The following is a 57671-nucleotide window of genomic DNA, read 5'->3' as shown; positions in this document are numbered from 1 at the left end:
CAGGCCGTTGTGGCCGCCGCCGACGATGATGGCGTCAAATTCCTTGTTGCTCGACATGGGCCCATCCTGCCATCCGGATCCGCCGCTGGGCGCGAGGCGTCCGACCACCGGACGGGAGCGGATTGCTGCAGACGGTGCCGTCGCAGCGCTGCCCCGGCGTCACGGGTGCAGATCAGGGCGGATGAACGACGCCGATCCGCCCTGATCTGCCCGGGAGCAGGCCCGGCGCGGGCAGGCCCTGCGGGCAGGCCCTGCGGGCAGGCCCAGGCCCCGGGCCGCCATGTGCCGGGTACGCAAAAGGCCCCGGTCCGAGGACCGGGGCCAAACGCGGAGACGGGGGGATTTGAACCCCCGGTGGAGTTGTGCCCCACACTTCATTAGCAGTGAAGCCCATTCGGCCGCTCTGGCACGTCTCCAATTGCTATTAACTAGCCAACCAAGGATACGCAGAAGGTGCCACGCAGTGCAAAACGGCCCGCCGGGGACATCGCGGGGTCACTTCCGGCCAATAATTGGGGCACCGGATGGGCGCGAAGTGGCCCCGCGTGGCTTACCGCTTTCGGGGGTGCGGCATCAGGCCTCCTGGCCGGCCAGCGCCCGCCACAGGAAATGCTGGCTGCGGCTCTGCAGGGCCGCAGCCTGCCGGTTGTCCGAGGCCCCCGCGTGGCCGCCCTCGAGGGCTTCGTGGAACCAGACATTGGGGATGCCCATGGCCTGCATGCGGGCCGCCATCTTCCGGGCCTGGACCGGGCCCACCCGGTCATCGGAGGTCGCCGTCCAGATAAACGTCTCCGGGTAGTCCACGCCGTCCTTGAGCTGGTGGTACGGGGAGAACGTCTTCAGGAACTCCCACTGCTCCGGCACGTCAGGGTCGCCGTATTCGCCAATCCAGGAATAGCCCGCGGAAAGTTTGGTGTACCGGCGCATGTCCAGGAGCGGAACCCCGCAGGACACGGCACCGAACAGCTCCGGGTACTGCGTGAGCATGTTGCCCACCAGCAGCCCGCCATTGGAGCCGCCCACGCAGCCGAGCCGCTCCCGGGAAGTGACACCGCGGGAGATCAGGTCCTTCGCCACGGCAGCGAAGTCTTCATAGGCGCGGTGGCGGTTGCCCTGCAACGCCGCGCGGTGCCAGGCCGGCCCGTACTCGCCGCCGCCGCGGATGTTCGCCACCACGTAGACACCGCCGCGGCGGTGCGGGGCCTCACCCTCGGCCCCGCCGGACTCCGCGGTACGCCGCTCCAGCCATGCCCGGCCGATCGCGCCGCTGTACGCCGGAGTCCGCGAAATCTCAAAGCCGCCGTAGCCGGAAAGCTGGGTGGGGTTCTGGCCGTCCAGCACCAGGTCTTTGGCGGCCACCTGGAAGTAAGGAATCTTCGTTCCGTCGCTGGAGACCGCGAAGTGCTGCTGGACTTCGTAGTCGGCCTCGGTGAAGAACGACGGCGAGGTCCGGATCACCTCGTGCGTGCTGGTCAGGGAGCTATTGCCCCGTGCGAGCGTCCCTCGGGTCAGGGTGGTGGGCGTCGTGAAACCGGTGGCCACGAGCCAGAAGTCGTTCCCTGCGCCCGGCGCCTCGCCCTCGGCCACCGAGGCGGTGCCGCCGGTGCCGTCGTCGTCCGAGCCTTCGGCGTCGTCTTCGTCATCCACCGCGAAGGCGTTGACGTCGTGCAGGGGCGGGCAGGCATCCAGCACGGTGGCCTCCCACGCGGCGTCCGTCCCCGGGCGTCGCGGATCCAGGACGTGGATTTCCGAGGACACGTCCCGGAGCAGGTTCAGCAGCAGGAAGTCCCGCGTCCAGCTCCAGGACTGCAGGGAGGTGTGCGGATCGGGCGTGAAGAGCACGGCGAGCTCCCGGGAGCCGGCGAGGAAGTCCTCGAACCCGGCCGCGAGCAGGGAACCCGCCGGGTGGGTGGTGCCGTTGACGGTCCAGTCACGCTGCGGGCGGAACAGCAGCCATTCGCGGTGCGAGCTCAGGTTCACGTCTGCGGGCACGTCGATCTGCACCCACTGACCATCGCGCAGCACGGAGGTGTTCTTCTCGAAGAAACTGATCCAGTCGACGGCAAACGTGCGTTCGAAGCCCGGAGTGGAGTCGTGGGCCACGATCGCCATCATGTGGTCCTCGGGAATGTCGAAAATCTGCTCGGCCTCCGCCAGGGAGTCGCCGCGGCGCAGCTTCACCCCGGTCCGGGCATAGGACGAGGTGGTCCGCGGCAGGTCCTGGGCGGTAGTGGCGACCAGCAAGGTGTCCCCGTCCAGCCAGGAGGCATTGCCCTTGCCGGTCGGGAGGTCGAAGCCGCCGTCGGCCGGGTCCACGAAGCCGCGGGCCTCGACGTCGAACTCCCGGTGGCGGTTCGCGTCCCCGCCGTCGGGGGAGAAGGCCAGCAGGGCCCGCCGGTGGGGCTCACCCGGGGCCGGGCGGAGGAAATTGGCCCCGTGGAAGACCCAGTCCTGGCCCTCGGCGGCGGCGAGGGCGTCGACATCCAGCAGGACATCCCACTCGGGAGTCCCGGCCCGGTAGCTGTCCCAGCTGGTTCGCCGCCACAGGCCCTTGGGGTTGTCCCGGTCCTTCCAGAAGTTGTAGTACCACTCGCCGTGCTTGCCCACCATGGGGATCCGGTCGGTGGAGTCGAGGACCTCCAGGATCCTGCCTTCCAGGTCGGCGTAGTCGGCGTCCTCGAGGAGTTCCTCGGTGCGGGCGTTCTGTTCACGGACCCACGCCAGCTGCTCCTGGCCGTAGATGTCCTCCAGCCAGATGTTCTCGTCGACGGGTTCGGGGGACGTCCCTGCAACCGGGAGGGCGCCGCTGGCTTGGCCGGACGCGGACGGGTGGTCAGCTTCTGTGGTGGTCATTTTTCCATCCAAGAACATCGGTGCGGCAGTGGCAAGTCACGCGGGCGTCCAACCGGCGCCCGGGTTGCCGATACGCTGGATGCCGTGGGCATATCGCGAAGAATCCGGACGGCAGTGATAGGCGCCGGTCCCCGGGGCACGAGCGTGCTGGAACGTCTCCTCGCCAACTGGGCCTCCGCCGGCTCCGCGGGAACCCTGCACATCGACGTGATCGACCCTTACCCGGCGGGGCCCGGGCATGTCTGGCAGCCCGGACAGTCGCGGCTGTACCTGATGAACACGCAATCCTTCTATCCCACGGTGGTCCCTGAGGATCCGGAGCTCGCGCCTCCTCTGGCCGGGTGCACGTTCGACCAGTGGCGGGAACTCCAGCAGGGCCACCCGCATCCAGCACTTACTGACGAGGAACGCACCGAGGTGTCCGGGCTCGGCGAGGCGGACTTCCCCAGCCGGGCCTTGTACGGCCGTTATCTGCGGTCCACCCTCGAGGAACTGCTCACCGTCCTGCCCGCCGGCGTCAGCGTGGACTTCCACCCGGCGACGGCAACGTCCGTCCGCCACGCCGCCGCCGAACCGGTCGATCCGGCGGCCCCGGAAGCCCCGGAGGGACCGTCGGTGCGGTTCGACGTCGTGCTCGACGGCGGCACGGTGCTTACCGTCGACTCTGTGGTGCTGGCCATGGGCCATCTCGACGCGCGGCTGAACGCCGAACAGCGGGAGCTGCTCTCCGCGGCGGGGGAACTCGGACTCCTGTACGTCCCGCCGGCGGCGCCCGCCGACGTCGACTGGGCCGTGGTGCCGGCCGGAAAACCTGTCCTGGTGCGCGGCATGGGCCTGAACTTCTTCGACGTGATGGGACAGCTGACCGAAGGTCGCGGCGGCCGGTTCGTTGCCGGGGAGAGCAACGGTGAACTGGCGTATCTGCCCTCCGGCCGCGAACCGCTCATCATCGCCGCCTCGCGCCGCGGGACCCCCTACCGGGCGAAGGCGACACTCACCGGCTACTACCCGGACGCGGTCCAGCTGCGGTACTGCACCGAGCACGCGATCGCGAAGTTCGCCGACTCCGGAATCCGGCCCTCATTCGACTTCGACCTCTGGCCGCTCCTGCACCGGGACGCGATCTGGGCCTACTACTCGACGCTCGCGCGCTCGCAGCCCGATGCCATCCTGACCGGCCCCGGGGAGTTCCTGCGCGCCCTGGACGAATCCCTGCGGCCGCATGCGCATTCGACCGCGAAGTGGGAGCACGCCACGGAATCGGTGATTGCCGTCCATGTCCGGGCAACCCACCGCCTGAACCTGCTCGGTCTCGCGGCGCCCCTGGCCGGGCGGCCGTTTGACTCCCGGGCTGAACTGGACGCCGCCGTCGTCGACTACCTGCTCGACGACGCCCGACGCTCTGCGCTCGGCGAGGACGACCCCGTGAAGATGGCGATCGGCGCGCTGCACCACGGCCGGGCGGTGCTCAAGACCGCTGTGGCCGACAGCGGCATCACGGACGAATCCTGGGTCGCCGGCCTCCGCGGCTGGTTCGAATCCTTCGTGGAAGGCCTGGCGAGCGGACCGCCGGCGCTGCGCGCTGCGCAGCTCGCGGCACTGGCGCGGGCAGGAGTCGTACGCTTCGTGGGCCCGGACCCCAAATTCGGCGTGGACCGCCGGGCCCGGACGTTCACTGCGGCATCGCCCTGGGTGGGCGGCGGAACCGATGAAGGCCTTGGCGATGAATCGGAGGATGTCGGCACGTTTGGTGCCGGACTGGACCGTGTCGGCGTGGGCGCTGGCTCGGTTGGCCCGGTTGGCGTGGGCGCTGTTGGCGCTGGCAGCGCTGGCGTGCCGAGCGCCGCTGTGCGGAGCGCGGGCACGGTGAGGGCGCGGGCCGGGAACGCCGTGGCGGGCGCGGTGTCTGCGACGGCGATGATCGAGGCGCTGGCACCGGCGAACCGGGTGGCCGTCAATTCCTCGCCTCTGCTGGAACAGCTGCTCGCCGAGGGGTTGGTGCGGCCGCGCCTCATGATGACCGTGGAGGGGACCCCGGTGGAGACCTCCGGGATGGACGTCGTCCCGCATCCGTATCGGCCGCTGGGTGCCAACGGGTCCATGACACCGGGACTCTACGTGCTGGGGCTTCAGCTCTCCGCCACGCAATGGGGCACGGCCATCGCCGCTGAGGCCCGGCCGAAGTCGGGCCCGGTCTACCGCAGCGGCCAACGCACACTGCGCGACGCCGACGAGATCGCCCGCGACATCCTGGCCCCCTAGCCCGTCCTCGCCCGCCCTCAATAATGGGCATGCCCTCTGGCGCGCCCGCTTCCGAAAATTGGGCATGTCCTCCAGTGGGGCCGGGCAGTGGACTCTTGGTGCTTGTGTCCAGTGCTGCGGGCCAGGGATGGGCATGTGCCGTGGTGTGGGACCAGGAAGCCCGGGCTAAGGCATCAGCCCTTGAGGCACTTTTGGTAGGCGGCCATGGCTGTCCCGTAGTTCACCTGGCCCACCACGTCCGCGGGCCCCGTCGGCTTGACCGGAGGAATGCACTTCGGCGGCACGGGGACGCTGGCTGCGACCTTCACGTCCACCTTCACCACGGTGCCGGATTCGACGGCGGTGAGCACCAGGGTGCCCGCGCCGGCGGCGGCGCCGGTCGGAACCTGCACGTCCACTGTGGCGGCGCCGGCGGTTACCGGTGCCGTGCCAAGGGGTGTCACGGTGCCGGCAGCATCCGTGAACTCGGCGCGCAGCGAGGCATTCACCGGGCTGCCCAGCGAGGTCAGGTCCAGCTTCGAAACCGCCAGGGTGATGGCCTCCCCGCCCTTGACCTCGGCCGCCGTCGTGTTCACCACGGCCACGGAGCGGCGGGCGAAGTCGGGCGAGACCGGGTTGTGGGTCTGCAGGTACGTGATCCACGCATCGCGGTCCACGAGCCCGGAGTCCTTGGCGCCTGCGCCTTCCTTGAAGATACGGAAGTTGTCGCCACCGGTGGCCAGGAAGTTGAACGTCCCGATCCGGTAGGACTTCGCCGGGTCAATCACTGCACCGTTGACCCGGATCGAGGTGATCCGGTCACCGGCGGCGCGGGCGGCGTCGTAGGTGTAGTTCACGTTCTTGGACAGGCCCAGCTGCTGGTACGCGCGGCTGGGGACCGTGCCGTCCGTGTTGGTCTGCCACTGCTGCTCGAGCAGGGTCTTGAACTGCGCACCGGTAAGGGACGTGGTCCACAGATTGTTCACGAACGGCAGCACGGCGTTGGCCTCGGCGTACGTGATGGTGCCGTCGGGCGCGTAGTACAGCTCATTGCGCAGACCGCCCGGGTTGACGACGCCGATTTCGGCGGCGCCGAGTTCCGGCGTCTTCAGCGCATCCACGAGGGAGTCCGCCACCAGGTTGCCGAGGGTTGACCCGCTGGCCCGGTCATCGCGCACGGCCGGGGAACCGGCGAACGCCGTCGTGATATCCGCGGTGACCTTGCCGACCGGCTGGTTGCCGATCACGGCGGCGTCGGCCAGGGCCTTGTCCACGATAGTCTTGACGGCTGCGACCCGCGGGTACTGCGCCACAAGGTCGGCTGCCGGTTGCGCGGCGCTGGTGGTGCGCTGGACGTTGCCGGCCTTGTACCCGGTCACCGACATGGTCTTGGTGTCGATGGTCAGCTGGATCTGGCCGATGAACTCGCCGTAGTTTCCGGTCTGGACGATCGGGCGGGTCTTGCCGGTGGGCTGGCCCGCCGGATCCAGGACGGGCGCGTCCCAGGAGTACTGCTTGTGGGTGTGGCCGTTGAAGATTGCGGCAACATCCGGGGTGACCTTCTGGACCATCTTGGCGAAGGGGCCGCCCGCGGCGATTTCCTGCTCCAAAGTGGCGCCGTCGGGCGCGCCTGATCCGGCGCCGTCGTGGTTCTCCACAATGATGATGTCGGCGAGTTTGTCCGCCTTGATCTTCGCCGCGACCCGGTTGATGGCGTCCACGGGGTCGCCGAACTCAAGGTCCGCGATGCCCGACGGCGTGACCAGGGAGGGCACTTCCTGCGTGACGGTGCCGATCACGGCGACCTTGACGCCGTTCATATCCAGGACCGTGTACTCCGGCAGGACCGGGGTGGTGGTGCCCTTCGCATAGACGTTGGCGCCCAGGTACGGGAACTTGGCGTTGGTCCCGCCGGCGGTGACGCGGTCGCGCAGGTCCGCCCAGCCGCCGTCGAACTCGTGGTTACCCACCGCAGAGGTGCGCAGGTCCAGGGCGTTCAGCACATCGATGGTCGGCTGGTCCTTGGCCACCGCCGAGGCGAACAGGGAGGCGCCGATGTTGTCGCCGGCCGAAATGAACGCCGTGGCGCCCGGGGCGACCGCGGCACGCAGCTTCTCGATGGTCCCCGCGAAGAACACGGTGTTGGAATCGATCCGGCCGTGGAAGTCGTTGATGCCCAGGAAGTTCAGCTCAACGCTGGCCGGGGTGACGGGCAAGTCCAGCCCCACCACCACCGGATCGTGGTCGCTGGCGCGGAACTGGTCTGGAGCGTAGTAGTCGGTGACGTTGTTGTTGTAGCGGCTGTACTCCAGCGCCACGGACTCCACCGAGTTGATGTTCCAGATGTCCGCGCCGGTGACGGCGGCGTTGGCCGCCGGCGATGCGAGGATGTGGTCCAGCGAGCCCACGAGGCCACCAAAGAGGTAGGAATGCTTGGCGGAACCGTCGGCGTTCTTCGCCTTCTCGTCCTGGTTGACGTACCCGGCGCCCGTGAGGACGTTGATCGGGTCCTCCTTGGCGTAGGAGTTGAAGTCGCCGATCAGGAAGACCTTGTCGGTGCCCTTGGATTTCTGCAGTTCGTCGGAGAACGCCAGCAGGGACTTGGCCTGGGCGGTGCGGGCGAGGTTTGAGGCGCCCTGGCCCTTGTCGGTGTCTTCCGGTGTGGCGGCGGAACCCTTGGACTTGAAGTGGTTGGCGATCGCGATGAACTTCTTGTCATCGGCGGCGCCCACGGGCTTGAAGACCTGGGCCATCGGCTTGCGGGCGCTGGCGAAAGCGACCGTGTCGTTGTGGATGATGGATTCGCCGATTGGTTCGGCAACAGCCACCTTGTAGATGAACGCGGTGCGGATCATGTCCTCGTCGGCCAGCGGGGGTGCGTTGGCGGGGGTGCGGACGTAGTCCCAGATCCCCGGTGTGGCGATGTTCAGCGCATCCACCAGCTTGGCGAGCGCGTCGTCCCGGGTCTTGCCGAACTGGGCCGAGTTTTCAACCTCCATCAGGGTGACGACGTCGGCCCCGGACTTGGAGATGGCGGCGACAATCTTGTCCTGCTGCCGTTTCAGGTTCTCCGCGTTCGCGGCGCCGCGGACGTCGCAGCCGCCCTTGACGGTGATGGGGTTGCCGTCCCGGTCAGCGTAGAAGGTGCAGCCCGCCACCTGGTCGCCGGTGGTGGGGAAGTAGTTGAGCACATTGAAGGAGGCGAGCTTCAGGTTGCCGCCCACAGCGGCCGGGGTGTCCGCGCGGGTGGCGCCGAAACTTGCCGGCTGCACGGTGTCCGCGTTGGCGGCCGTCAACTGGGTCAGGGGCTGGAACTTCCAGGCGCTGTTCGCGTAGCTGAGCACTACGTTGGTCTTGAACGTCACCGGTGCGCCGACCCGGACGTGATCGGCCGTGGTCAGGTACGGGAGCACCTGGGCCTTGGTGGCGGCGTCCTTGAGGAAGTTCGTGGTGGCGCCGTCGTCGAGCTTGATGCCGCGGGCGGCGTTCGCCGCGACCATGGCGGTGTATTCGACGGAGCCGAAGGGCTCGACGGCGGTGGGCTGTTCCAGCGCGGTGGTGCCGCCGGCCAGGCCGATCTCGCCGTACTGGTTCAGCGAGAAGTTGTCCGCCACGGTGACCGGACCCTGCGGGGTCAGCAGCATGCCTTCGAGGGCCTCACGGAAGGCCTCGTCGGCGGGGAGGGCGAAGCCGGTGGCCTTGACCTCGGGGGCCGCCTCGGTGAGCTTCTTCAGATCGGCCGCCGCGGCGACGTTCAGCTGGGTCATGCCGAAGAATTCGCTGACTGCGCCGGTGAGTTCGACGTAGTCGCCGATCCTGACGGTGTCGACCGTGGACGGCGAGTAGACGAACACGGCGTCCGACGCCGCGTGGTTGGCCGGGGTGAGATCGCCGCCCGTGCCGGGGGTCTGGACGTAGTAGCCGGCGAAGCCGCCGGTGGGGAACGTGGCGGTGACCCTGCCGCGCGTGGTGACCGCTGATCCTGCCAGCGGGCTTGCGGCGCCGTTGCCCTGGATTTCGGCGATGGTCTTGGCGGCCGGGGGAGTGCCGGGGCCCGGGTCCACGGGCGGATCCACAGGTCCTGCGGCGCCGTTGGCGGCCTTCGGCGTGATGGCTGCGTTGAGCGTGGCGTCAGCGAAGTTGTTATTGGTGTCCGCGCCGTTGCTGCGGTTCAGGCTCTTGACGTCGGTGTTGCCCGACGGCGCAGCGGCCGCCTGGGTCTCAAACGTGTTGGAGGTGCCGTAGCCGAGCACGTCGGCGACGTTGGCCGGTTCAAGCACCGAGCCCGTCGGCAACGGGTTGAGCGCGCCGGCCTGCCTGGCCAGCACGATCGTGCCGCCGCCCCCGGCGGGGTTGAAACCGGTGGCGGTGGCATCCGGGGCCGGCAGGTCCGCGCCGGCGGTGCCGTTGCTGCCGCCCTTGAGCAGGTAGTAGCCCTTGGCGGGGATACTCCCGGTCAGGGCGGCCACCGAGCTCGGCGCCCCGGTCCCCGTGGCGGAGCGGTACTGGACGGACCAGCCCTCCAGCGAGACCGGCTGGTCGGAGCCGTTGTAGAGCTCGACGAACTTGTTTTTGAAGGCCGCGCCGGAGCTGCCGCCGCTGAGGTATGCCTCGTTGATGACCACCGGTGAGGTTCCGGTTGCTGCCGGGGCGGCCTCCACGGCGTTAGCCGGCACGGCCACCAGCGGAGCCGCTATGAGCGCCGCCGACAAGGCTGTGCCAAGCACTGTTTTCCAGGGTGTCTGTTTCATCCGCTCTAACTCTCATTAGGGTGCCCCGGGTAAAGGGCAGGGTGCAGTGCGTCCGCAGGGTGCAGCGGACAGTGGCCGGCCTGAACTCCTGGTCAAGTCGTGCCGGGCCCATCCAAACAGGGGTGAATGAACAACGTATGGATTAAACGTGCATTCGGCGGGACGTCCCCCAGCGAGACGTGCCGCAGCCTGCCCGGAGCGGCTCGAAAGCCCCGGGCAATGGTGACTGGTGTTGCAGGTGAGCGGTGTTCGGGTGCCTCCACCGGACGCTCCACAGAAGAATACCGGCCAGTAGCCCTTGGGGAAGGGACTGGCCGGTATTTCTTACAACAATTTTTGTAATTGGGTGGGAGAGGCCCTCTGGACCCCTCGGCTAGGCGTCCGTGGCGGGCTGATCGCCTTGTCCGGTGTCAGCCACGATCTTGAACATGGCACCGGTGGGGTCGGCCAGCGTGGCGAGCCGGCCGAACGGGGTGTCGTCCGGGCCGTCGATCACCGTGGCGCCCAGGGAGAGGGCCTGTGCGATCGTGGCGTCGGTGTCCGCAACGGCGAAGTAGACCTGCCAGTTGGACGGGACCTCGGCGGGGAGGTAGGCCGAGGCGTCCATGATCCCGGCCTTGGCCGCCCGGCCTGCGCCCAGTGTGGTGTAGCGGAATTCCGGGGTGTCGGACATGACGTCCGTGTCCCAGCCGAACACGTCCTGATAGAACTTGACGGCGGCGGCGTAGTCCTTGGTGTGGAGCTCGTGCCAGGCCGGGGCGCCGGGCTCCGCCGCCAGCTCATAGCCCTTCATTTCAGCCGGCTGCCATACGCCGACCGACGCGCCGGTGGCGTCGGCGATCATGGCCATGCTGCCCTGCTCGGGGACGTCCATGGGCGGCATGTAGACCTGGCCGCCGTGCTCCGTCGCGGCCTTGACAGTGGCGGCGGCATCCTCCGAGCGCAGGTACGTGGACCACATGTCCGGCCAGGCGGCCTGATCCGCCTGCTTCTGCATGAGGCCGGCCACGGACTTGCCGTCCTTCCAGGCAGTGATGTAGCCGCCGTATTTTTCTTCGTCGCCGGTCTGGTACGTCCAGCCGAACAGCGCGCCGTAGAACGACTTTGCCTTCTCGGCATCGGATGTCATGAGGTCGATCCAGCACGGTGCGCCGTTGGAGTGGTCGGGTGTAGGCATGAGGGCTCCTGCTCTCTGTGGCGGCCCGGGCGTCGTTGTGCGGGCGCCGGACTCGGATGGGGTGGAGACTGGCTGGTAAGACTGGGTGGTGGAGACACAGAGAGACTATGACGGGGCACCGACAGTTTCAATGGGCCCGGCTAGGGGAGCTGCCTCTGGCGGGCACTGAGAACTGCCTCTGGCGGGCAGATCAGGGCGAATGCCTGGCCCGGATCCGCCCTGATCTGCCCGCCAGGAGAACGTGTACCGTGCGGGCGCCCGTGGTGGGCCGCGCCTGTGGATAACCCGGAGTGCACTGCTTCCACGTGTGGCCTAATGGTCCAATGGCGACGGCCAAACCCCTGCCTCCCGCACTGTCGACAGCTTCGTTCACGATCGGCGAGGCGCGTCTCCACGGCCTGCCGCCGGGACGCATCAAGGCCCAGGACCTCCATGTGCCCAGCCGCGGCATCAGGGTCCCAGCAAACCAAGGGCAGTCCCTGCTTGCCCGTGCGCGGCCCTACACGCAGCTCGGCCCGCCGGACGTCGTAAGTTTCTATTCCGCGGCCCAGATTCACGCCTTCCGTATGCCCCTTCCGTCAGGATCCAGCCTTCCGCCGTCGGCCCGTCTCCTGCATTTGACCCGCAATGGGTCCTCCGCACCCCGCCGAAAGGGAGTGATCGGCCACCGGGCGGCCCTGGACCCGGGGGACATCGTGCAGCGTGCAGGAGTACCCGTGACGAGCGAGGCCCGCACGCTGCTCGATCTGGCCGGAACCGGCCACCTGACCCTGGAGGATCTCGTGGTCATTGCCGACGGTCTGGTGTGCGAGCATCCCCGCTGGCAGCATGCGGCGACCGCACAGCTTCCCTTGGCGGAGCTCAGGGGCTACCTGGCGCGCCAACGCTGCGTGGCCGGTCTTCCGCTGCTTCGGAAGGCGCTCGCCCTGGTGCGGGCGGGCGTCGATTCGGCGCCCGAGACCCGGCTGCGCCTCCTCTTCGGCCGTTCCGGGCTGCCGCCCTTCGAGCCGGATGTCGTCCTGATCGACGCGCAGGGGATGCCTCTGTGGGCGGATCTGGGGTGCCCGGAGTATAGGCTGGCGGTTGAGTACGACGGCGGACACCACCTGACGCCGGCCCAGCGGCAGGCGGACGCCATTCGCGCCGAACGCACCATGAGCGCAGGGTGGCGGCAACTTGTGCTCAACAACGTAGATGTCACGACCGGTGAGGCGTGGGTGCTGGTGCGTGTGCGCCAGGCGCTGCGGGCGCAGGGGTGGTCCGGCTGACGTTCTCCTGGCTCCCTGCTCCTGGCTCCGTGCTCCTGGCCAAGGGCAGCCGATAGACCGCTGCAGGGCAGATCAGGGCGAATGCCGGGGATGGAACCGCCCTGATCTGCCCGCCAGGCTGCATCCGCCTCGAGTCCGCCCCCGCAACGGCCACAACGGCCGCACCGCGAGTCCGCCCGCAACGGCCGCGGCCACAGCGCAAAAATGCCCCCGCTTCCGGCATGAACTGCAGGAGGCGGGGGCATTGTCCGCGGAAGGTAAGAGATTCGAACTCTTGGTACGGGGTCACCGCACACTGGTTTTCAAGACCAGCTCCATCGGCCGCTCGGACAACCTTCCCTAACGAGTAGTCTTTCATAGGCAGTCGGCTGCCACAAAAACCAAAAACACCGTGCGCTTGCGGACGGGTGCAGCTCCCCGCCATATTCTGGGGAGTGATGTTGATCGGACCTGGCGATCGCGGCGAACGTGCGCGGAGCCAGTTAGGAATCGGGAGTACTCCATGAAGGCTGTCTATATCTCAGAGCCCGGCGGTCCCGAGGTCCTGGAAGTCCGCGACGTGCAGGCCCCCGTGGCCGGCCCCGGCGAGGTGCTGATCGACGTCGTCGCCGCGGGCCTTAACCGTGCCGACGTCCAACAGCGCAAAGGGTTCTACCCGCCGCCCCCGGGTGCCTCCGAGATCCCCGGGCTGGAGGTCTCCGGCCGGATTGCAGGGTTCGGCCCGGGCGTGACCAAGGCATTTTCCGTGGGGGACAAGGTGGTGGCGCTGCTCGCCGGCGGCGGTTATGCCCAGCAGGTGGCCGTTCCTGCCGGGCAGGTCCTGAGGATCCCCGACGGCGTGGATCTGGTCACGGCGGCATCGTTGCCTGAGGTCGCGGCGACGGTCTATTCCAACCTGATCATGACGGCGCAGCTGCAGCCGGGCGAAACTGTCCTCATCCATGGGGCCACGGGCGGGATCGGCACCATGGCCATCCAGCTGGCCAAGGCTGTTGGCGCCCGGGTGGCCACGACGGCAGGCAACGCGGAAAAGGTCGGCACCGCCAAGGCCTTCCTCGGGGCGGACATCGCCATCAACTATGCGGAAGAAGACTTCCCGGCGAGCCTGCGCGCACAGAACGGCGGCAAAGGCGCGGACGTCATCCTCGACGTCGTCGGGGCCAAGTACCTCGAGCAGAACATCGATGCGCTGGCCGACTACGGACGCCTCGTGGTGATCGGGCTGCAGGGCGGCGCCAGGGCGGAACTGGACCTTGGACAGCTGCTGCGGAAGCGGGCCGCCATCATCGCCACCGCGCTGCGTCCCCGCCCGGTCGAGGAAAAGACCGTGATCATGAACGCCGTCCGCGACGCCGTGTGGCCGATGCTGACCGACGGCAGGATCAGGCCCCTCGTGGCCAAGACGTTCCCGTTGGCCCAGGTCGCCGCCGCGCACACTTACTTCGATTCCGGCGACCACGTCGGCAAGGTCCTGCTGGTCATGTAGCCGGGCGCCGGCCGGCTTAAAACCGGAGGTCGGGAGCAACTTATTCCGCCCGGAGCATGCGTTGTTTTGCGGTACGGGCGGCAAAGACGATAGCGTAGGTCCATACGCGGTATACACGCGTCTTGGGGCGCGTGTATGCTGTGTGGTTTCGTGACCTCCGGGAGCACCATGTCTATCCGCCACAGTCTCCTCGCCCTCTTGCAGGACCGCCCGCGCTACGGCTACCAGCTCAGGACCGAATTCGAGGACCGCACCGGTTCCTCCTGGCCGCTGAACATCGGGCAGGTGTACACCACCCTTGACCGGCTGGATCGCGACGGGCTGGTCCGCAACGACGGCGGCGACGGCGACGGGCACGTCATGTACACCATCACCCCGGCCGGCCGGACAGAAGTCAGTGGCTGGTTCGCGGCCCCGGTTTCCCGCGCGAATCCGCCCCGGAATGAACTGGCCATCAAGCTCGCGCTCGGCCTCACGATTCCCGGGACCGACGTCGGCGCCATCATCCAGGCCCAGCGGGCCGTGTCGATCCGGGCGCTGCAGGAGTACACCAAGTCCCGCCGCGACACAGCCGCGCTCCAGCGCCCGGCCGACACCGCCAGGCTCCTGGTGCTGGACTCCCTCATCTTCCAGACCGAAGCCGAAGTGCGCTGGTTGGACCTCTGCGAGGCCCGCCTCATGCAGCTCAGCAACCTCCAGGGGTAGCCCGGCCGACCGCTCGTCGCGCGAACCACGCCGCCCGGCGCAGGAGCGCCGCCAGGGCGCGGCCGCATTGGTAGGGTGCGGGGGGCAGTTCTGCACCGGTGGACTGCCCAGCTGGGATTCTCGAGGAGGAGACATGGGCACAATGCCAGAGGGCACACAACGCGAAAGCACAAACAGCGGCACGCACAGCAGCATGCACGCCACCGCACAACTCGAGGACGGGATCGTTCCAGATCCGTCCCTCCCACCGACATCGGTGGATGAGTCCGTCCGCGACTCCGCGGAACGCACCTGGACGTCCGCCAAGATCGCGCTGTGGGCGGCCATAGCGCTGCTGGGCGGCGTCGCCTGGTTCATGCTCGCAATCATCCGCGGCGAGACCGTCAATGCCATCTGGTTTGTGTTCGCGTCGGTCTGCACGTACCTGATCGGCTACCGCTTCTACTCCAAGGTCATTGAGCGCTACCTGCTCAAGCCCAACGACCGCCGCGCCACCCCGGCCGAATACAAGGCAGACGGCAAGGACTACGTCCGCACGGACCGCAACGTCCTGTTCGGCCACCACTTCGCCGCCATCGCCGGCGCCGGCCCCCTGGTGGGCCCGGTCATCGCGGCACAGATGGGCTACCTGCCCGGCACGATCTGGATCATCATCGGCGTCGTCCTTGCCGGCGCCGTCCAGGACTACCTCGTCCTATTCTTCTCCATGCGCCGCGGCGGCCGTTCGCTGGGACAGATGGCCCGCGAGGAACTCGGCGTGATCGGCGGTACCGCCGCCCTCGTCGCGACCCTGCTGATCATGGTGATCATCGTCGCCATCCTTGCCCTGGTGGTCGTCAACGCCCTGGGAGAAAGCCCGTGGGGCGTCTTCTCGGTCGGCATGACCATCCCGATCGCCCTCTTCATGGGCGTGTACCTGCGCTTCATCCGGCCGGGCAAGGTCATGGAGGTCTCCCTGATCGGATTTGTGCTGCTCATGGCCGCCATTATCGGCGGCGGTGCCGTGGCAGGCACCGAATGGGGTGCCGCGTTCTTCCACCTGGACAAGGTCACCATCGCGTGGGGCCTCATCATCTACGGCTTCATCGCAGCCATCCTCCCCGTCTGGCTCCTCCTGGCCCCCCGCGACTACCTCTCCACCTTCATGAAGATCGGCGTGATCGTGATGCTGGCCCTGGCCATCATCGTGGTCCGCCCCGAGATCACGGTGCCGGCGTTCAGCGAGTATGCCGGCCGCGACAACGGTCCGGTCTTCTCCGGCGCCGTGTTTCCGTTCCTGTTCGTCACGATCGCCTGCGGCGCGCTGTCCGGGTTCCACGCCCTGATCGCCTCCGGCACCACACCGAAACTGATCGAGAAGGAACGCCAGACGCGCCTGATCGGCTACGGCGGCATGCTCATGGAATCCTTCGTGGCAATCATGGCCCTTGTGGCGGCCATCTCCATTGACCGCGGCATCTACTTCGCCATGAACGCCCCCGTGGCGCTGACCGGCGGGACCGTCGAGACCGCGGCCGCGTGGGTCAACGGCCTGGGCCTGTCCGGCGTCAACATCACGGCCGGCGATCTCGCACAGACGGCCAAGGACGTGGGGGAGCAAAGCATCGTGTCCCGCTCGGGCGGCGCCCCCACCCTCGCCGTCGGCCTTGCCCACATCATGCAGCAGTTCATCGGCGGCACCGCGATGATGGCGTTCTGGTACCACTTCGCCATCATGTTCGAGGCCCTCTTCATCCTCACGGCGGTCGACGCCGGCACCCGCGTTGCCCGGTTCATGCTGCAGGACTCGATCGGCAACTTCGTCCCGAAGTTCAAGGAACACTCCTGGCGCCCGGGTGCCTGGCTCTGCACTGCCATCATGGTGGCCGCCTGGGGCGCGGTCCTGCTGATGGGCGTCACCGACCCGCTGGGCGGCATCAACACCCTGTTCCCGCTGTTCGGCATCGCCAACCAGTTGCTGGCCGCCATAGCCCTCTCGGTCTGTCTGGCCATTGCCGCCAAGCGCACGGCCTTGAAGTACCTGTGGATCGTGGCGGCGCCGCTGGCGTTTGCCGCCGTCGTGACCATCACGGCGAGCTTCTACAAGATCTTCTCGCCCGTTCCGGCGGTGGGCTACTTCGCCAACAATGCAGCCTTCGCCAAGGCTCTTGCGGACGGCAAGACCTCCTTCGGAACCGCCAAGACCCAGGCCGCCATGGAGGCCGTGGTCCGCAACACCATGATCCAGGGATGGCTGTCGATCATCTTCGTGGTGCTGAGTATCATCGTCATCGTCACCGCAGTGATGGCAACCATCAAGGCCCTGCGGAACACGGCCGCGGGGCTTCCCAACGCCGAGAACGAAGACCCCGCCCGGGCCTCCCGTGTCTTCGCTCCGGCAGGGTTTGTTCCCACGGCGGCGGAGCGCGACCTAGTGACCGAGTGGAACCAGCACCCGGCCGTAGAGCGGCTCGAAAAGTCCGGGCACCACTGATGCGGAGCCCGGACGTGAACGCGGTACTTGCCGGGTTCCGCGGGGTTGCCGGGTACCTCGGCGCAGTGCTGGGCGCCGATGCCTACAAGAAGTACCGGGAGCACCATGAGGCCTCTGGACACACCAGCCCTCCCCTGACTGAGCGGGAGTTTTGGCGTGACCGGACCGACCGGCAGGACACCAGTCCGCAGGGTCGGTGTTGCTGAGCGGGCGCTGCTGAGCAGCTGTCCGGCAGGGGCCGGGGGAGGGGCGGTGCCGGGCACGAGAGTGTCCGACGCCGCCCCCTCCGCTTCCGGCGGACGCCGGGTCCGCGTCGCCCGGCGCGTGAGAGTATGAAGCCATGAGCGATCAGCACGACACTCAGTCCGGCGCCCAAACTGCCGACGACGTGCCCGTCGAAGGCACGCCCCTGGACGACACCCTGCCCGGTACGCCCTTGGCACCACCGGCCACGGCCGCCCACGCCGGTGGACCCGGTTCCGGGCCCAGGCCGCCCCGGGGAAGCGAACTTCAGGACCTCGTGGACCAACCCGCGAAGGTCATGCGGATCGGCACGATGGTCAAGCAGTTGCTGGACGAGGTGAAGTCCGCGCCCCTGGACGACGCGGCACGCGTCCGGCTGGCTGAAATCCACGACCGTTCCATCAAAGAACTCGAGGACGGCCTGGCTCCGGAGCTTGTTGAGGAGCTCGAACGGATCAACCTTCCCTTTCCGGAGAACGCCACCCCTTCCGACGCGGAACTGAGGATCGCCCAGGCACAGCTGGTCGGCTGGCTTGAGGGACTGTTCCACGGCATCCAGACGGCCATCGCGGCGCAGCACGCCGCCAGGGAGCACGCTTACGCCCAGATGCAGTTGCGCCAGCTGCCGCCCGGCACAGTGATCGCACCGGGCGTCATCATCGGGGAGAACGGCGAGCCGGTCCGGGCCGCAGCGCCGCGTCGCGGCGCGGATTCCTCGGAGCCGCCCGAACCCGCAGACCCGGACCACGGTCCGGGCCAGTACCTTTAGCGCGACCTTGGGCTTCTTCAGCGCAGCCCGGCAAGGCCGCAGGGACGACGCCGAACTCGGCAAAGGCCTCTGGCGGCGCGCCCATGACCGGTTCAACCGCGGACTTGACCGCTACCACCAGGTCCTCGAGGGGGTCGAGGACGAGGCGCTGTACGGCGAGCTCGTCGACATCGCCAACCAGCTCTCCGCGCTCGCGCCCCGGGTGCGGCAGGTCTGCGTGGAGGCCCAGCGGCGGTTTCCCAGCAATGGATTGGATATCCCGGGGCCGCTGGCTGGCGTTCACCGGGCCTTGTCGACGGCAGGCAATTCCCTGGCCATGACGGCTGAGGCGGCCGCGATGCTCCGGCTCGCCGTTGGGCCGGTCCCGGCGGGGGCCGCGTCGGTGCGGCGCCGCGCCGATTCCGTGCTGGAGCAGGTCCACGACGCAGAGCGGCGGCTTGCGGAGGCCTACGGCGACGGGCCGACGCCCACCTGAGCCGTTCCGCTCATTGGCGCCCGGTGATGGCCTGCTTCCGGCTTTGCCGGCATCCCTGATAGTCCCTGAGATTTCCTGAGATTCCCTGTATTCCCGGTTACGCGCCTAGCTTAGCTTCGCCCGGACGCTGGCCGCACGGCGCCGATATTGGCAGGATACTTATATGACTTTTTCACCGGAACTGACTTTCAATGACGGCAACACCATCCCCCAGCTTGGCTACGGGGTGTGGCAGGTTGAAGATGACGTGGCCGAAAAGGTGGTTGTGCAGGCGTTCGAGGCCGGCTTCCGCCACATCGACACGGCAAAGATCTACGGCAACGAAGCAGGCGTGGGCCGCGCCATTGAGCGCTCCGGCCTCAAGCCCGAGGAAATTTTCATCACCACCAAACTGTGGAACGCGGACCAGGACTACGAGTCCACCCTGAAGGCGTTCGAGGAGTCCATGCAGCGGCTGGGCCTGGAGACCCTGGACCTGTACCTGATCCACTGGATGCAGCCCAAGCAGGACAAATACGTCGACACCTGGAAAGCCCTCATCGAACTCCAGAAGCAGGGCCGGGTGAAGACGATTGGCGTCTCCAACTTCACCAAGGAGGGCCTGCAGCGCCTGATCGATGAGACCGGCGTGGTTCCGGCCATCAACCAGGTCGAGCTGCACCCGTTCTTCAGCCAGGCCGAACTGCGCGAATTCAACGCGTCCAAGGGCATCCTCACCCAGGCCTGGTCGCCGCTGGGCCAGGGCGGGGAGCTGCTCGAGAGCCCTGTCATCTCCGAGATTGCCGCCAAGCACGGCGCCACCCCGGCCCAGGTTGTCATCGCGTGGCACCTGGCCATCGGCAACGTGGTCATCCCGAAGTCGGTCACCGAGTCCCGGATCCGCGAGAACTACGCGGCCCTGGACGTCACCCTCGACGAGACCGACCTCCAGGCCATCAACGGACTGGACCGTTCCGCCGAAGACGCCGGCCGGATCGGCCCGGATCCGGCTGTCTCCGACTTCGCCTAAGCAACAGTCCCACGACGCCGGCAGCCAGCTGACGTTCGCACAGGGCCTCCACCCCGCACAGGGTGGAGGCCCTTCCTGCGCTCAGGCTCATTCCCGCGGCCGCGCCCGTTCCCGCGGCCGCGCCCGTTCCCGCGGCCGCGCCCGTTCCCGCGGCCCCGCCTGCCGGTACCGTGACACCCGCCGGGACCGTGAAGCCTCCGAAATAGACGCCGCTCCGGAGTCAGGCGGCGGCCCGGCGCTCTTTCGCCGGGATGGCATCGACGACGGCCCAGCCGTCCTCGCCCGCCACGCACCGGCTGGCGAAGCGGTCCGCGGCGGCAGCGTCATCGAAGCTCTCGGAACGGATCCGGCCGCAGTCGGTGTCCAGGTAGGTGACCTCGAAATACAGTGCGCCATCCTGTGCGCCGTTGAAACCCGGCTGGAACCTCTGTTGGAAATTCTGGTTGTTCTCCATGATTCCAGTGTGCAACCGACCTCCGACAGGAAGACTTCACCCCTCCGGCGTGTTGCCGAGCCGCAGCACCCGCTCCCGAGCCAGGACTTCCTTACGGCGCTGCCGGTCCGCGGCCCGTGCCGTCTGCTGCGCAAGGGCCGCCGCCTGCTCGTGACGCTTCCGTGCTCCCTTGAGCTCGGCTTCAACTACGTCCAGACGCCGCCTGAGATCGCGCGCCTCATCGGCCAGCCGAGTGCTTTCCGCCGTCGCCTCCGCCAGCTCCGCGGCCGCACGGCGTGAGTCCCCGTCGGCCTCAGCGGCGGCCTCTTCGGCCGCTTCCAGGCCGGTCCGCGCCCGTTCCACAGCCGACGGCGTGGGCGCCACATGTGCTTTCCCGACGGCCCGGAGGCGGGGTTGTTCCGTTGACTGTCCGCCGGCAGCCTCGCCGCGGTGCGCGGCCCGGGCCGCCGGTTCGCTCCCGCGGGCCCCGGGCGCCCCGCCGCCGGCCGTTCCGCGCGCGGCTCCGGTACCCGGTGCGGCCGCCACCTGGCTCCCCGGGACAGCGACGGCGCCGGCGAGATCGACGACGTCGACCCCGTCCGCCGAGAGTGTCCGGAGCAGACAGCCGCTTTGCACGGCAGCCGCGGCCCCCGGGTCGGCGGTGGCGGCACGCAGGGTCTGCTCCACCTCCGTCGCCACGCCGGCGCTGATGGCCCGTCCGTGCTGGGCGGCCAGGGCGTGTGCTGCCTTTACCGCGCCGGCGAGAAGCTGGCGCCGCTGCTGCGCGAGGCGGCGGAGGTCGGCTGCATCCAGGGCGTCCTGCGCGGCCTGCATCGAGGTTCCCAGCCCAGCCAGCTCCCGCAGGATTTCGGGGCTGTGCGCCGCCAGCATGTTCACTGCCCACGCCGCCACCGACGGTTTGGGCAGGGCCCGGACTTCGGCTGCCAGGGCGCGCTGCTCGGCCGCGGTGAGGCCAACGGCGGCGACGTCTTTGGCCGCGGCCGTTCTTGCCGCCACGAACTCGCCGTACGGCAGTGCATACAGCGGCCCGGCAATGCCCTCGAGTTCCCGCGTTCCCATGCAAGAATCATAGGAGTCCGGCCCCGCCACGAAAGCCCAGCTCGTGGCACCGTCATGAGAGCAGGCGGCGCCAGGTTGCGGAGGAGTGTTCACTTGATCGAAATTGGCGGGCTGCCGGCCCACATCCTGCTCGTCCACGCCGTGGTGGTGCTCGCGCCGATTGCAGGTCTGGGCGCCATTGTCTATGCCGCGGCACCGCGCTGGCGGACCTACCTGGCGTGGCCCCTGGGCGTGTTGTCGTTGGGGCTGGTTCCGGTGACTCTGCTGACGGCGCAGGCAGGCGAGCAGCTGGAGAAGGCACGCCCGGCGTCGGCCCTGATTCACGAGCACGCCCAGCAGGGCGATGTGCTCAAGGTGGTTTCCGTGATCTTTTTCGTCCTGGTCGCGGCGATGCTGGTGGTCACCTATGAACCCTTCGGCCGGAGGCTGGCGTTCCTCGGTGGACTTCGAGACATCAGGAGCGTCCGAGTGGCGCTCCTGATCGCCGGCGTCGTGACAGGCGCCTTCTTCATCTACCAGAGCATCATCACGGGACATTCGGGCGCGGCGTCCGTCTGGGCGCGCTAAGTCCGCCCATCGGCGGGCCCGTGAGCCGGTGACGGGTGCCGGGCCCTGCGCAGCGTTACCACCAGAAGGACCAGGGCCGTTGCCTGGAGGGCGGCAACGGTAATGATGAGCGCCGGCCGCGCGCTGTAGAGTGACCCGTACAAGGCCCCGCCGACCAATGCTCCGGCCCCCTCGAACGCCGCGAACACCCCGTATGCCGTGCCCTGCCGGGGCTGGGGCACCAGATCTGCGACCAACGCCTTGACCGTGGAGTCCTGGATACCCATGGCGGTGCCCCAGACCAGGACGCCGGCCAGAACGAGCCCGGCGCTCGGCGCCAGGGCCAGTACTGGCACCCCTGCAATCAGCACGGGCAGCGCCAGGAGCACGGCCGCCCCGGCGCGATCGTAAATGACGCCACTGGCGAGGGCCCCGATGGCGGCGGCGCCCATGGCGCCGGCGTAGAGCAAGGGGACCACCGGGACGGGCACGGCCACGGCGGCCGTCAGATGGTAGGAGATAACGCCGAACGCCACGAGCCCGGCGCTCCAAAAGAATGCGGCAGCGGCAAACAGGATGAAGGGGCCGGAAATCGCCGACGGCGGCCGGCCGGCAGCCTTCCCTTGGGCTGGCGCCGTGCCGGAGTGCGAACCGCGCGGCGTCGCCGCGGGCGCGGCCTCCGGCCCCGGGAAGACGACGGGGTCGGCGTCGGGCGCTGGCGTGTCCGCGCCGGGTTCCTGGACCCGGCGACGCAACCAAACGAGAATCGCCAGCGCCGCCACCGCCGGAATGACGAGCACCGCAAAGGCTGCCGGCAGCGAGCCGGTGGCAACCAGGACCGCCGAAACGAGCAACGGGCCCAGGAGCGCCCCGGCCAAGTCGAGTGATTTGTGGACGGCGAAGCCGCGGCCCCGGCCAACCGGCTGGACGGCGGCGGCGAGCAGCACGGTTTTCGCCGGGCTGCGGACAGCCTTGCCAACCCTGTCCCCGATGATGAGCACGGCCGCCAGGACCAGTCCGGCGGTCCCGGCGAGGGGCGTCAACGCCAGCAGCGGTACGCACAGCGCCGTGAGGGCATACCCGGCCATCGTGAAGGTCCAGTACTTCCCGGTGCGGTCCGCCCAGGGGCCGAATACCAGCCGGAGTCCCTGGGACGCGGCCTCCGCGGCGCCGGTCACGAGACCGACGAATAGCGCGGACGCGCCGAGCTGGGCGAGTAGGGGACCTCCCAGGGGGCGGGCGCCGTCGGACACCATGTCAGTGGCGAGGCTGACCAGGCCGAATCCGACAACCGGGCCCCATAGCCGGCGCAGCCGATTGTCGGGTTGGCCTCCGGGCCGCGGCGGCGGGAATTCCTGCTGGCGGGCTGGCAGCCTGCGCCCGGGCCGTTCCATTCACTAAGGCTGGCGGACGGCCTGGAAAAAGACAATACGCAGGTCAGGTCCTTGTGGCCGGGTCGAGGCGCGGAAGGAAATTTTGACCAAAGTGGCTTTTTCTTGCCTGCGGCTTGGTACTTTTTGACAGCCGATCCGCACTGTGCGGGCCGGGGGACCCACAATGACGGATTGAAGGCTTCACAACCATGAGCTCACCCCAGTAACAGGGCTATGGCGGTACTGACGGTGGTCCGCGGGACTCACGTTGACCTCACTCCGCGACGTATTGACGACTGCCCGGCTCGGGCGTAGACCGTGCCGTATCAAACCAATCGCAGGCCGTTGCCTTGCGGCCTGCCGCCTGTGAGGAGAAGACAATGGCCGTCGCAGTCATCATGGAATTTGCCGGTGCCACGCTGGAGCAATACGACCAAGTCATCGGCAAGATGGGCCTTACGCCCGGAGGGCCCGCGCCGGTTGGCGCCCTCGGCCACTGGGTGGCCGCCACCGACGACGGGATCCTCGTTACCGACCTATGGGAGACGAAGGAGCTCTACGACGCCTTTGCGAAGGACCAGATCGGCCCGTTCTCTGCTGAAGTCGGTATCCCCGCGCCGCCTACGGTGAAGTATCTGGACGTCCACAATTACTTCACCCCTGGGGCCAGTGCCTGACCGAAGTGAGCGGGCGGAAACTGGGACCAGGATCCGGTACGCGCCGAGGACTACGACGGAACCCCCGGAAATCATTGATTTCCGGGGGTTCTTCTCGAACTGGCGATCTGGTCGGTTTCTCCGCCAGCCACCTGCCAGCCCGTTGTCCGCCGTGGCAGACATGAGTCCTTGCGCCGGCGGCTCCCGAGGAGGACGGCACCGGAGTAGCCTGACAGCAGAAGCGAGAAAGGCATGGACCATGCGCATTCTTCAGACATCCACCGACGCCCTCAACGTCACACGGATCGACAGGATCGCCTATCTCAACGCTGAAGAGCGGACATTTCTGACCACAACAACCGGCCGGCCGGATTTCGCCACTCCCGGTCAGGGGGAAGTCATCGCCGACATGGGGCGGGCCGTTCCAGTCACCTTGGCCTACATCGATGACCCGCTCGAAGGGAGCCTCATCATCGCGCGCCTCACGGACTTGATTGCAAACTACGACTGGCCTGTCATCAGATTCTCCGACGTTCGGGAAGACGCCCGGAAAAAGGTCGCCGAAATCCGGTACAGAGAATCCGAGGATAACGCCGAGCCAGACCGCACTGACCCGCACGAAGACTAGTCCGGGCAGCGGCCCGCCAGCCCGGAGAATCCGGCTGGACCACCGGAGGATCAGCGGGTAGTTTATCGACTATCGTTATTAACGAATGTCGATATGCCTTGGGGGGAACGATGAAACTGACGAAAAATGACACCCGGCCGGACAACGGCGGGAAGAAGGTCGTATCCAGAGCGGACGCAGTCGTGTTCATGATCGCATCGGCGGCCGTTGCTGTGCTGACGACAGTGACGACTGTTGCCGGCATCATCGGCTACACCAGCGGTCCAGTGACGCTGGTGCTTCCGGTGGCCACGGCGAATCATGCCGCCACGGGCCTCCTGCCGGGGGTGACCGGACACTTTACGGCCATGGAAGCCACTCTTCCGACTCTTCCGTCAGGTCCCGGAGAGCTTTTGGCATGGGCCGATTCGCTGAACCAGATCGGCTTCCTGGCTCTCCTTGTTTTGGTGTTCCTGCTGGCCCGCCGGCTCCGGAGTGAGACTCTGTTCACTTCCGGATCCGCATGGATCGTCGGTGCCTGCGGCGCCGCCCTGACCGTGTTCGGGACCGTGGGGCAGATTCTTGACTCCATTGCACGCAGCCGGCTGGCAGAACTGATCGGTGCCAACGCCCGCACCCCGGGGGAGGCCTACAGCTTCTCGGCTGACTTCAACCTCGCTCCGGTGTTGCTGGGCCTGGTCCTGGTGCTCGTCGCCGGTGTCTTCCAGTTCGGCCGCCGCCTTCAGCAGGACACGGATGGCCTGGTCTGATGCCGGCAGACGACTCCACTGATATTCACTGCCGCCTCGACGAACTTCTGGGGGCTCGGGGTATGACCCTGACGGAGCTGAGTAAGCAGGTCGGGGTGAGTCTGGTGAACCTGTCGGTGCTCAAAAACGACCGGGCGAAGGCGATCAGGTTCTCCACGCTGACGGCAATCTGCGAAGCGCTGGACTGTCAGGTGGGGGACCTGCTGGTGACCGCGCGGCGCTGACACCGGCTTCTACGCTTCACAGCAAAGAACCCCTATTTCCGCTGAATCAGCGGAAATAGGGGTTCTTCTCGAGCTTCCTGCCAGAATCGAACTGGCGACCTTCTGCTCGGCACGAACCACAAGACGTCCCCGCCGATCCACCAGCGGGCCGCCGGCGTCCGACCGCGACTTGCACCACACTGGAGTACCTCTACGCAGGCTCCTACACGCCACGGGACCTCCTGCCACTCGCAAGCAACCGCAACCTGACCACGATCAGAATGAAGGACCGTCCACGCCTCGAGTCCCTGAACGGGGTTGACGCGTTCGCCTCATTGGAGGAGCTCGGAATCTTTGGTGCCCCCCCTGCTGAAAGATGTGACAGACCTCGGCTCTGCCTCTGCGCCTAAGACGCTGCGGAGACTGGCTCTGCAATCATGCCGTGGTGTGTCCACCCTCGATGAGATCGGCCTCCTCACCGGGCTGACCTACCTGAACATCGCTGAGTCCGGCGATATTGCATCATTCGCCCCGCTTGCCAACCTCCGCCACCTGAAGACGCTGCATGCTTACGGAACTACGCGGGTGGTCGACGGCGATCTGTCCGCCCTCACGGGGCTGACGGAACTTACCGATCTCCGCCTGAAGGGCAGGCGCGACTACCATCCGTCACTGAACGGGTCCTGGCGAGCCACGCCAGCTGACAATGGTTTCGGGGACGACCCGTCCGCGCCGCGGGGAGGCAGGGCTTCGCAACGAATGAGCGGACTGCTGTCAGAGCTGGCCGGTGCAGGCTACCCGGTCGCCTCGGTCTCGGAACTGCGGGACTCGGGATTGCGGTACGCCGCTCTGACTGGTTCCTGAGTCTCACAGACTCTAGTTTGGTGCTACACGATCGGAACACCGGGGCCCTATTCCCTCACCTTGAAGTCACAGCGCCCGGGCCAGGTGAGACGCTCGCCTAGAATCCCCGCGCGCAGAACAGAGTGCGGGGATTCGTTTACCAGGGCCTCATACGTCCATCTCGCCGCAACCAACAAAAAACCCCGTATCCCTGCTGAATCAGCGGAGATACGGGGTTCTTCCCGAGCTTCCTGCCAGAATCGAACTGGCGACCTTCTCATTACGAGTGAGACGCTCTACCAACTGAGCTAAGGAAGCAACCACATGAATGCCCGGCGAACCGGGCGGATCATGCAAGAGACAACTGTAATAGAGTCCCGGCGTCCGGGTCAAAATGAGCGGCAGAAGCCGCCTTGCGGCCCCATCGCGGTCCTAGCAGACAGTGTTGTCCGCCGGGGCTTTGCCGTCCACCAGGTAGTCGTCGACGGCGTTGCCGATGCAGCTGTTGGAGCGGCCGTAGGCCGTGTGGCCCTCGCCCTTCCATGTCAGCAGCGAGGCGTTGCCGAGCTGCTTGCGCAGGGCGCTGGCCCATTCCACGGGGGTAGCCGGATCGCCTGTGGTCCCAACAACAACAATCGGGGCCGAGCCCTTGTACTCAGCCGCGGCAGGGGTCCGGGCGTTCTTGTACGGCCAGTCCTTGCAGTTGCTTCCGCCGTAGGCGAAGTAGTAGCCCAACGTTGGCGACAGCTGGCGCAGCTTCTGGTCCTCGGCCCGCATGGAAGCGGTGTCGGACACCATCGGGTAGTCCAGGCAGTTGATGGCGTTGAAGGCGAAGGTGCTGTTCGACGTGTAGGTGCCGCTGGGGTCCCTGTCGGCGCCGAAGTCGGCCAGCTGGAGCATGCCCGTGCCGTCGCCGGCCAGGGCGGTTGCGAGCGCCCGGGTGAGGATCGGCCAGTTGTCATTGTTGTAGAGCGGGATGATGAGGCCGCTGACAAACGTCGAACCCGAGACCTTCCGGCCGTCCTTCGCCGGCAGCGGGTTCGCCTCCGCCGCGGTGATGGCGTTGTGGATCTGCTGGACGCCTTCCTCGGTGCTTCCCGTGAGCGGGCAACCGCTGCTCTGCTGGCATTTTGCGACGTAGGCGTGGAGGGCCTTCTCGAAGGCCACGGCCTGCCCGCTGGTCAGTTCCTCGTAGCTCAGGGACGGGTCAATGGCGCCGTCCAGGACCAACCGGCCAACGTTGTCCGGAAACAGCGATGCATAGGTGGAGCCCAGGAGGGTTCCGTAGGAGTAGCCGAGGTAGTTCAGCTTCGCGTCGTTGGCCACTCCGCGGAGGATGTCGAGGTCCTTCGCGGCGCTGATCGTATCGATGTGGGCCAGGACCGGGCCGGTCTTCTCCACGCACTTGGCCGCGATGGCCTTGTTGTCGGCGAGGGCCGCGTCCAGTCCGGCGTCGGTGTCCAGAGCGTAGATCTTGGCGCGGGACGCGTCGCGTTCCTTGTCTGTCAGGCACGTGACCGGGGCGGAGCGCTTCACGCCGCGGGGGTCGAAGCCCACGATGTCATAGGCGGAGCGGACCTTGTCCGAGATGTTGGTGTTGGCCGCGTCCCGGACGAAGTCGTAGCCCGAGCCGCCCGGGCCACCCGGATTGACCAGCAGGGTGCCCTTCTTGTCGCCATTCGTGGCTAGCTTGATGGCGGCAAGCTCAATGCGGTCGCCGTCGGGCTTGCTGTAGTCCAGCGGAACCTTGACCTTGGCGCACTGGAAGCTGCCCTCACACGGCTTCCAGTCGACCTGCTGGGAGTAGTAGCTGCGCAGGTCCTCGGGCGCCGCCGCCACAATTGATGGGTCCGCCTGCCCCGGTGTCCCCGATTTGGCGGCACTCGGCCCGCCGTCGCCCCCGCCGCCGAAAAGAGTGCACGAGGCCAGTGAGAGGGCCAGGGCCGCGGCACCGACGGCCCGCATGCCGATCGCCAGGGATCGGGATCTTGCGGACTGGGGTCGAGCAGGCTTCATGCGGTTCTCCTTGGAGGATAGGAACGGAGCGAAGATGTTCGTTGGAGCGGCCGGGACCGTCAAATAAGGCTGGACGCCATGGACTCGATCGTCAGCAGCGGAGCCACGTTGGTGGTGGTGATCCGCGTGCGGGCCTTGTTGACGGCGTCCATGCGGGCAAGGGTCACTTCGGCGGTGGAGCGGGAGGCGAAGTCTTCGAGTTCGCTTCTGAGTTCAACGTTGACGAGCTCCACGGCGTTCCCCATCTGGATGATCAGGACATCCCGGTAAAAGGACAGCAAATCCGTCAGGGTGCGGTCAAGGGAATCGGTGATGGAGCGCTTGGCCCGGCGCTTCTGGTCGTCCTCGAGCTGCTTGACCTGGCTCCGCATGGCCGGCGGCAACGTGCCGCTCTCGGGCGCCCCGAGGGTGGCCAGCAACGCGGTCTTCTCGGCGGCGTCGCGCTCGTCATTGGAGCTGTTGGCTTCCTCGGTGGCGATCTTGACCAGCTTTTCGGCCATCATGACCGCCGCGGTGACGCCGCGAAGGGACAGCGGAAACCGCACCGTCTCAAGGCGGCGCTCCCGGGCCTCCGGGTCCCGGGCCAGGCGGCGGGCGATCCCCACGTGGCTTTGCGCGGCGCGGGCCGCGCGCTCGGCAACCGCCGGGTCCACGCCGTCGCGCTTAACCAGCAGGGCCGCGACGGCGGCGGCCGGCGGAAGCCGCAGCGCCACTGGCCGGCAGCGGGAGCGGATCGTCACGAGGACATCGGCGGGGGAGGGCGCGCAGAGCATCCAGACGGTGCGGGGAGTGGGTTCCTCGATGGCCTTGAGCAGCACGTTGGTGGTCCGCTCGGCCATCCGGTCCGCATCCTCCACCACGATGATCCGCCACCGGGCCGACGAGGGCCGGTTCCCGGCGGTGGACACGAGCTCGCGTGCCTCATCGATGGTGATAGTGACCTTCTCCGTGCGCACGAACGCGACGTCGGAATGGGTCTCGCCGAGGATGGTCAGGCACGCCGGGCATTCGCCGCAGCCGCGCAGGCTGACGTCCTCCTGGTCACAGTTCAGGGCCGCAGCGAAGGCCTTCGCGGCGTTGGAACGGCCGGAGCCGGGCGGGCCGGTGAAAAGCCACGCGTGCGTTAGCCCCTCACCCTGGGCCGCCTGGCGCAGCTGGGCCACGACGGCGTCCTGGCCCTGAAGATCGTCCCAGACGGTCATGCCATGCTGCTTTGGGTGACAGCCAGCAAGGTTTCGACGCGCTCGAAGATCCGGGCCGCGAGTTCGGCGACGGGCAGACGGGCGGGCAGCACCAGATAGGCTTCGGGCCTTGCCGCTGCCAGGTCCAGAAAGGCCGCCCGGATCTTGGCGTGGAATTCGTCGGCCTCGGACTCGAGGCGGTCTTCGGGGGCTTCGCCGGCTGTGCGCCGTTGCCGGCCAACAGCGGGCTCGACGTCGAGAAGTACCGTCAGGTCCGGCTGCAGGTCCGATGTCGCCCAGGCATTGATGTCCCGGACCGCCTCCGTCCCGAGGCCGCGGCCGGCGCCCTGGTACGCGACCGAAGAGTCGATGTACCGGTCCGTGAGGACGATCTCGCCGCGTTCCAGGGCGGGCCGGATGACCTGGCTCGCGTGCGCGGCACGGGACGCCGCGAAAATAAGGGCCTCGGTATGGGCGTCGATGTGGCCGTGGCCGTGATCCAGCACGAGGGAACGCAGCTTCTCGCCGATCGCGGTGCCGCCCGGTTCCCGGGTCCGTAGCACTGTGAAGCCCCCTGATTCCAGCGTTTTGGCGAGTTCGGCCGCCTGCGTGGACTTGCCGGCGCCGTCTCCGCCCTCGAAGGCAATAAACAGTCCGGGCAACGGTCGGCGGGCCGCTCCGGGGCTCTGGGTAGTCACCGTTCAAGAGTACCGACAATCACCGACACTTCAGTGCCCGGCGTAACGCCTTGGGTACCCTGCGGGGCGCCCACGTACCCTGTCTCCATGAGTCTTTCTGAACAACAGGCCGCCGCGCTTTCGCCGGATTCCCTGGTTGTGGCGGCAGGGCGCCCGCCGCGCACCCGCGACGAACCCGTCAACCCGCCGCTTGTGCTGTCCTCGACCTACTTCGGCACCGGACCGCTGGGGGACGGCGATCGCGGCTACGGCCGGTATTCCAATCCCACGTGGGACCCCTTCGAAGAGGCGCTGGGCCAGTTGGAAGGTGCGGAGCTGCCGGGGCTGCTCTACGCCTCTGGGCTCGCCGCCGTGAGTTCGGCACTGTCCCTGGTGCCCGCCCAGGGCGTGCTCGTGATGCCCTCGCACAGCTACGCGGGCTCGGTCACCATGGCCACCGAACTGGCGGCCAAAGGCTTCCTCGAGTTGCGGACGGTGGACATCGCGGACACCGACGCCGTCGTGGCCGCAATTGCCCCGGCCGGCGGCCGCGCCGCCAGCATGCTGTGGCTGGAGAGTCCCACCAACCCCATGCTCGGCGTCGCGGACATGCGGGCCCTGACCGCCGCGGCGCATGAGGCCGGTGCGATCGTCGTCACGGACAACACCTTTTCCACGCCCTTGGTGCAGCAGCCCCTGAGCCTGGGCTCCGACGTCGTGCTGCATTCGGTGACCAAATACCTCTCCGGCCATTCCGACGTCGTGCTCGGTGCGCTGGTGACCTCCGACGCCGGTCTCCGCGCCGCGCTGCTGCACCACCGCACCATCCACGGCGGGATCGCCGGACCGTTCGAGGCGTGGCTGGCGCTGCGCGGGCTCCGCACCCTGGCGCTGCGGATCGAGCGTTCGCAGGCGTCGGCCCAGGTCCTGGCCGAACGGCTCCACGGTCATCCGCGGATTGCCGGCATCCGGTTCCCCGGACTGGCCTCGGACCCCGGCCACGTGCGGGCTAAGGAGCAGATGAAGGGGTTCGGGTCCATCCTGTGCATTGAGGTTGCCCCCGTAGTTGGGCGGGACGGTGGCATCAGCGGCGCCGAGGCCGCGGACCGGATGATCCGCGCCCTGCACCTCTGGCTCCCCGCCACGTCCCTGGGTGGGGTGGAATCCCTGATCGAACGCCGGCGCCGGCACACGGCCGAGCCGGAGAGCGTACCGGACAACCTGGTCCGGATGAGCGTGGGCATTGAGAACGTGGAAGACCTTTGGGCCGATTTGGAGCAGGCGTTGGGCACTCTGGACGGCTAGGCTGGGGGAGTGGACGGACGCATGCTGATTTACTTTGTCGAATCCGGGGTTTACCTGGTCCTTGCCGTAGTGGCCTTTGCCTTGGAGGCGTGGGCGTTTTTCGATTGCCTCCGGCACAAGGCCAACGCGTTCGAGGCCGTATCGAAGCGGACCAAGACCTTCTGGCTGGCCCTGACCGGCGGCGCGTTCGCCGTGGGCCTGTTCTCCCTGCTCTCGCAGTTGGGCAGCGGTGGCGGCGCCAGTTCGCTTGGCATTTTCGGCCTTGCGGCGGTGACGGCCGCGTCCGTGTACCTCGCCGATGTCCGCCCCGCGGTCAAGGACGCCGGTCGCGGCCGCGGCAGCAACATGGGCCCCTACGGGCCCTGGTGATCCCCACCAGCCCCCTCAGCTCGCAGGCTCGCTGAGGGAACCCTGCCGGCGTGGGCCCAGCACCAGCCCCCTCAGCTCGCAGGCTCGCTGAGGGAACCCTGCCGGCGTGGGCCCAGCACCAGCCCCCTCAGCTCGCAAGCTCGCTGAGATCCGGAACCGGCTAGCTTCCCGGGGCCACGGCTTCCCAGCTGACCGTTACTTCGCCCAGCCGCCAGCGGGACGGGCCGTCCTGGATGGGCCAGCCGGCGTCTAGCAGTGCACGGCACATTGCTGTGAAGCGCTGCCGGCTGCCGAGCGACGCCAGCGGCGCCGCTTCCAGCCAGGCCTTGTCCATTGCCTGCAGGTAGGCGTGGATCTTCTCGCCGGGCACGTTGCGGTGGATCAGGGCCTTCGGCAGCCTTTCGGCGACGTCTGAGGGCAGCGCGAAAGCACCGAACCGCATGGACACGCTCAGGCTCAGCGGCCGCTCGACGTCGAGCGCCACCCAGGCCGCTCGGCGCCCGATTTCATCGCACGTGCCGTCGATGAACAGCCCGCCCGGAGCGAGACGGTCCTGCACCAGCTGCCAGATGCCGGCCACGTCGGCTTCCTCGTACTGCCGCAGCACGTTGAAGGCGCGGACCAACACGGGATTTCCGGTCACCGGCAGCTCGAAGCCGCCCAGCTGGAACATCAGGCCGGGCCGTTCAAGAGCTTGGGCCTGCCGGACACGCTCCGGTTCGATTTCGATCCCCACCATCTGCATGTCCGCGCGGACCCCCGCGAGGCGTTCGAAGAGTTCGACGGCGGTGGCCGGCGAGGCGCCGTAGCCGAGGTCGACGGCGAGGGGATGGGCCGCGGCGCGCAGCCGCCACGCCTGCGGCCCGGTCAGCCAGCGGTCCACCCGGCGCATCCGGTTGGGGTTCGTGGTGCCACGGGTCACGTTGCCCACGGGCCTGCCGCCGCGCGCGCCGCTTCTCGTTCCGCCCTGGTTCCGGGGGGACAGCACCCGTTCAGCCTTCTGCACCACCGCCCAAGCCTATCCTCCAACGCGGGGTCACTTGTGGCCATGGTGAGCCGCGGGATGGGCGCGAGGTGACCGTGCATTGCGGTGAGGGCGTGGTGAAACCCGGCCGTCAACCGCGCGGCGTGTAACGCACGGCACCGCCGCCGACCGCTCGGCTAGGATGAAAACCATGACTTACAAGCTGATTCTGCTGCGCCACGGCCACAGCGACTGGAATGCCAAGAACCTCTTCACCGGCTGGGTGGACGTTGACCTCAACGACCAGGGCCGTGCCGAGGCCGTGCGCGGCGGCGAGCTGCTCGTGGAGAACAACATCCTCCCCGACATCCTCTACACCTCACGGTTGAAGCGGGCCATCAACACGGCGAACATGGCACTGGAAAAGGCCGACCGCGGCTGGATCGACGTCAAGCGTGACTGGCGGCTCAACGAGCGCCACTACGGCGCACTGCAGGGCAAAGACAAGGCCCAGACCCTCGCCGAATTCGGCGAGGAGCAGTTCATGCTGTGGCGCCGGTCCTACGACACCCCGCCGCCGCCCCTGGCCGACGATTCCGAGTTCTCCCAGGTGGGGGACCCGCGCTACGCGGACCTCGGCGACGCCGTCCCGCGCACCGAATGCCTCAAGGATGTCCTGATCCGGCTCATGCCGTACTGGGAATCGGACATCAAGGAAGACCTCAGGGCTGGGAAGACCGTCCTGGTCACTGCCCACGGCAACTCGCTCCGCGCCCTCGTCAAGCACCTTGACGGGATCAGCGACGAGGACATCGCCGCACTGAACATCCCCACCGGCATCCCGCTGGTCTACGAACTGGATGAGGACTTCAAGCCGCTGAACCCGGGCGGCACCTACCTCGACCCCGAGGCCGCCGCCGAGGCCATCAAGGCAGTTGCCAACCAAGGCAAGAAGTAGGCGGTTCCCGCCCCGAACGGCGCCAAGCGCAAAGGATACAAACAACGGCGTCCGGCCACCCCCAAGGTGACCGGACGCCGTCGTTGTGTCAGCGCAGTTGCCCCAGCGCGGTTGTGTCAGCGCGGGGCCGGCGTCAGATGTGTTCGATGCTGTTCGGCTGCCACGCGCCGGTGACGAGGTACGTGACCTTCTGGGCAACCGAGACGCCGTGGTCGGCGAAGCGCTCAAAGTAGCGGCTGGCCAGGGCAACGTCCACCGTCGTGGCCGGCGACTCCTGCCAGTCGCTGCGCGCGATCGCCTTGAAAACGCTCAGGTGAAGGTCGTTGACCTCGCTGTTGGCCTTCATGATTTCCCGGGCCACGCCGAGGTCGCGGGTTGCCAGCAGTTCCGTGAGCTTCTGGGCGATCAGCAGGTCCAGTTCCGCGAAGCTCTTGAAAGTCTCCCGCAGCTGATCCGGAACCACTGACTCCGGGTAGCGCAGACGCGCCAGCTGGGCCAGGTGGCGGGCGAGGTCGCCCATGCGCTCCAGCGAGGCGCTCATCCGGAGCGAACCAACCAGCATGCGCAGATCGCTCGCCACCGGACCCTGGAGGGCAAGGATGTCGATGGCGCGCTCGTCGAGGCTGTTCTGCAGGAAGTCGATGCGGGCATCGGCGGCAATCACGTCCTCGGCGAGGTCGATATCGGCGCCCTCGAAAGCTGTCGTGGCCTTGTCGATGGCCTCTGTGACCAACGCTGAGATCTCGACGAGCTGTTCCCTTACCTGGGCGAGCTCCTCCTGAAAAACCTTACGCACGTGTGCGTCCTTTCCTCGGAAATATTGCCTGCAGTCGAAGCGGCGGGCCTATTTCGGTTCACCTACCGGCGCTCCAACTGTCAACTCTTTCAGTATCCGGTGAACTGTTACGCCCCAATAGGTGAACGTTAGCTGAACCGGCGCCCGAATCGCAGGAGATTTCGGTTTCGGTCGTGTGGCAGAGCATAAGCTGGAGCCGTGGATCCAATGCTCATCGGCGTGATCGCCGGCCTGATCGGCCTCTCGTTTGGCATGTTCGGCGTACTCGCGTTCCGGGTGAGTGAGCAGCAGCGGCACATTGTGGACGTCGACGTCGACGACCCCTCGCTGCCCGAGGGTGCCGCGGAGGTGCTCGCCGTCCTCGGCCGCGCTTTCGTGGTGGTTGACGCGATCGACGGCGTGGTCCGCGCCAGCCCGGCCGCATACGCCTATGGCTTGGTCCGCGGGCACACCGTGGTGCACCAGCAGTTGCTGGAGATGACGGCCAAGGTGCGGCGGGACGGTGTCATCCTCGAAAAGCAGCTGGAGCTGCCGCGCGGCCCGCTCGGACAGGGAACGATCGTGGTCCAGGTCCGGGCCGCCGTCATCACGGAGGAATACATCCTCCTGCTGGCCGATGACCGGACGGAATTCACCCGCACGGAGGAAGTCCGCAACGACTTTGTCGCGAATGTCTCCCACGAACTGAAGACACCGGTCGGGGCGATCTCGCTCCTGGCCGAGGCGCTCGAGTCGTCCGCCGACGACCCCGAGGCGGTCAAGCGGTTCGCCAAGCGCATGCATAAGGAATCGACCCGGCTTGCGGCCCTGGTCCAGGACATCATCGAACTCTCCCGGCTCCAGGGCGCCAACGTCGCGCAGCAGGGCCGCCCGGTGGACATCAACACTGTGGTCAGTGAGGCCGTGGACCGCTCCCAGCTGCCGGCCGAGAGCAAGAACATCCAGCTGGTGGTCGGCGGGCACGCCGACGCCATGGTCTACGGCGACCAGGACCTCCTCGTCACCGCCCTGCGCAACCTGATCGACAACGCCATCCGCTACTCGCCGGAGAACACCAAGGTGGGTGTGGGCATCCGGGCCAAGGACGGCCTCGTGGCGGTCTCGGTGACGGATCAGGGCGACGGGCTCAGCGCCGAGGACCAGGAGCGCGTCTTCGAGCGCTTCTACCGCGTGGACGCTGCCCGCTCCCGGCAGACCGGAGGCACGGGGCTTGGCCTGAGCATCGTCAAGCACGTCATTTCCAACCACGGCGGCGAGGTGACCCTGTGGTCCCAGCTCGGCCAGGGTTCCACGTTCACCATTCGACTTCCCGAGATGGAAGGGCAGGACGACGGCGACGCCTCTGATGCGGGCAAGCCCGCGGCCCACACCTCCAGCCGGGACCCCAGACCGCAACGACGTGACGCCGCCGGCGTCCATGAGCAAGGAGCTACCGCTTGAGCCGGATTCTGATTGTCGAGGACGAGGAGTCCTTCAGCGACCCCCTGTCCTATCTGTTGGGTAAAGAAGGGTTCGAAGTCGAGGTGGTGGACAACGGACTGGACGCCATCACCGAATTCGACCGCAACGGCGCCGATCTCGTACTCCTGGACCTGCAGCTGCCGGGCCAGTCCGGCACGGAGGTCTGCCGCCAACTCCGGCAGCGCTCCGGTGTGCCCGTGATCATGCTGACGGCCAAGGACTCGGAAATCGACAAGGTGGTGGGGCTGGAACTGGGTGCCGACGACTACGTCACCAAGCCCTACTCCTCGCGGGAACTCGTGGCCCGGGTCCGTGCCGTCCTGCGGCGCCAGAGCGAGCCGGAGGAACTCGTCTCCAGCACGGTGCAGGCCGGTCCTGTCCGGATGGACATTGAACGCCATGTGGTGAGCGTCGGGGGCGAGCAGATCGCCTTGCCGCTCAAAGAGTTCGAGCTGCTGGAAATGCTGCTGCGGAACTCCGGCCGGGTCCTGACCCGCGGTCAGCTGATCGACAGGGTCTGGGGCTCCGATTATGTGGGGGACACCAAGACCCTTGACGTCCACGTCAAGCGGCTGCGCAGCAAGATCGAGCCGGATGCCTCCGCGCCGCGGTACCTGATCACGGTCCGCGGGCTGGGTTACAAGTTCGAGCCCTAAAGCCGGACGAAGCTGCCCGGCGGCCCGGCCGGGCAGCTGGAAGTCCACGCAGCGGGACGTCGACGCAGTTGGACGTCCCGGGCAGCAAGTCCAGGGACATGCAAAAGGAGGGGCACCGGCAGGTGCCCCTCCTTTTGCATAGGTCCAGCCGCTGGGCTAGTGGCCGGCGGTGCTGCTCGGCGTCGGCGTGGCCGTCTCGGTCGAGGTTGCCGTCTCGGACGACGATGCCGTGCTGGCGGCGGTGGGCTCCGGCGTCGGCAGGTACGTCTTGTAGTCGACGATCGTCCCGTCCAGGACCGGAACCTTGAACATGGCGTCCTTGTTGGTGCCGTCCTCGGAGATGGTGACTTCCGCCATCGCGCCCGGCTTGGCTCCGGAGGTGCTCAGGATCGCGGCGTCCGTGGAATCGTTGAGCATGGTGTAGGAATTCTGCTTGACCGGAACCTGGGTCTGCGAGCCCTCCGCACCCTTAATGGTCAGCACCACGTCGTTGGAGGACGTGTTGTACACGGCGCCGATCACGCGGCCCGGTTTGTCCTCGCCATCGGAGATGATGATGAAGTTGCGCAGCTGCAGCGCACCGAGATCAGTCCGGGTTCCGTCCGAGGCCGAGTACTGCGCCGTGGTCTGCTGGGCGTTGAGGTAGCCGCAGCCGGTCAGGGACAGCAGGCCGATGCCAAGTGCCGCCGTTGCCATTGCCAGCTTGCCGCGCTGGCCCCGGTTCATCGCAGTGAAACGCACGTCACGCACTCCTTGAGAGTCTTGAAACATTATTCAGCCATAGCCTAGCCGCAATCGGCCTCAAACAAGGATTCGGCGCCTACACACAAGCGCGGGTAGCCGTGCGTCTCCGGCGACGAGACCCGGCTTGGCGGGGGCCGGAAACCTCTTGGCAGTTAAGGCTGCAGGCACTATTATCCGCATTCGTCAAGGGGTTTGAGGGGGTGGATTGCGGCCATTTTCCCCGGATTCATGCGGTTTCCGGCACGTTTAGATGCCAGTTGTATGCCTTAATCGTGATAAACTGGTCTGCGGGAAAGGGGAATGTCCACATGGTTTTTGAGGTCGGCGAGACAGTAGTTTACCCTCACCACGGTGCAGCGAAAATTGAAGAAATCAAGATGCGCACCGTCAAGGGCGAAGAGAAGATGTATCTCAAGCTCAAGGTGGCTCAGGGTGATCTGACCATTGAAGTTCCAGCAGAAAACGTTGACCTGGTTGGGGTTCGGGACGTAGTGGGCAAAGAAGGCTTGGAGCATGTGTTCGATGTGCTGCGGGCCGAGTTCACTGAAGAACCCACCAACTGGTCGCGTCGTTACAAGGCAAACCTGGAAAAGCTTGCTTCCGGTGACGTCATCAAGGTAGCCGAGGTCGTTCGCGACCTCTGGCGCCGTGATCACGACCGGGGTCTCTCCGCAGGAGAGAAGCGCATGCTGGCCAAGGCCCGCCAGATCCTGATTTCGGAACTGGCACTGGCTGAAAAGACTGATGAAGAGAAGGCTGCAAGCGTTCTCGACGAGGTCCTGGCTTCCTAACACAGGGCCGGCCCCAGCAGGGCCGGCGCAGATAAGAATCGAACCCCGGTGGCGTAAGGCCGCCGGGGCTTCTTTTTGCCCTTTTTCAGCCGCCGCCCCTCGGTTGCGCTATCAGTTGTGGCTGCCCTGGGTGCCCCGGAACAGCCACAAGTGCTAGCGCAACGGGATGCTCCGAGGCGCGGGGACGTAGTCTTGTGCCCATGGATACTGCACCGACGAAAACGTCACCGGCCGGTCCCGCCACTGCGGTCATTGTGGTGGCCGCCGGCTCCGGCCAGCGCCTGGGCTACGGCATGCCGAAAGCTAAAGTGCCTCTCGGCGGGGACAGCATCCTCACCCACGCCCTGCGCGGCGTGGCAGCCGCGGGGATCGCGCAGCAGATCTGCATTGCGATCCCCCCGGGAGACACCGAGCTGCGGGCGCTGTGCGAGGCCTTCACGCAAGAGCTTGCGGCCGGGCAGGTGCGCACCGCGGAGTCCCCTTACGGCGTCCAGGTTCCGGTCGTGACTGTCGTCGACGGCGGTGCGAACCGCGCCGATTCGGTCCGTGCCGCGATGGCGGCCCTGCTGCCTGGTACCGAATCAGTCCTGGTCCACGACGCCGCCCGGGCACTGGCTCCGGAGGCGGTCTTCCACCGGGTGGCAGCGGCGCTTGGCGCCGGCGCCTCGGCCGTCATTCCGGTGATACCGGTTGTCGACACGGTCAAGACCGTCGAACCGACCACCGGCGACGGCGCCGCGGTGGCCCCCGAACTGGTCACCGGGACAGCGCCCCGGGAGTCGCTCCGCGCCGTGCAGACGCCGCAGGGATTCGCCTTCGCCACCCTTAAGCGCGCCCACGAGGCTGCCGCCGGGTTCGACGCCGGCCAGGCGGCCCTCGTCACGGACGACGCGATGCTCGTGGAGCTCATCGGCGTCCCCGTCCACGCCGTTCGCGGCGCCAGCCAATCCCTGAAGATCACCACGCCCCTGGACCTGATCCTGGCCGAAGGCCTCCTCGAAGGCCCCTTGGGCGCGCGCTGGGTGGAGGGATGAGCATGTCCACCAATGCGCCGCTGATCCCCAGGACCGGGATCGGGATCGACGTCCATGCCTTCGCCGCCGAAGACAAGCCCCAGCCGTTGTGGCTCGGCGGCCTCTTCTGGGAGGGGGAGCGGGGACTGTCCGGCCATTCCGACGGTGACCCCGTGGCGCACGCCGCGGCCGACGCGCTCTTCTCGGCCTGCGGGATCGGGGACCTGGGCACGCATTTCGGTACGGACCGGCCCGAATATGCCGGGGCGTCCGGCGTGACCCTGCTGGCCGAGGCCGCCAGGATTGTTCGCGCCCACGGATTCGAAATCGGCAATATCGCCGTCCAGTTCGTGGCCAACCGGCCCAAATTCGGCCCGCGGCGGGAGGAATCCCAGCGTGTCCTCAGCGACGCTGCCGCAGCGCCGGTCAGCGTCACCGCCACCACGAGCGACGGACTCGGATTCACCGGCCGGGGCGAGGGGATCTCGGCCGTCGCAACAGCGCTCGTCTATCCGGCCAGCTAACCACCGCAGGTTAGTCACAGGAAGTTAAACACCGCAGGCCAGCCACTGCAGGGTTAAACGCTCCCAGCCCCGGTCCCCTAGGCTTGAGGGTGAAGACCAAGCCTGACCGCCAGTTCCAAACAGCCAGGAGACCTGCCGTGAAAAAGCTGCTGACCGCCGTCGTACTCGTGGCAGGGACCATGCTGAGCGGCTGTGCCGGCTCGACGGCGACGCCCAGCCCCACGCCAAAGATGAGTGTCGAGGAAAGCTGCAAGTTCCTCAACACCGATACCTTCGTGCCTACCGGGAACGCGAAGGAGCAGGCCGGGCAGATTGGCCAGCACTACCAGGAAGTTGCGGACAAGGTGGCGCCGGAAGTGGGCGCCCCCATCCAACAGATGGCCGAGATCATGAAGCAGGTCGCGGCAAGCCCCACGGGAACCAAGACCGACGAACAGACCGCCCAGCTCACGGAGCAGATCAACAAGATCGGGCAATACTGCAAGTAGGTTGCCGGAGCGGTGGTTCCAGATTCCCGGTCGCCAGCAAAGCGTCAGTAACGCCGCCAGCAATGCCGCCGGTAAGGCCGCGGAGCGCCATCGGCTAATCTGGAGCGGTGACCCTGCGCTTTTACGACACTGCATCCGCCGAAGTCCGCGACTTCGTCCCCCTGGTACCTGGCCACGTGAGCCTGTACTACTGCGGAGCCACCGTGCAGGGCATGCCGCATGTCGGCCACATCCGCTCAGCCATCGCGTTCGACCAGCTGACCCGCTGGCTGCAGTACCGCGGCTTCCGCGTGACGGCGGTCCGCAACGTCACCGACATCGACGACAAGATCCTCGCCAAGTCCGCCGCGTCCTTCGGCCCCGATTTTGAGGACGAGCCCGGAGCCCAGCGCAACGAGGAATGGTGGGCCCTCGCCTACCGCTACGAGCAGGAATTCCTCAAGGCCTACGACACCCTGGGCGTCTCCCGTCCCACCTATGAGCCCCGCGCCACCGGCCACATCCCGGAAATGCATGCCCTCATCCAGCAGCTGATCGACCGCGGCCACGCCTACCCGGCCCTCGACGACTCCGGCGACGTCTACTTCGACGTGCGTTCCTGGTCCAAGTACGGCACCCTGACGCGCCAAAAACTCGACGACATGCAGGGTGCCGCGGACGCCGACCCGCGCGGTAAGCGGGACCCGCGCGACTTCGCGCTGTGGAAGGGCTACAAGGACGGGGAGCCGACGACGGCGAGCTGGTCCTCCCCGTGGGGCCCCGGCCGCCCGGGCTGGCACCTCGAATGCTCCGCGATGGTCACCAAGTACCTCGGCACCGAGTTCGACATCCACGGTGGCGGACTGGACCTGCGCTTCCCGCACCACGAAAACGAAATGGCACAATCCCAGGCGGCCGGCCACGGCTTCGCCAACTTCTGGATGCACAACGGCATGGTCACCTACGCCGGCGAAAAGATGTCCAAGTCCATCGGCAACACCGTCAGCCCGGCCGAAATGCTCGAACTCGCCCCGCCGCGGGTTGTCCGGTACTACCTCGGGCAGGCGCAGTACCGCTCCGTGCTGGACTACCAGCCGACCTCCCTGCAGGAAGCCGCCGCCGCCGTCGAACGCATTGACGGGTTCATCAGCCGCGCACTTCGGAGCGCGACGACGCACGACGGCGCCGTCGGCTTCTTCAGCTACGGCACAGTTCCGGATGCCTTCGCGGCCGCCATGGACGATGACCTCAACGTGCCGCAGGCCCTCGCCGTCCTGCACGACACCGTCCGCGCCGGCAACACCGCGCTCACCGAAGGAGACCTCGACGCCGCGGGGCAGGCACTCGCCAGCGTCACCGCCATGGTGGACGTTCTCGGCCTCAACGCCACCGCGACACCGGCCGCCGACGAACAGGCCAACACCGCCCTTGGCGTTCTGGTCGAGGCGCAGCTGACGGCGCGGGCCCACGCCCGGGCGGCCAAGGACTGGGCCGCCTCGGACGCCATCCGCGATACGCTCGCCGCCGCCGGCGTCGTCGTCGAGGACGGCCCGGACGGGGCGAGCTGGAGCCTCAAGCGCGGCTGATCCTCGTTGACGGCGGCCGGAGAAGTGGGCCGTCGTCGTCCCTTCCGGTCGAGGATTTTACTCGAGTCAGTAGACTGGAGGTCAGACTTATCAACGAATCGCGTATTTAAAGGGTGAAACTCATGGCCAACAACGGTCGCCGCTCGGTCAAATTGAAGAAGGGCCCCTCCGTCGGAACCGGCGGTCACGGCCGCAAGGCACTTGAGGGCAAGGGCCCCACGCCGAAGGCGGAGGACCGCCCCTACCACAAGGCGTTCAAGAACAAGCAGCTCTCGGAACGCTCCGAAGCCAAGCGCGCCAGCGGAAGCCGCACCACCAGCGCCGCCGCCCGCACCGGCCGCTCCGGACCCAAGGGCCGCGCCACGGAAGAGGTCGTCACCGGCCGCAACTCCGTGGTCGAAGCCCTGCGTGCCGGCATCCCGGCCAAGGCCCTGCACGTCGCCGTCCGCATCGAAATGGACGACCGCGTCAAGGAATCCCTGAAGCTCGCCGCCGAACGCGGCATCCCGCTGATGGAAACCGGCAAGCCCGAGCTCGACCGCATGACCGACGACGCCATCCACCAGGGCCTCGTGCTGCAGATCCCGCCGTACGAATACCAAGACGCATACGAGCTCGCCGAAGAGACGATCGAGGCCTGGAAGAAGGGCCACGTAGCCAACGCCCCGCTCTTCGTTGCCCTCGACGGCATCACCGATCCCCGCAACCTCGGCGCGATCATCCGCTCCGTCTCGGCCTTCAGCGGCCACGGCGTCATCGTCCCGGAACGCCGCTCCGTGGGTGTCACGGCCTCGGCCTGGAAGACCAGCGCCGGCGCGGCCGTCCGCGTCCCCGTCGCACGCGCGGCCAACCTGAACAACACGCTCAAGGCCTTCAAGAACATGGGCATCTACGTCCTGGGTCTCGACGGCGACGGCGACGTCTCGCTGCCCGAGCTCGCCCTGGCAACCGAACCGGTGTGCATTGTCGTTGGTTCCGAGGGCAAGGGCCTGAGCCGCCTGGTCCGCGAAAACTGCGACCAGATCGTCTCCATCCCGATCGACTCCGCCATGGAATCACTCAACGCCTCCATGGCAGTCGGCATCTCCCTCTACGAAATCTCCCGCCAGCGCGCCGCAAAGTAATCAGCGTTAGCTCGGTATCGGGCCCGCCGCAGCGCTCGTTGCGGTTGGGTCCGCCGTAACCGGAGTCGTGGCTGGGTCCGCCGCAACCAAAGTTTTGCCGTCGCTTAGCGGTCAGCCCCTTCGCAAACTTCGCAAGCTCAGTTCGGGGCCCTCGGGGCTGTCCTTCCTCCCTGCACCTCGTGCGGCCGCTGGCGGCCTTACGCGGTTCCGGTCGGCGATGCGCTCCTTAGCAAAACTCCGGTTCCGGCGATGAGCCTCGCTCACCTTTCGTCGTAAAACGTCAAACGCTGCCTCACGTTTCGTCGTAGGTCGGCCAACGCTCCCTCACTTCTTGAACTGCTCCCCGGAAGTTGGACTGAGATATTCAGTTCCAGCTTCTGGGGAGCAGTTCATCTCGTGAGGGAGCAGTTGCCTTTAATGCTCAGAATCGGGGTTCTCCTCGGTTCTGATGTTCCTCCGAAGTACATCGACGCAGGACGCACGTTCCTTCCTGCGACGCGCATTTCCCTCTGCGACGCGCTGATCTCTTCCCGCGACCCGAATACCCCTAGCACCAGGGCGTTTGCGCGTCGCCAGGCTGAATAGGCCGCGGAAGTCGTTGTGAATACCGAAGTGCTAGACGCGGGTTGGGCTGAATTCGAGCGGGCAGCGGTGTCTTGCTAAGGAGCGCATCGCCGACCAGAGCCGAATGAAGCCGGCCGCGGCCGAAGTAGGCGGCGGGAGGAAGGGGGCTGCCCCCTAAGCGACGGCAGGGCGCCGTTGCCTGCGGAGGTGACCACGGGAAAGGCGCCGGTGACCGCGGGACGTAACCACGGAAGACCTGACCACGGCGAACCGTAGCCGAGTTCTTAGAACTTGTGGCGGTTGACTAGGACCGGGAGTTTGGTTCGGGCTTCCTTGACGGTGGCGGTGTCGAGGTCGGCGAACAGCAGGCCCGGGGCGCCGTCGAGCTCTTGCAGGATGTCGCCCATGGGGGAGACCACCACGGAGTGCCCGACGCCGGTGGGGGCGGAACCCTTGACCGGGTGACCGACGCTGGCGGGGTCGCCCTGGCCGCAGGCGAGGACCAGAGTGGTGGAGTCCAGGGCGCGGGCGCGGGCCAGGAGCTTCCACTGATCGGCCTTGCCGGGGCCCGAACCCCAGGAGGCGCACACAATGTTGACGTCGGCGCCGCGATCCGCGTTTTCCGTGAACAGGTCCGGGAAGCGGACGTCGTAGCACGTGGCGAGGCCGAAGGTCACGCCGTCGAGCTCGAACGTGACGGGGGCGGTGCCAGCGTCAACCGTGTCCGATTCGGCGAAACCGAAGGCATCGAACAGGTGGATTTTGTCGTAGCTGGCCTCGAGGCCGGGGCCGGTGACCAGCAGGGTGTTGCGCACCTTGGAGCCGTGACCGGCCGTGCCCGGGGTGAACATCCCGGCGACGATCACGATGCCGAGTTCCGCGGCGAGGGCGCGCACGCGTGCAGCCCATGGGCCGTCCAGAGGCTCGGCGATATCCAGGAGCGAATTGCCGAAGGCCCGCATGGTGGCTTCGGGGAACACCACCAGGTCCGCGCCGCCGGCCTTGGCCTGGCGCGTGTAGGCGTCCACGAGGGCCAGGTTCGCGGCCAGATCGCGGCCGGTGATGATTTGGGCTAATGCAACGCGCACAATTACCTCCAACTCGGCGCTCCATTACAGTATGCAGTGCGGCGGTCCGTACACTGCAAAACGTCATGAAAACGAAAACGGGGGCCATTTGTCCGGCCCGGCTAAGCTTTAAGCAATGGTTATGTCTTACATAGATACAGCTTCCACCGTAGACGCTTCGCGGGCGTTTCCGCTGGGGATCAGCATTCCGCACACCGGCTCACCGGCAGTGGACGATCCCCGGGGTGAGTTCGCCAACGTGGCCGTCTACGCGCCCGGCGTGACCACCCTGGAGATCGCGTATCAGGCGCCCGGGGGTACCTGGCAGGTAAAGACCCTGCCCAATTACACCGACGGCGTCCACCACGGCATTGTGGAGGGCATTCCCGCCGGTTCGCGCTACGGTTTCCGGTCCTCCCCGGAACACGAGGCCCTGCCGCTGTCCATGCCCGCCACCGATTTTGATGCCGTCGGCGAGCAGCCGCTGTTGATGGACCCTTACGGGCGGGCCGTCGACGAACGTGAGGGCCTGATCACCAGTGTCCGGGTCGGCAGCGACTTTGACTGGGGCCTGGACCGCAGCCCCCGCGTCCCGTGGCGCAACACCATCGTCTACGAGGCCCACGTCCGCGGCCAGACGAAGCTTCACCCGGATATTCCGGAGGAATTGCAGGGGACCTACGCCGGGATGGCCCACCCGGCCATGATCGAGCACCTGATCTCGCTGGGCGTCACGGCGATCCAGCTCCTGCCCGTCCATTTCCACGTGGATGAGCCGCACCTGCAGCAGCTCGGGCTGACGAACTACTGGGGCTACAACACGGCCGCCTTTTTCGCACCGCACCCCGGCTACGCCACCGAGGCCGCCCAGGCCGCCGGCGCCCATGCGGTCCAGGACGAGTTCAAGGGCATGGTCAAGCTGCTGCATGCCGCCGGGCTCGAGGTCATCCTCGACGTCGTGTACAACCACACCGCCGAGGGCGGCACGGACGGTCCCACCCTGAGCTTCCGCGGCCTGGGCGAGATGCAGTACTACCGCAACGACGGCCACGGCAAGTATGTCGACACCACGGGCTGCGGCAACAGCCTGAACTTCGGCGAACCCCGCGTGGTGCAGCTGGTGCTGGATTCCCTGCGCTACTGGGTGAGCGAGTTCCACATCGATGGCTTCCGCTTTGACCTTGCCGTCACGCTTTGCCGCAACAGCGCCAACGAATTCGATCCGCGGCACCCCTTCCTCGTCGCGGTGGGCGCCGATCCTGTCCTGTCCGGCGTGAAGTTGATTTCCGAACCCTGGGACGTTGGCTACGGCGGCTGGCAGACCGGCCGGTTTCCGGCAGGATGGGTGGACTGGAACGACCATTTCCGCGACGCCGTCCGCAGCTTTTGGTTGGCTGACCGCGCCGCGATCGACGGCGGCGGCAGCGGCGGGCCGGTGGCCCGCCTCGCGGACGCTCTCTCTGGTTCGGCCCGGCTGTTCGAGTCTTCGGGCCGGTCCCGGCTTGCCTCGCTGAACCTGGTCACGGCCCACGACGGCTTCACCCTGGCCGATCTGACGGCGTACGACCGCAAGCACAACGAGGTCAACGGTGAGCAGAACCGGGACGGCCACGGCGACAACCGCAGCTACAACCACGGCTTCGAGGGCCCCACGGAAGACGGCGACATCCTCGCCCGGCGCGCCCAAAGCCGGCGGAACCTGATGGCCTGCCTCATGATTTCCCAGGGCGTGCCCATGATCACCGCCGGGGACGAGATCTGCCGGACCCAGCAGGGCAACAACAACGCCTACTGCCAGGACAACGCCCTCACCTGGATCGACTGGACCAGCACCACCGAATCCCACGCGATGCTGCGCACCACCAAGCGCGTCATCCGGCTTCGCAAGGAGTTCCTGGCCAGCCAGCCGCATGATTATCCGGCGCGCGACAACCAGTCCTACTTCCACTGGTTCGATGTGGACGGCAAGCCCATGTCAGCCGACACGTGGCATGACCCCGGCCACCGCGTGATCCAGCTCCTGCTCGGCTCCGACGACGGGCACATCGACGGCCTCGTGGTGGTCAACGGCGGCGCCGACGACGTCAAGGTCACGTTGCCGCCGCAGCTCAGTAACGAGGACGGCACCGGACACCGGCTCTTCGAGCTTCGCGTGACCACTTCCGAACTCCATGACCGGCGTCAGGGCGCCCGAGTTGCCTCCGGTGAGCGGGACCTCGTCCAGGCCAACACCATCAATATTTACCGCACCTAATTATTTCGAGATTAAGGACCCCATGAAGATTTACTCGGCTGAGACCTGGACCATCGAAGAACTCACGGCGCAAATCGACGACGCCGGCCGCCGCGCCCTGGTGGTCCCCGCCGCCGATACCAAGCAGGCGGTCCTGGACACGTTCGGCGAGCTCCTGGACGTCCCGGACGACTATGGCACGGACCTGGATGCCCTGCACGATTCGCTGCACGACGTCGCGGATGCCGTGACGGACGACGGCGAGGCCCCCGTCACCTTTATCTGGCAGGTGCCTGCCGCCCTCCGAGCGGACCGCTCCTTCGCCGTCATCTGCGAAACGCTGCAGGACGCCGAAGGCTACGCCGGCAAGAGCCTGGACGTCATCGCCGTCTGCCTCTAGCCGACATCAGGCCTTGACGATCAGGCGCTGACGATCAGGCGTTGACGATCAGGCCAAGTTCCGCTTTGGACGCCAGCGCCTCATTCTTGGGGAGCACGCGCACGGTGTAGCCGAAGGACCCCGAACGGTCGATCACCAGCGTGCCGCTGAAGAGGTGCCGGCCCTTGCCGAGGTCTTCGGCGGCCTTCAGCTCCGCGACCGTGATGTCCGTCAGCTCGTCCGTGTCCTCGGCCCGGCCGTAGGCCACTTCAACATAGACGTCGTCCGGGGAGAGCTCACGCAGGGCCACGTACGCATTGACCTGCAGCAGGTCGCCGATCTGCGGGTCCTCGGAGACCCCCACCGAGTCGACGTGTTCCACCTGGATCTGCGGCCAGGCGGCCCGGATCCGAGAGGTCCACGCCGCCAGCGCCTTGGCCTGGGCGTAGCTATCGGCCACCGCGCGGCGTCCTGCGATCGCGGCGGGCCGGTACAGCACGTTGACGTAGTCCCGGAGCATCCGTTCCGCGGAAACCGCCGGGCCAAGGTGGGACATGGTGTGCTTGATCATGGAGACCCAGTGGGTGGGAACCTTCTGCGGGCCGGGCTGGGACGGTCCCGCGGCTCCGGCCGCGTCGGACACGGTCAGCCCGTAGAACCGCGGTGCCACCTGCGTCTCGAGCAGCTCGTACAGTGCCGCCGCCTCGATGTCGTCACGTTCTTCCGGGGAAGCGTCGTTGTTGGCGGTCGGGATCGCCCAGCCGTTCTCGCCGTCGTACATCTCGTCCCACCAGCCGTCCATGACCGAGAGGTTCAGCGAACCGTTCAGGGCAGCCTTCATGCCGGACGTTCCACAAGCCTCCAGGGGGCGCAGCGGGTTGTTCAGCCACACATCACAGCCGGGGAACAGCGTCCGGGCCATGGCGATGTCGTAGTTGGGCAGGAACGCGATCCGGTGCCGCACAGCGGGATCGTCGGTGAACCGGACCAGGTCCTGGATCATCTTCTTGCCGGCGTCGTCGGCCGGATGCGACTTCCCGGCGATGACCAGCTGGATTGGGTGCGTCTTGTGCAGCAGCAGCGCCTTGAGCCGTTCGGGGTCGCGCAGCATCAGGGTCAGCCGCTTGTAGGTCGGCACGCGGCGGGCAAAGCCAATGGTCAGGACGTCCGGGTCCAGGACGGAGTCCGTCCACGCCAGCTCGGCGTCGGCCGCGCCGCGCTTCTTCCAGGCGGCCCGGAGCCGGCGGCGTACATCATCCACCAACGAGACCCGCATCTCGCGCCGCAATGCCCAGAGATCCTCGTCGGTGACGTTGTAGGCCAGGTCCCAACGGCCCTGCGCCTCCGCTTCGGTGCCGAACTGGTCCCGCGCCAACGCGGAGATCCGGGGGTCCACCCAGGTGGGGACGTGCACGCCGTTAGTGACGGACGTGATGGGGATTTCGGAGTGGTCGAAGCCCGGCCAGAGGGCGGAGAACATTCCGCGGGAGACTACGCCGTGCAGTTTGGCCACACCGTTGGCCCGCTGGGCCAGCCGCAGTCCCATGACGGCCATGTTGAACACGAACGGGTTGCCGTCGGCGAAGTCCTCACGGCCCAGATCCAGGATCTTTGCGACCGGGACGTCCGGGGCGAGTCCGGCTTCGAAGAAGTGCTGGATCTGGGAGATCTCGAAACGGTCGATGCCCGCCGGGACCGGCGTGTGGGTGGTGAACACCGTGGACGCCCGCCCGGCGGCCAGGGCTTCCTCCCAGCTGAGCGGCTCCGGGCCGGACATCAATTCCTGGATCCGCTCGACGCCGAGGAACCCGGCGTGGCCTTCGTTGGTGTGGAAGACCTCCGGCGCGGGGACGCCCGTGAGCCGCTGGAACTCGCGCAGCGCCTTGACCCCGCCCATGCCCAGCAGGAGTTCCTGCTGCAGCCGGTGGTCACCGCCGCCGCCGTACAGGCGGTCGGTGATGCCGCGGGCGGATTCGTCATTGCCCGGAACGTTGGAATCCAGCAGCAGCAGCGGAACGCGTCCGACGTCGGCCCGCCACACGTGCGCCAGCAGGCGCCGGCCGTTGGGGAGGGGAAGGGAAATCTGGATCGGTTTGCCGTTGCCGTCCGGGGCGGCCTCGCGCAGGAGCGTCAGGGGGAGCCCGTCCGGGTCGAGGACCGGGTAAGTTTCCTGCTGCCAGGCGTCCCGGGACAGCGACTGCTTGAAGTAGCCGGCCTGGTACAGGAGGCCGACGCCGATCAGCGGCACGCCAAGATCCGAGGCCGCTTTCAGGTGGTCTCCGGCCAGGATGCCAAGGCCGCCAGAGTACTGCGGCAGGACCTCGGTGATGCCGAATTCGGGCGAGAAGTAGGCGATGCACGCCGGTGCGCCGTCGCCCAGGCTCTGGTACCAGCGCGGCTGTTCCAGGTACTGGTCGAGGTCGTCGGCTGCGGCATGAACACGCTGCACAACGTCCTGGTCCGCAGCGAGGCGCTGCAGCTCTTCCCGGCTTACCAGGCCGAGAAAAGTCACCGGGTCGTGGGCGCTCTCCGCCCAGATCCCGGGATTGAGCCCCTCAAAAAGCTCCCGGGTGGGCCGATGCCAGGACCACCGGAGATTGGTGGCGAGCCGGGCCAGCGGCCGGATCGACTCCGGGAGAACGGTTCGGACAGTAAATCTGCGGATTGCCTTCACCTGCGAAACACTAACGGACAAGTCGTTGCCCCGGAACCGCTTTAAGATTCTTTCCTGTAAATGACGAATATCGGTCCGACCAGAACCGGAAACCTCCGGAAAACGTTCGAGGGCTTAGCATTCTGGCCGTTTTGTAGATAACGTCGAGGCTGTGACGAATAACTCGCGAACCAGCGCCGTGTCCAAGCAAAAGCCCAAGGCCCTGATCACGGATGGCCTTCGATTTGGCCGCTTTCCGATCACCGCCGTGCAGCCTTCGGTGGACGGCGGAAAGTTCCCCGCCAAAGCCGTCGAGGGCCAAACCATTGTCGTGGGAGCCACCGCGTTCCGGGAGGGACACGACCAGCTCGGCGTCAGCGCCGTCCTGCTCGACCCCCGCGGCAAAGAGCGGCAGCGGGTCCGCCTCGCCCCGCCGCGCGGACCGCGCGGAATGGGCACGGACCGCTGGGAAGGCCTCCTGACCCCGCCCGCCACCGGCAACTGGTCCTTCGTCATCGAGACCTGGCACGACCGCTACGGCACCTGGCACCACAACGCCGAGGTCAAGGTGGAGGCCGGCATCGACGTCGAGCTCATGCTGGCCGAAGGTGCCGCACTGCTGGCGGAGGCCTCCGAGGACGCCTCGCGCCCCTCCGGTGACCGCCGGACGCTGCGGATGGCCGTCGTCGTCCTCTCCGATACTTCCCGGACGCCCGAGGAGCGCCTCGCCGCCGGCTTCGGCGCCGACGTGGCTGCCGTCGTCGAACGCCAGCCCATCCGTGAATTTGTGACGGTTTCCGAGCCCTACCCGCTGCTGGTGGAGCGAACGCTTGCCGGGTCCGGCGCCTGGTACGAATTCTTTCCGCGTTCCGAAGGTGCCGTGCGCAACCACGAAACGGGGGAATGGACCTCCGGTAACTTCCGCACCGCCGCGCAGCGCCTCGACGCCGTCGCCGCCATGGGTTTTGACATCATCTACATGCCGCCGATCCACCCGATCGGTGTCCAGCACCGCAAGGGACCGAACAACACCCTGATCGCCGGGCCGCATGATCCCGGTTCGCCGTGGGCCATCGGGTCCCATGAGGGCGGCCACGACGCCATCCACCCGGATCTGGGCACCTTCGAGGACTTCGACGCCTTTGTGGCGCGGGCCGGCGAACTGGGACTGGAAGTGGCCTTGGACCTGGCGCTGCAAGCTGCGCCGGACCACCCGTGGGTGCAAAGCCATCCGGAATGGTTCACCACGCGCGTCGATGGGACTATTGCCTACGCAGAGAATCCGCCGAAGAAATACCAGGACATTTTCCCGCTGAATTTCGACAACGACCCCGCCGGGCTGTCCAACGAAATTCTCCGGATCGTCATGCTCTGGGTCAGCCACGGCGTCAAGGTTTTCCGGGTGGACAATCCGCACACCAAACCCGTGTGGTTCTGGGAATGGCTGATTGGAAAGGTCAATAAGAAGCACCCCGACGTCGTCTTCCTGGCCGAGGCATTCACCCGCCCGGCCATGATGCACGCTCTTGGCCGGGCCGGCTTCCAGCAGTCCTACACGTATTTCACCTGGCGGAACACCAAGGAAGAACTGGAGAAGTACTTCCAGGAGGTCAGCCACGAATCGGCGGCCTACTTCCGGCCGAACTTCTTCGTCAACACCCCGGACATCCTCACCGAATACCTGCAGTTCGGCGGCCCGGCGGCCTTCAAGATCCGTGCCGCCCTGGCCGCGACGGCAAGCCCCATCTGGGGCGTGTACGCCGGCTTTGAGCTCTACGAACACGTGGCACGTCCCGGCGCCGAGGAGTACATCGACAACGAGAAGTTTGAGTACAAGTCCCGCGACTGGGACGCGGCGGCCGAATCCGGGCGCACCCTGGCCCCGTACCTGACCCGGCTCAACGCGATCCGCCACGCGCACCCGGCCCTGGGAGATCTGCAGAACCTGACGGTGCACCAGAGCTCGGACAGCTCCACCGTGGTGTACTCCAAGCACAAGACCTTCCCTGACGGGACCAAGGACACCCTGATCATCGTCGTCAACGTGGACCCGCACAGCACCCGGGAGAGCACCGTATCCCTGGACCTGCCAGCGCTGGAACTGGATCCGGAGAACTTCACGCACAACGGCCGTTTCATGGTTGATGACCTGCTGACCGGCGAGAGTTGGGAATGGGGGGAATACAACTACGTCCGCCTGGACCCGCACGTCGAGCCCGTTCACGTTCTTAGCATCCGGAGGTAGTGCCAGTGAGTTTCAGCCCGCAGAACCCCAGCCAGCACTTCAGCCCGAGGGGGAGCTTTGAACTGAACGCTCCAGGGCTCCAGCATGATCCCCTCTGGTACCGCAAGGCGGTCTTCTACGAGGTGCTCGTCCGGGGCTTCGCCGACGGAAACGGAGACGGCTCGGGCGATTTCCACGGCCTGATCGACAAACTGGACTACCTGCAGTGGCTGGGCGTGGACTGCCTCTGGCTCCCGCCGTTCTTCCAGTCACCGCTGCGCGACGGCGGCTACGACATCTCGGACTACAACTCCGTGTTGGACGAGTTCGGCACCATCAGCGACTTCAAGCGGCTAGTGGCGGAGGCGCACGCCCGCGGCGTCCGGGTGATCATCGACCTTCCGCTGAACCACACCTCCGACCAGCACCCCTGGTTCCAGGAGTCGCGCAAGGACCCCGACGGTCCCTTTGGCGACTTCTACGTCTGGAGCGATACGGACGAGAAGTATGAAGACGCCCGCATCATCTTCGTGGACACGGAGGAATCCAACTGGACCTTCGACCCCATCCGCCGGCAGTTCTTCTGGCACCGGTTCTTCAGCCACCAGCCCGACCTCAACTTCGAGAACCCCAAAGTCATTGACGCGCTCTTCGACGTCGTGCGGTTCTGGCTGGACCAGGGCATCGACGGCTTCCGGGCCGACGCCATTCCGTACCTGTTCGAGGAGGAAGGCACCAACTGCGAGAACCTGCCCCAAACCCACGAATTCCTGCGCCAGCTGCGCCGGATGGTCGATGAAAGCTACCCGGGCCGGGTAATCATTGCCGAGGCCAACCAGCCGCCCGCCGAGGTGGTGGAGTACTTCGGCACCGAAGAGGAACCGGAGTGCCACATGGCGTTCCACTTCCCGATCATGCCGCGCCTCTACTACGCGCTGCGTGACCAGAAGGCGGCCCCCATCATCGAGACGATGAAGGACACCCCTGACATCCCCGAAGGCGCCCAGTGGGGCACGTTCCTGCGCAACCACGACGAACTGACGCTGGAAATGGTCACCTCCGACGAGCGCGCCGCGATGCTCGGCTGGTACGCGCCGGATCCGCGCATGCGCGCCAACATCGGCATCCGACGCCGGCTGGCCCCGCTGCTGGACAACTCCCGCTCCGAAATCGAGCTCATCAACGCCCTGCTGCTGTCCCTGCCGGGCAGCCCGTTCCTGTACTACGGGGACGAGATCGGGATGGGGGACAACATCTGGCTCGAGGACCGCGACGCCGTCCGCACCCCGATGCAATGGAACCCCGACCGAAACGCCGGGTTCTCCGGTGCGGACCCCGGCAAGCTGTACCTGCCAGTGATCCAGTCGCTGGTCTACAACTACAGCATGGCGAACGTGGAAGCCGAGGCCGCCCATTCGGGGTCACTGCTGCGCTGGACCCGGCAGATCCTGAGCGTCCGCAAGAACCACCCCGCCTTCGGACTCGGCGCATTCAAGCACGTGGAGGCTGACCACGACGTCGTCCTCGCTTACCTGCGTGAACTCCCGGAAGGCAACGCTGCAGGCGCGGACGCCGAGACCATCCTTTGTGCCTTCAACCTCTCCCAACACCCTGTGGCGACCACGCTGCGCGTGCCCAGCTTCGCCGGCAGGGGCCTCCGGGACGTCTTCGGCGGCCAGGCGTTCCCGGCCATCGGCGAGGACGGAGCGCTGACGCTGACCTTGGGCAGCCACGATTTCTTCTGGTTGCGGATCCGTTCCGCCGCCTCCAACCCGGCATCCCCGTTCACGCAGGCGATGCCTATCCTGTCCATCGAGGGTTGAAAAATGACTCGACCGAACCTTGCCCCGGCCTTGAGCGGACTGCTCGGCGCCTGGCTGCCGCGCCAGCGATGGTTCCCCGTCAAGACTGCCGAGTTCACCTTCGAGCCGGCGGGCGGCCTGCGCCTTGAGACCGCCACGGGCGAGGGTACCCCCGGCGGGGCAGAATTTGAGGTGTTGCTGGTTGCGGTGTCCTACCCCACACCCGGTGGCAGCCGGACCGACATCGTCCAAGTGCCGCTCAGTTTCCGGCCAGAGCCCCTGCCGGGTGCGGAGCGCGCGCTGATCGGCGAACTTCCCGGCACGCGCACGGATGCCGCCCACCGGTGGGTCTACGACGGCGTCCATGACGCCTCCTTCGTCGCCGCCTGGCTGGAGCTCATGCGCCATGGCGGGAGTACCCCGTCGGGGAACGCCACCGGCCACCTGGTGGACTCCGGCTACCGCCTGCCGTTCGCAACGGGCAATGTCAAGGTGCTCGCCGGCGAGCAGTCGAACAGTTCGGTAATAGTCGACGACGACGGCGGCACAGTCGCCATCGTGAAGTTCTTCCGCGTGCTGTCCGAAGGCCAGAACCCCGAGGTTGAAATCGGTGCGGCGCTGACGGCAGGGCGCACCGAGGAGGTCCCGGCAACCCTTGGCTGGGTAACCGGCGAGTGGGAGACTCCGGCCGCTGCACTCGGGGCGGAGCCGTCCGAAGCCGCCCGTCCTGCCCGCGGCGAGCTCGCTGTGGCGCACGAATTCCTCGCCGGCGGACTCGATGCCTGGCGGCTCGCCGTGGATGCGGCCAGCCGGGGGATCGGGTTCGCTGCCGAAGCCCACGCTCTGGGCGCGGCGACGGCCACCGTGCACCGGAGGCTCGCCGAGGCACTGGGCACAGCCGCCGAATCTGCGCCGGGGCAGGACATCGCTCCGGGAGTAGCCCAGCGCGTCCGCCAGTCCTGGGCCCAGGCGTCCAACGCCGTCGGGCCGTACGAAGAAGCGCTGGACGGTCTCCTCGGCCGGCTCGAAGGCGCCAGCGCCGGGCCGCTCCAGCGTATCCACGGCGACCTCCACCTCGGGCAGATCCTGCAGGTCCCCGGCAGTACCGTCCCGGGCGAGCCCGGGGCGCCGCGCTGGGCCATCCTCGACTTCGAGGGCGAACCTCTGCGCCCCATCTCCGAACGCAGCTTCCCCGACGTCCCACTTCGCGACGTCGTGGGCATGCTGCGGTCCTTCGACTACGCCGCCGGTGCCGCGGTCCGCGAAAATCCCGGTGCCGTGGTGCCGGGGACCTGGGTGGACGACTGCGCTGAGGCCTTCCTGGCCGGCTACGCCGAAGTAATCCCAGGCAGCATCGACCGCGACTCGCCGCTCTTTGTGGCGCTGTGGCTCGACAAAGCCCTCTATGAAGTCATCTACGAACTAAGGAACAGGCCGGACTGGCTCCCCATTCCGGTGAATGCATCGCGTCGTCTCCTCGGCAGTACAGGTTCCGGCGTCGCCGCCGAAACCGCATCGGAAGGTATAAAAATGACAGGATCAGCACGTATCGATCGGCCCGGCGCACCACTGCCCGTGGACGTTGAGACCTTGGCGAGGGTCGCGACCGGCGAACACCATGCGCCCCACTCGGTCCTTGGTGCCCACCTTGATGACCACGGCCACGTCACGATCCGGACCGTGAAGCACCTTGCGGAAGCCGTCTCCGTCGTGACCTCGGCAGACACGGTGCCCATGACGCACGAAGCGGACGGCGTGTGGGTGGCAGTGATGGAACCGATCGAGCGCGGCCACGTGCCGGACTACCGCCTCGAGGTGACGTACAAGGACCACGAACCGCAGGTCATGGACGATCCCTATCGCTACCTGCCGACCATCGGCGAAGTGGACCTGCACCTGATCGGTGAGGGCCGGCATGAGCGCCTGTGGGATGTTCTGGGCGCGCATGTCCAGCACTACAAGTCCTCGCTGGGCGACGTCGACGGCGTGTCCTTCGCCGTCTGGGCACCGAACGCCCAGGCAGTGCGCGTCAAGGGTGACTTCAACGGCTGGGACGGCCGGGAACACTCCATGCGCTCGCTGGGTTCCAGCGGCGTCTGGGAGCTCTTCATCCCAGGCGTTGTAGCAGGGGCGTGCTACAAGTTTGAAATCAGGACCCGGCACGGATACTGGGTGGAGAAAGCGGACCCGCTGGCCTTCGGGACCGAGATCCCGCCCCTGACGGCTTCCCGCGTGGTGGAGCCCTCCTACGTCTTCAAGGATGCCGAGTGGATGCAGGCCCGCGCCGACCGCGATCCGCACAACTCGCCCATGAGCGTCTACGAGGTCCACCTTGGCTCGTGGCGAATGGGGCTGGGCTACCGCGAACTTGCCAAGGAACTCGTGGAGTACGTCAAATGGCTCGGCTTCACCCACGTGGAATTCATGCCTGTGGCCGAACACCCCTTCGGCGGCTCCTGGGGGTACCAGGTCACCTCCTACTTCGCGCCGACCTCGCGCTTTGGGCACCCGGACGAATTCCGGCACCTTGTCGATGAACTCCACCAGGCAGGCATCGGCGTCCTCCTTGACTGGGTTCCGGCACACTTCCCCAAGGACGAGTGGGCCCTGGCCCGGTTCGACGGCGAACCCCTGTACGAGCACGCCGATCCGAACCTCGGCGAACACCCGGACTGGGGAACGCTGATCTTCGATTTCGGCCGCACGGAGGTGCGCAACTTCCTGGTGGCCAACGCGCTGTACTGGCTCGAAGAGTTCCACATCGACGGGCTGCGCGTGGATGCCGTCGCCTCCATGCTGTACCTCGACTACTCGCGCGAAGAGGGGCAATGGCAGCCCAACCGCTTTGGCGGCCGCGAAAACCTTGAGGCGATCTCCTTCCTCCAGGAGGTCAACGCCACGGTCTACAAGACCCACCCTGGCGCAGTCATGATCGCCGAGGAATCCACCGCATTCCCCGGTGTCACCGCACCCACGAGCGGCGGCGGCCTGGGCTTCGGCCTCAAATGGAACATGGGCTGGATGCATGACTCGCTCCAGTACATGGCCGAGGACCCGTACAACCGCAGGTGGCACCACGGCACCATCACCTTCTCGATGGTCTATGCCTTCTCGGAAAACTTCCTCCTTCCGATCAGCCATGACGAAGTGGTGCACGGCAAGGGCTCCATGCTGCGCAAAATGCCAGGGGACCGGTGGCAGCAGTTGGCCAACCTGCGTGCATTCCTGGGCTATCAGTGGGCCCACCCGGGCAAGCAGCTGATCTTCATGGGCACCGAATTCGGCCAGGAAGCGGAGTGGTCGGAGCAGTACGGCCTGGACTGGTATCTCGCGGACATCCCGGCACACAACGGCATGCAGCTGCTGACCAAGGACCTCAACGAGCTGTACCGTTCCACGCCGGCCCTGTACCAGCAGGACAACCAGCCCGAAGGCTTCCAGTGGATCAACGGGGGAGACTCCGACCGCAACGTGCTGACGTTCATCCGCCGCGATGCGGACGGCAACCCGCTGGTCTGCGCCGTGAACTTCTCCGGTGGTCCGCACACGGACTACATCCTGGGCGTCCCGACGGCCGGGGAATGGCAGGAAGTGCTCAACACCGACGCCGCCAGTTATGGCGGTTCCGGGGTGGAGAACACCGGAACCCTGACTGCTACGAAGGACGGCCTCGACGGACAGCCGGCCGCGCTGGTCGTGACCTTGCCTCCGCTCGGGGCGGCGTACTTCAAGCCGCTGGGTTAGGCGCACTCGGGTTAGGGCGCACCGCCCGGACAATCTTCCGGGCGGGCGGCGATGAGGAGCTCCTGTGAGAGGCCCGGAATCCCCGTGATTCCGGGCTTTTCTGCACCGTCTTTCAGGTCGCTTTGTCAGCAGAGCCAAGTGGTGGTAGAGTTTATTTCCGCGCTGCTCCCCGGAGTTGAACGGCCACCAAGACCCAGAAGCCTATGGCAAGACTGAGTTTGGATCGCCGATTTGACTAGGGTGAAGCGGCCGGGTAAGTTTGAAAAGTTGCTCCGGAGCGATCCCCGACCGAAATGGTTGTGGTGGTGCCGGGTGTGTCTGTTGTTTGAGAACTCAATAGTGTGCCAAGTTTGTTGATACCAATTTATTGTAATGGATTGGTTGAATGTGCCGGGCCCGCCACCCCGTGGTG

The 57671-nt window shown here is 67.0% G+C and carries 46 protein-coding genes and 3 tRNA genes (1 of these 49 running past the window's edge); 31 read left to right on the top strand and 18 right to left on the bottom strand.

What is annotated here, in order from left to right; translation table 11 throughout:
• The 3 genes from MRBLAR12_RS21320 to MRBLAR12_RS21310 form a co-directional block, all read right to left on the bottom strand.
• Positions 1 to 57 carry the 5' portion of a phytoene desaturase family protein gene (locus tag MRBLAR12_RS21320; protein ID WP_364748223.1) on the bottom strand. It extends 1605 nt beyond the left edge of the window, so 57 of the gene's 1662 nt are visible here — the first part of the coding sequence; it begins with the start codon at positions 55 to 57; the stop codon falls past the left edge of the window.
• Positions 58 to 328: 271 nt separating this feature from the next.
• Positions 329 to 416 (bottom strand) — tRNA-Ser (locus MRBLAR12_RS21315).
• Between the two features lie 157 nt (positions 417 to 573).
• The gene (locus MRBLAR12_RS21310) at positions 574 to 2853 is read right to left on the bottom strand and encodes a prolyl oligopeptidase family serine peptidase (RefSeq protein WP_364748221.1); all 2280 of its coding nucleotides are present in this window, start codon (positions 2851 to 2853) and stop codon (positions 574 to 576) included.
• A gap of 84 nt (positions 2854 to 2937) precedes the next feature.
• Between MRBLAR12_RS21310 and MRBLAR12_RS21305 the strand changes: the two genes are divergently transcribed.
• Positions 2938 to 5115: an FAD/NAD(P)-binding protein gene (locus MRBLAR12_RS21305; RefSeq protein WP_364748218.1), complete on the top strand. Its 2178-nt coding sequence runs from the start codon at positions 2938 to 2940 to the stop codon at positions 5113 to 5115.
• Between the two features lie 173 nt (positions 5116 to 5288).
• Here MRBLAR12_RS21305 and MRBLAR12_RS21300 read toward each other — a convergent pair whose 3' ends face one another.
• On the bottom strand, positions 5289 to 9845 hold the full coding sequence (locus MRBLAR12_RS21300; RefSeq protein WP_364748215.1) for an ExeM/NucH family extracellular endonuclease: 4557 nt from the start codon (positions 9843 to 9845) through the stop codon (positions 5289 to 5291).
• Between the two features lie 373 nt (positions 9846 to 10218).
• Positions 10219 to 11022 (bottom strand): VOC family protein, encoded by an 804-nt coding sequence (locus MRBLAR12_RS21295; RefSeq protein ID WP_364748212.1) that lies wholly within the window; start codon positions 11020 to 11022, stop codon positions 10219 to 10221.
• Between the two features lie 323 nt (positions 11023 to 11345).
• On the opposite strand from MRBLAR12_RS21295, the gene MRBLAR12_RS21290 reads away from it, so the two are divergent.
• Complete coding sequence (locus MRBLAR12_RS21290; protein WP_364748210.1) at positions 11346 to 12290, top strand: endonuclease domain-containing protein; 945 nt, start codon at positions 11346 to 11348, stop codon at positions 12288 to 12290.
• A 251-nt stretch (positions 12291 to 12541) separates the two neighbouring features.
• Here MRBLAR12_RS21290 and MRBLAR12_RS21285 read toward each other — a convergent pair.
• Positions 12542 to 12629: transfer RNA gene (locus tag MRBLAR12_RS21285), tRNA-Ser, on the bottom strand.
• A 163-nt stretch (positions 12630 to 12792) separates the two neighbouring features.
• Here MRBLAR12_RS21285 and MRBLAR12_RS21280 point away from each other — a divergent pair.
• The 7 genes from MRBLAR12_RS21280 to MRBLAR12_RS21250 all read left to right on the top strand — a co-directional run bounded on the left by MRBLAR12_RS21280 (position 12793) and on the right by MRBLAR12_RS21250 (position 19450).
• Positions 12793 to 13776: an NAD(P)H-quinone oxidoreductase gene (locus tag MRBLAR12_RS21280; protein WP_364748207.1), complete on the top strand. Its 984-nt coding sequence runs from the start codon at positions 12793 to 12795 to the stop codon at positions 13774 to 13776.
• A gap of 168 nt (positions 13777 to 13944) precedes the next feature.
• Positions 13945 to 14481, top strand: a complete 537-nt coding sequence (locus MRBLAR12_RS21275; protein WP_364748204.1) for a PadR family transcriptional regulator — start codon at positions 13945 to 13947, stop codon at positions 14479 to 14481.
• Between the two features lie 193 nt (positions 14482 to 14674).
• On the top strand, positions 14675 to 16954 hold the full coding sequence (locus MRBLAR12_RS21270; RefSeq protein WP_364748455.1) for a carbon starvation CstA family protein: 2280 nt from the start codon (positions 14675 to 14677) through the stop codon (positions 16952 to 16954).
• On the top strand, positions 16954 to 17160 hold the full coding sequence (locus tag MRBLAR12_RS21265; RefSeq protein WP_364748202.1) for a YbdD/YjiX family protein: 207 nt from the start codon (positions 16954 to 16956) through the stop codon (positions 17158 to 17160). Before MRBLAR12_RS21270 ends, MRBLAR12_RS21265 begins: the two co-directional genes overlap by 1 nt.
• Before the next feature lie 134 nt (positions 17161 to 17294).
• On the top strand, positions 17295 to 17966 hold the full coding sequence (locus MRBLAR12_RS21260) for a bacterial proteasome activator family protein (RefSeq protein ID WP_364748200.1): 672 nt from the start codon (positions 17295 to 17297) through the stop codon (positions 17964 to 17966).
• Positions 17967 to 17973: 7 nt separating this feature from the next.
• The gene (locus MRBLAR12_RS21255) at positions 17974 to 18441 is read left to right on the top strand and encodes a hypothetical protein (RefSeq protein WP_364748197.1); all 468 of its coding nucleotides are present in this window, start codon (positions 17974 to 17976) and stop codon (positions 18439 to 18441) included.
• A 163-nt stretch (positions 18442 to 18604) separates the two neighbouring features.
• Positions 18605 to 19450, top strand: coding sequence for an aldo/keto reductase (locus tag MRBLAR12_RS21250; protein ID WP_364748195.1), 846 nt, complete (start codon positions 18605 to 18607; stop codon positions 19448 to 19450).
• A gap of 220 nt (positions 19451 to 19670) precedes the next feature.
• Here MRBLAR12_RS21250 and MRBLAR12_RS21245 read toward each other — a convergent pair whose 3' ends face one another.
• Positions 19671 to 19904, bottom strand: coding sequence for a hypothetical protein (locus MRBLAR12_RS21245; RefSeq protein ID WP_364748192.1), 234 nt, complete (start codon positions 19902 to 19904; stop codon positions 19671 to 19673).
• Positions 19905 to 19940: 36 nt separating this feature from the next.
• Positions 19941 to 20963 (bottom strand): hypothetical protein, encoded by a 1023-nt coding sequence (locus MRBLAR12_RS21240; protein ID WP_364748189.1) that lies wholly within the window; start codon positions 20961 to 20963, stop codon positions 19941 to 19943.
• A gap of 93 nt (positions 20964 to 21056) precedes the next feature.
• On the opposite strand from MRBLAR12_RS21240, the gene MRBLAR12_RS21235 reads away from it, so the two are divergent.
• Positions 21057 to 21530 (top strand): DUF2231 domain-containing protein, encoded by a 474-nt coding sequence (locus MRBLAR12_RS21235; protein WP_229992748.1) that lies wholly within the window; start codon positions 21057 to 21059, stop codon positions 21528 to 21530.
• Here MRBLAR12_RS21235 and MRBLAR12_RS21230 read toward each other — a convergent pair.
• Positions 21527 to 22903 (bottom strand): MFS transporter, encoded by a 1377-nt coding sequence (locus MRBLAR12_RS21230; RefSeq protein ID WP_364748186.1) that lies wholly within the window; start codon positions 22901 to 22903, stop codon positions 21527 to 21529. The two genes, MRBLAR12_RS21235 and MRBLAR12_RS21230, sit on opposite strands and share 4 nt — an antisense overlap.
• Before the next feature lie 359 nt (positions 22904 to 23262).
• Here MRBLAR12_RS21230 and MRBLAR12_RS21225 point away from each other — a divergent pair, with 359 nt between their 5' ends.
• The 5 genes from MRBLAR12_RS21225 to MRBLAR12_RS21205 all read left to right on the top strand — a co-directional run bounded on the left by MRBLAR12_RS21225 (position 23263) and on the right by MRBLAR12_RS21205 (position 25982).
• On the top strand, positions 23263 to 23559 hold the full coding sequence (locus MRBLAR12_RS21225; RefSeq protein WP_229992750.1) for a hypothetical protein: 297 nt from the start codon (positions 23263 to 23265) through the stop codon (positions 23557 to 23559).
• 238 nt (positions 23560 to 23797) lie between these two features.
• Entirely contained in the window at positions 23798 to 24166 is a 369-nt protein-coding gene (locus tag MRBLAR12_RS21220; protein WP_229992751.1) for a hypothetical protein, read from the top strand.
• A gap of 110 nt (positions 24167 to 24276) precedes the next feature.
• Complete coding sequence (locus tag MRBLAR12_RS21215; RefSeq protein WP_364748183.1) at positions 24277 to 24915, top strand: hypothetical protein; 639 nt, start codon at positions 24277 to 24279, stop codon at positions 24913 to 24915.
• Positions 24915 to 25139 (top strand): helix-turn-helix domain-containing protein, encoded by a 225-nt coding sequence (locus MRBLAR12_RS21210; RefSeq protein ID WP_364748180.1) that lies wholly within the window; start codon positions 24915 to 24917, stop codon positions 25137 to 25139. The genes MRBLAR12_RS21215 and MRBLAR12_RS21210 overlap by 1 nt, the downstream gene beginning before the upstream one ends.
• 426 nt (positions 25140 to 25565) lie before the next feature.
• The gene (locus tag MRBLAR12_RS21205) at positions 25566 to 25982 is read left to right on the top strand and encodes a hypothetical protein (protein WP_364748178.1); all 417 of its coding nucleotides are present in this window, start codon (positions 25566 to 25568) and stop codon (positions 25980 to 25982) included.
• Between the two features lie 224 nt (positions 25983 to 26206).
• On the opposite strand, the gene MRBLAR12_RS21200 is transcribed toward MRBLAR12_RS21205, so the two are convergent.
• The 4 genes from MRBLAR12_RS21200 to tmk form a co-directional block, all read right to left on the bottom strand.
• Positions 26207 to 26279 (bottom strand) — tRNA-Thr (locus tag MRBLAR12_RS21200).
• 114 nt (positions 26280 to 26393) lie between these two features.
• Positions 26394 to 27977 (bottom strand): alpha/beta hydrolase, encoded by a 1584-nt coding sequence (locus MRBLAR12_RS21195; RefSeq protein WP_364748175.1) that lies wholly within the window; start codon positions 27975 to 27977, stop codon positions 26394 to 26396.
• A 59-nt stretch (positions 27978 to 28036) separates the two neighbouring features.
• A complete protein-coding gene (locus MRBLAR12_RS21190; protein WP_229992756.1) occupies positions 28037 to 29179 on the bottom strand; it encodes a DNA polymerase III subunit delta' in 1143 nt (380 codons plus the stop codon).
• The gene (gene tmk, locus MRBLAR12_RS21185) at positions 29176 to 29856 is read right to left on the bottom strand and encodes a dTMP kinase (RefSeq protein WP_364748172.1); all 681 of its coding nucleotides are present in this window, start codon (positions 29854 to 29856) and stop codon (positions 29176 to 29178) included. Before tmk ends, MRBLAR12_RS21190 begins: the two co-directional genes overlap by 4 nt.
• An 87-nt stretch (positions 29857 to 29943) precedes the next feature.
• Between tmk and MRBLAR12_RS21180 the strand changes: the two genes are divergently transcribed.
• Both MRBLAR12_RS21180 and MRBLAR12_RS21175 read left to right on the top strand, forming a co-directional pair.
• Complete coding sequence (locus MRBLAR12_RS21180; RefSeq protein WP_364748170.1) at positions 29944 to 31140, top strand: trans-sulfuration enzyme family protein; 1197 nt, start codon at positions 29944 to 29946, stop codon at positions 31138 to 31140.
• Positions 31141 to 31149: 9 nt separating this feature from the next.
• On the top strand, positions 31150 to 31509 hold the full coding sequence (locus tag MRBLAR12_RS21175) for a DUF2516 family protein (RefSeq protein WP_229992759.1): 360 nt from the start codon (positions 31150 to 31152) through the stop codon (positions 31507 to 31509).
• A 160-nt stretch (positions 31510 to 31669) separates the two neighbouring features.
• Here MRBLAR12_RS21175 and MRBLAR12_RS21170 read toward each other — a convergent pair whose 3' ends face one another.
• Positions 31670 to 32518 carry a class I SAM-dependent methyltransferase gene (locus MRBLAR12_RS21170; RefSeq protein ID WP_364748167.1) on the bottom strand — a complete coding sequence of 283 codons (849 nt, stop codon included), beginning with the start codon at positions 32516 to 32518 and terminating at the stop codon, positions 31670 to 31672.
• Positions 32519 to 32684: 166 nt separating this feature from the next.
• Between MRBLAR12_RS21170 and MRBLAR12_RS21165 the strand changes: the two genes are divergently transcribed.
• A complete protein-coding gene (locus tag MRBLAR12_RS21165; protein WP_229992761.1) occupies positions 32685 to 33431 on the top strand; it encodes a phosphoglyceromutase in 747 nt (248 codons plus the stop codon).
• A 133-nt stretch (positions 33432 to 33564) separates the two neighbouring features.
• Here the strand turns inward: MRBLAR12_RS21165 and phoU are convergent, their stop codons facing one another.
• Positions 33565 to 34227, bottom strand: coding sequence for a phosphate signaling complex protein PhoU (phoU, locus tag MRBLAR12_RS21160; RefSeq protein WP_229992762.1), 663 nt, complete (start codon positions 34225 to 34227; stop codon positions 33565 to 33567).
• Between the two features lie 207 nt (positions 34228 to 34434).
• On the opposite strand from phoU, the gene MRBLAR12_RS21155 reads away from it, so the two are divergent.
• Together MRBLAR12_RS21155 and MRBLAR12_RS21150 are read left to right on the top strand one after the other, a co-directional pair.
• Positions 34435 to 35667 (top strand): sensor histidine kinase, encoded by a 1233-nt coding sequence (locus MRBLAR12_RS21155; RefSeq protein ID WP_229992778.1) that lies wholly within the window; start codon positions 34435 to 34437, stop codon positions 35665 to 35667.
• Positions 35664 to 36344 (top strand): response regulator transcription factor, encoded by a 681-nt coding sequence (locus MRBLAR12_RS21150; protein ID WP_090583992.1) that lies wholly within the window; start codon positions 35664 to 35666, stop codon positions 36342 to 36344. Before MRBLAR12_RS21155 ends, MRBLAR12_RS21150 begins: the two co-directional genes overlap by 4 nt.
• A 156-nt stretch (positions 36345 to 36500) precedes the next feature.
• On the opposite strand, the gene MRBLAR12_RS21145 is transcribed toward MRBLAR12_RS21150, so the two are convergent.
• Positions 36501 to 37070 carry a hypothetical protein gene (locus MRBLAR12_RS21145; RefSeq protein WP_229992779.1) on the bottom strand — a complete coding sequence of 190 codons (570 nt, stop codon included), beginning with the start codon at positions 37068 to 37070 and terminating at the stop codon, positions 36501 to 36503.
• Between the two features lie 326 nt (positions 37071 to 37396).
• On the opposite strand from MRBLAR12_RS21145, the gene MRBLAR12_RS21140 reads away from it, so the two are divergent.
• From MRBLAR12_RS21140 to rlmB, 6 genes are all read left to right on the top strand, one after another.
• Positions 37397 to 37879 (top strand): CarD family transcriptional regulator, encoded by a 483-nt coding sequence (locus MRBLAR12_RS21140; protein WP_026266570.1) that lies wholly within the window; start codon positions 37397 to 37399, stop codon positions 37877 to 37879.
• Between the two features lie 200 nt (positions 37880 to 38079).
• Positions 38080 to 38913 (top strand): 2-C-methyl-D-erythritol 4-phosphate cytidylyltransferase, encoded by an 834-nt coding sequence (ispD, locus tag MRBLAR12_RS21135; protein WP_229992763.1) that lies wholly within the window; start codon positions 38080 to 38082, stop codon positions 38911 to 38913.
• The gene (gene ispF / locus MRBLAR12_RS21130) at positions 38910 to 39416 is read left to right on the top strand and encodes a 2-C-methyl-D-erythritol 2,4-cyclodiphosphate synthase (RefSeq protein ID WP_229992764.1); all 507 of its coding nucleotides are present in this window, start codon (positions 38910 to 38912) and stop codon (positions 39414 to 39416) included. The genes ispD and ispF overlap by 4 nt, the downstream gene beginning before the upstream one ends.
• A 137-nt stretch (positions 39417 to 39553) precedes the next feature.
• Positions 39554 to 39904, top strand: coding sequence for a hypothetical protein (locus MRBLAR12_RS21125; RefSeq protein WP_229992765.1), 351 nt, complete (start codon positions 39554 to 39556; stop codon positions 39902 to 39904).
• 107 nt (positions 39905 to 40011) lie between these two features.
• Positions 40012 to 41469, top strand: a complete 1458-nt coding sequence (gene cysS, locus MRBLAR12_RS21120) for a cysteine--tRNA ligase (RefSeq protein ID WP_229992766.1) — start codon at positions 40012 to 40014, stop codon at positions 41467 to 41469.
• A 122-nt stretch (positions 41470 to 41591) separates the two neighbouring features.
• A complete protein-coding gene (gene rlmB, locus MRBLAR12_RS21115; RefSeq protein ID WP_229992767.1) occupies positions 41592 to 42593 on the top strand; it encodes a 23S rRNA (guanosine(2251)-2'-O)-methyltransferase RlmB in 1002 nt (333 codons plus the stop codon).
• A gap of 848 nt (positions 42594 to 43441) precedes the next feature.
• On the opposite strand, the gene MRBLAR12_RS21110 is transcribed toward rlmB, so the two are convergent.
• Positions 43442 to 44245, bottom strand: a complete 804-nt coding sequence (locus tag MRBLAR12_RS21110) for a carbon-nitrogen hydrolase family protein (RefSeq protein WP_229992768.1) — start codon at positions 44243 to 44245, stop codon at positions 43442 to 43444.
• A 115-nt stretch (positions 44246 to 44360) separates the two neighbouring features.
• On the opposite strand from MRBLAR12_RS21110, the gene glgX reads away from it, so the two are divergent.
• Both glgX and MRBLAR12_RS21100 read left to right on the top strand, forming a co-directional pair.
• On the top strand, positions 44361 to 46478 hold the full coding sequence (glgX, locus tag MRBLAR12_RS21105; RefSeq protein WP_364748159.1) for a glycogen debranching protein GlgX: 2118 nt from the start codon (positions 44361 to 44363) through the stop codon (positions 46476 to 46478).
• A 22-nt stretch (positions 46479 to 46500) separates the two neighbouring features.
• Positions 46501 to 46857, top strand: a complete 357-nt coding sequence (locus tag MRBLAR12_RS21100; RefSeq protein ID WP_229992770.1) for a barstar family protein — start codon at positions 46501 to 46503, stop codon at positions 46855 to 46857.
• A gap of 34 nt (positions 46858 to 46891) precedes the next feature.
• Here MRBLAR12_RS21100 and glgP read toward each other — a convergent pair whose 3' ends face one another.
• Positions 46892 to 49510, bottom strand: a complete 2619-nt coding sequence (gene glgP / locus MRBLAR12_RS21095; RefSeq protein ID WP_229992771.1) for an alpha-glucan family phosphorylase — start codon at positions 49508 to 49510, stop codon at positions 46892 to 46894.
• Positions 49511 to 49661: 151 nt separating this feature from the next.
• Between glgP and MRBLAR12_RS21090 the strand changes: the two genes are divergently transcribed.
• Genes MRBLAR12_RS21090 through MRBLAR12_RS21080 form a run of 3 tightly spaced genes read left to right on the top strand, consistent with a single transcriptional unit; the run spans position 49662 to position 57259 of the window.
• Positions 49662 to 51734, top strand: coding sequence for an alpha-1,4-glucan--maltose-1-phosphate maltosyltransferase (locus MRBLAR12_RS21090; protein ID WP_364748155.1), 2073 nt, complete (start codon positions 49662 to 49664; stop codon positions 51732 to 51734).
• 5 nt (positions 51735 to 51739) lie between these two features.
• Positions 51740 to 53536, top strand: coding sequence for a maltose alpha-D-glucosyltransferase (treS, locus tag MRBLAR12_RS21085; protein WP_229992773.1), 1797 nt, complete (start codon positions 51740 to 51742; stop codon positions 53534 to 53536).
• Between the two features lie 3 nt (positions 53537 to 53539).
• On the top strand, positions 53540 to 57259 hold the full coding sequence (locus MRBLAR12_RS21080) for a 1,4-alpha-glucan branching enzyme (protein ID WP_364748152.1): 3720 nt from the start codon (positions 53540 to 53542) through the stop codon (positions 57257 to 57259).
• Positions 57260 to 57671: the final 412 nt, after the last annotated feature.

It is taken from the genome of Arthrobacter sp. LAR12-1-1.1, from assembly GCF_040676555.1.
Taxonomy (GTDB): Bacteria; Actinomycetota; Actinomycetes; order Actinomycetales; family Micrococcaceae; genus Arthrobacter.
The sequence above is the reverse complement of the archived record's forward strand: the minus strand, read 5'-3'. Positions and strand labels throughout refer to the sequence as shown.

Coding starts and splice junctions, on each gene's coding strand:
- MRBLAR12_RS21310 (WP_364748221.1), bottom strand. CDS start 2,853: ATGACCACCACAGAAGCTGACCACCCGTCCGCGTCCGGCCAAGCCAGC.
- MRBLAR12_RS21300 (WP_364748215.1), bottom strand. CDS start 9,845: ATGAAACAGACACCCTGGAAAACAGTGCTTGGCACAGCCTTGTCGGCG.
- MRBLAR12_RS21295 (WP_364748212.1), bottom strand. CDS start 11,022: ATGCCTACACCCGACCACTCCAACGGCGCACCGTGCTGGATCGACCTC.
- MRBLAR12_RS21290 (WP_364748210.1), top strand. CDS start 11,346: ATGGCGACGGCCAAACCCCTGCCTCCCGCACTGTCGACAGCTTCGTTC.
- MRBLAR12_RS21280 (WP_364748207.1), top strand. CDS start 12,793: ATGAAGGCTGTCTATATCTCAGAGCCCGGCGGTCCCGAGGTCCTGGAA.
- MRBLAR12_RS21275 (WP_364748204.1), top strand. CDS start 13,945: ATGTCTATCCGCCACAGTCTCCTCGCCCTCTTGCAGGACCGCCCGCGC.
- MRBLAR12_RS21270 (WP_364748455.1), top strand. CDS start 14,675: ATGCACGCCACCGCACAACTCGAGGACGGGATCGTTCCAGATCCGTCC.
- MRBLAR12_RS21265 (WP_364748202.1), top strand. CDS start 16,954: ATGCGGAGCCCGGACGTGAACGCGGTACTTGCCGGGTTCCGCGGGGTT.
- MRBLAR12_RS21260 (WP_364748200.1), top strand. CDS start 17,295: ATGAGCGATCAGCACGACACTCAGTCCGGCGCCCAAACTGCCGACGAC.
- MRBLAR12_RS21250 (WP_364748195.1), top strand. CDS start 18,605: ATGACTTTTTCACCGGAACTGACTTTCAATGACGGCAACACCATCCCC.
- MRBLAR12_RS21245 (WP_364748192.1), bottom strand. CDS start 19,904: ATGGAGAACAACCAGAATTTCCAACAGAGGTTCCAGCCGGGTTTCAAC.
- MRBLAR12_RS21240 (WP_364748189.1), bottom strand. CDS start 20,963: ATGGGAACGCGGGAACTCGAGGGCATTGCCGGGCCGCTGTATGCACTG.
- MRBLAR12_RS21230 (WP_364748186.1), bottom strand. CDS start 22,903: ATGGAACGGCCCGGGCGCAGGCTGCCAGCCCGCCAGCAGGAATTCCCG.
- MRBLAR12_RS21225 (WP_229992750.1), top strand. CDS start 23,263: ATGGCCGTCGCAGTCATCATGGAATTTGCCGGTGCCACGCTGGAGCAA.
- MRBLAR12_RS21220 (WP_229992751.1), top strand. CDS start 23,798: ATGCGCATTCTTCAGACATCCACCGACGCCCTCAACGTCACACGGATC.
- MRBLAR12_RS21215 (WP_364748183.1), top strand. CDS start 24,277: ATGAAACTGACGAAAAATGACACCCGGCCGGACAACGGCGGGAAGAAG.
- MRBLAR12_RS21210 (WP_364748180.1), top strand. CDS start 24,915: ATGCCGGCAGACGACTCCACTGATATTCACTGCCGCCTCGACGAACTT.
- MRBLAR12_RS21195 (WP_364748175.1), bottom strand. CDS start 27,977: ATGAAGCCTGCTCGACCCCAGTCCGCAAGATCCCGATCCCTGGCGATC.
- MRBLAR12_RS21190 (WP_229992756.1), bottom strand. CDS start 29,179: ATGACCGTCTGGGACGATCTTCAGGGCCAGGACGCCGTCGTGGCCCAG.
- MRBLAR12_RS21180 (WP_364748170.1), top strand. CDS start 29,944: ATGAGTCTTTCTGAACAACAGGCCGCCGCGCTTTCGCCGGATTCCCTG.
- MRBLAR12_RS21165 (WP_229992761.1), top strand. CDS start 32,685: ATGACTTACAAGCTGATTCTGCTGCGCCACGGCCACAGCGACTGGAAT.
- MRBLAR12_RS21155 (WP_229992778.1), top strand. CDS start 34,435: ATGCTCATCGGCGTGATCGCCGGCCTGATCGGCCTCTCGTTTGGCATG.
- MRBLAR12_RS21145 (WP_229992779.1), bottom strand. CDS start 37,070: ATGAACCGGGGCCAGCGCGGCAAGCTGGCAATGGCAACGGCGGCACTT.
- MRBLAR12_RS21140 (WP_026266570.1), top strand. CDS start 37,397: ATGGTTTTTGAGGTCGGCGAGACAGTAGTTTACCCTCACCACGGTGCA.
- ispD (WP_229992763.1), top strand. CDS start 38,080: ATGGATACTGCACCGACGAAAACGTCACCGGCCGGTCCCGCCACTGCG.
- ispF (WP_229992764.1), top strand. CDS start 38,910: ATGAGCATGTCCACCAATGCGCCGCTGATCCCCAGGACCGGGATCGGG.
- rlmB (WP_229992767.1), top strand. CDS start 41,592: ATGGCCAACAACGGTCGCCGCTCGGTCAAATTGAAGAAGGGCCCCTCC.
- glgX (WP_364748159.1), top strand. CDS start 44,361: ATGGTTATGTCTTACATAGATACAGCTTCCACCGTAGACGCTTCGCGG.
- MRBLAR12_RS21100 (WP_229992770.1), top strand. CDS start 46,501: ATGAAGATTTACTCGGCTGAGACCTGGACCATCGAAGAACTCACGGCG.
- MRBLAR12_RS21080 (WP_364748152.1), top strand. CDS start 53,540: ATGACTCGACCGAACCTTGCCCCGGCCTTGAGCGGACTGCTCGGCGCC.